Source organism: Enterobacter cloacae complex sp. XAL002 (assembly GCF_049236805.1).
In the GTDB taxonomy this organism is placed as follows: Bacteria; Pseudomonadota; Gammaproteobacteria; order Enterobacterales; family Enterobacteriaceae; genus Enterobacter; species Enterobacter intestinihominis.
This window is the reverse complement of sequence record NZ_JBMKJN010000018.1, coordinates 1-56,637: the sequence shown is the minus strand read 5'-3', so window position 1 is coordinate 56,637 and position 56,637 is coordinate 1. Positions and strand designations below refer to the sequence as shown.

Here is a 56,637-nt window from a genome sequence, read left to right as displayed (position 1 = left end):
TTCAAACAATTTTGTTTAACCCGCGGCATGACGCGCTACAATAGGCACTAACACCTTTTCATCAAGGGAAACGACAATGATTGACCCAAAGAAAATTGAGCAGATCGCGCGTCAGGTTCATGAGTCCATGCCGAAAGGTATTCGTGAGTTTGGTGATGACGTTGAGAAGAAAATTCGCCAGACGTTGCAGGCACAGTTGGTTCGCCTTGATTTAGTCAGCCGCGAAGAGTTTGACGTGCAGACGCAGGTGCTGCTGCGCACCCGCGAGAAGCTGGCGCTGCTGGAACAGCGTCTGAGCGAGCTGGAGAGCCGCAATGCGCCGGAAGAGGTGAAGCCAGCGCCAGCTATTCCACCGGTGGATGACCAGGCATAGTGCGGCCTGTTGTGCCCGGTGGCGGCTACGCCTTACCGGGCCTACATGAACGCGTAGGTCGGGTAAGGCGCAGCCGCCACCCGACATAAAAAAACGGGCCAACTGGCCCGTTTTTTACTGACTGTCTTTCTGGATCTTCTTAATGATGTTAGTGGTTGAACACCCGTCCTCAAAGTTGAGCACCATCACTTCACCGCCATTCGCCCAGACCTCTTCGCTACCTGCGATTTGCTCTGGCTTGTAATCACCGCCCTTCACCAGCAGGTCAGGCAGAATTCCGGCAATCAGGCGCTGCGGAGTGTCTTCTTCAAATGAGACCACCCAGTCCACCGCTTCCAGCGCGCCGAGCACTATCATGCGCTGCTCCAGCGGGTTCACCGGACGCGTTTCACCCTTCAGTCGTTTGGTTGAGGCATCGCTGTTGACCGCCACAATCAGGCGGTCGCCCAGCTTGCGCGCATTCGCCAGATACGAGACATGACCCGCATGCAGGATGTCGAACACGCCGTTCGTCATCACCACTTTTTCACCGCGTTTGCGCGCGGCGGCAACGGCCACTTTCAGCTCGTCTTCGGTCATGACGCCAAAGCCGGTATCCGCACGCCCACGCACCGCATTTTCCAGCTCGATTGGCGAAACGGTGGAGGTTCCGAGTTTACCGACGACCACGCCCGCCGCGGCGTTCGCGAAGTAGCACGCTTCTTCCAGGGAGTTCCCCGCCGCCAGCGTCGCTGCCAGCACGCCGATCACCGTATCACCGGCACCGGTCACGTCGTACACTTCCTGCGCCTGAGTTGGCATATGCAGCGGCGCCTTGCCCGGTTGCAGCAGCGTCATGCCCTGTTCGGAACGGGTCACCAGCAGCGCAGACAGCTCGAAATCAGCGATGATTTTCATGCCGCGCTCAACCAGCTCTTCTTCAGTTTTGCACTTGCCCGCCACCGCTTCAAACTCAGAGAGGTTGGGCGTCAGGAGGGTTGCGCCGCGATAGCGCTCAAAATCGGTGCCTTTCGGGTCGATCAGCACCGGAACGCTGGCTTTGCGCGCCAGCTGGATCATGGTCTGCACGCTCGCCAGCGCACCTTTGGCATAATCAGACAGCACCAGCGCGCCGATATTGCCCAGCGCCTGGCTAATGCGCTCATGCAGCGGCTCAGGATCAACGCCTTCGAACCCTTCTTCAAAGTCGAGGCGGATCAGCTGCTGGTTACGCGACAGCACGCGCAGCTTGGTGATGGTTGGGTGGGTCGGAACAGAAACGAAGTCGCACTTCACGTTCACGTCCGCCAGCGACTGGCTCAGCGCACGCGCCGCATCGTCAATGCCGGTCAGGCCCACCAGCCGCGAATGCGCGCCCAGCGAGGCTATGTTCATCGCCACGTTTGCCGCGCCGCCTGGACGTTCTTCAATGGTGTCGACCTTAACTACCGGCACCGGCGCTTCCGGAGAGATACGGCTGGTCGGCCCATACCAGTAGCGATCCAGCATCACATCCCCGACAACCATAACTCCAGCACGTTCAAACTCTGGCAGTGTTACTTTCATTCCTGACTCCAGAAAGATTCACAATTTGCGCGCGATAATATCACACTTGTTTTGTTACGCACGGTTCCACCAGCCACTTCTGCCAGCTTGCGGTCACCTGCGCGCGTTCATCGGTGAAACCGTCCAGCGCCACATGGCCCGGCTGTTCCTGTAAGGCCAGATGGTGCAGCTCGTCACGCAGCGTGGTGTAGGCGCGGGTTAATGCCTGCGCCTCCTGCTCATCCATAATGTCGTTCTGCGCCAGCAGTTCCAGTATGCGCACGTTATCCGACCAGCGGGTCAGCTTCGGCTTATCGTGCGCGTGCAACAGCACCAGATACTGAGTGATAAACTCAATATCGGTAATCCCGCCCTCATCAGCTTTGATATCAAAGCGATCGCGATGTTTGTTGCCAAGGTGCGCGCGCATTTTCTCACGCATTTCCCGCACTTCGGTTTGCAGCGTACAGCCTTCGCGCGGGGTCGTCATGACCGCCTTGCGGATCGCATCGAACTGCGTTTTGAGCTGCGGATCGCCGTACACCACGCGGGCGCGCACCAGCGCCTGATGCTCCCACGTCCAGGCTTCGTTCTTCTGATAGTCGGCGAAAGCCTCCGTGGAGGTAACCAGCATGCCTGCCGCGCCGGACGGGCGCAGACGCGCATCCACTTCATACAGAATGCCGGATGAGGTGCGAGTGCTGAACAGGTGCATGATGCGCTGGGCCAGGCGCAGGTAGAACTGCCGCCCGTCGATTTCACGCTCACCGTCGGTCATCACGTCAACCGGACAGTCGTGGAGGAAAATCAGATCCAGATCGGAGCTGTAGCCCAGCTCCCAGCCGCCCAGCTTGCCGTAACCCACCACCGCAAAACCGCGGCCTTCACGGTCAGCAAGGTGCTTCGGCTGCCCGTAGCGGGCCACCATCTGCACCCACGCCTGGTGGACCACCGCGTCGATGATCGCTTCCGCCAGCCAGGTTAAGTGATCGCTCACTTTCATTACCGGCAGGGTACCGGCGATATCTGCCGCCGCCACGCGCAACATCTGTGCCTGCTTAAACTGACGCAGCGCCTCAAGCTGTTGCTCTTCGTCCTCTTCCGGCACGCGCAGCAGATACTGACGCAGCTCGTCGCGGTAAGCATCCGTCGCCGTCGGCTGATAGAGCGTATTCGGGTCGAGCAGTTCGTCGAGCAGCAGCGGATAACGCGCCAGCTTGTTCGCCACCATCGGGGAGGCGGCGCAAAGGGAAATCAGATGCTTCAGCGCGCCGGGAAACTCACTTAACAGTTCAAGGTAGGTGGTACGCGTGACGATCCCGCTCAGGAGCGGCATCATGCGCGACAGCGGCACCGGCGCATCCTCGCGGGAGCAGACATCGCTCAGCAGATGCGGCATCAGATGATCCAGCACCTGACGACCGCGCGGGCCAATGGCGCGTTTGTTCAGTTCGAGACGGAAATCAGCAATCAACGCCACCACGCGATGGCGGGCATCGTCGCTTAAGTGCGCCAGCACCGGCGTGGTGTCATCTTCCTGAAGCGCGTCCTGCCACAGTTCGCGCCAGTGCTCGGAGAGCGCATCGTCCTGCGATTCACTTTCGTCGTCGCCGATCAGATCGTTAAAGATGCGGCGCACGCCCGCCATATGCGCTTCCAGCCGTTCCGTCAGCGCCGCCCAGTCATCCACCCGCATCCCCCAGGCCAGACGCGCCCGGTTCAGCTCATCGCCCGGTAACGTCTGGGTCTGTTCGTCGTTGATACTTTGCAGCAAATTTTCCAGACGACGCAGGAAGAGATAAGCGTCACGCAGCGTTTGCGCATCGCCTTCCGGCAGCAGATGCAGCTGATCGATAGCGCTTAGCGTTGGCAGCAGCGAGCGGGATTGCAGAGAAGGTTCGCGCCCGCCGCGTATCAGCTGGAAGACCTGGACGATAAATTCGATCTCACGAATGCCGCCCGCGCCGAGCTTGATGTTGTCCTTCAGGCCACGGCGACGCACCTCGCGGGCAATCATCCCTTTCATATTTCGCAGGGACTGGATCACGCTAAAGTCGATGTAGCGGCGGAACACGAACGGGCGCAGCATGGCGCGCAGCTCGTTGGCGTAGGCATCGTCGCTGTCGCCCATGATCCGCGCTTTGACCATCGCGTAACGCTCCCAGTCGCGCCCCTGCTCCTGGTAATAATCTTCCAGCGCGGCAAAGCTCAGCACCAGTGGCCCGCTATCGCCAAACGGACGCAGACGCATGTCCACGCGGTAGACAAAACCATCCTGGGTGGGCTGATCCAGCGCCTTAATCAGCCGCTGGCCGAGGCGGGTAAAGAACTGGGCGTTGTCCAGCTCGCGACGACCGCCGCGCGTGGTGCCGTTCTCCGGCCAGGCAAAAATCAGGTCGATGTCTGAGGAAAAATTGAGCTCGCAGCCGCCCAGCTTGCCCATCCCCAGTATCAACAGCGGTTGCGGAACCCCGTCTTCGCTGCACGGCGTGCCCCACTCTTTACAGCAGGCGGCGTAGAGCCAATCCCGCGCGGCGACGATCAGCGTCTGCGCCAGCTCGCTCAACTGCTGCAAGGTGCTCTCTTCACTCACCAGCTCCAGCGCCTGCGCCCAGGCAATGCGTACCATCACCCGGCGGCGGAACTGACGCAGAACGCGCATCAGCGTGGGTTCATCTGCCACCTCTGCCAGCGCGGTTTGCAGCCAGCCAGCATAATGCCGCCACTCGTCAGCCTGCGGCGGCGCGCTTTCCAGCGCTGCCAGCCAGTCCGGGTTAGCGCTGACGCTCTCCTGCACAAAATCACTGAACGTGAGCACGCTTTTCGCCTGCTCGCTTAACGATGACGCGGGTAACGACTCAGGCAGGCGTTCACAAACGGTCTGCCAGTGCTGCTGTAACTGCGAAGAAAGCGGCATATCAGGGGTTCCTTGCCAGAATTAACGTTTTCCGCTGTGCAGCCAGTACGGATCCTGCGAAATGGCCTCGTTGCGGAAATGCTCGATCTCAATCTGCTGACGGGTCTCGATGGCATGCTTAAGCCCCTGCCAGTTCTCCAGCCAGGCCTGCGCCTTCACGCCCTCATACGCACCTGACAGCAGCAACATGCTGTCGATGTTACGCGCCAGGCGGGGAAGCTGATCGCCATACTGGTCGCCCAGCGGATGCGCGAAGGTGGTTCGCAGCTCGGCCGCGTGACGGGAGAGGTGGATATCCGCAAAACGTTTGAAGTTTTCCGCGATTTTAGTCTGCCCTTTCGCATCGAGGAAAATGCGCCAGCCGCGCGTCACCAGAAATTCGGTCAACGCCAGTTTCGCGCTGGCGTTTTGCGAGCTGTAGATCGCCGTTTGTGCCGACACGTCAGAAAGCATCAGCGTTTCGGTTTGAGTGAGCAGATCACGTAAGTGAGCGCTGGCTTTACGCGGTACAATACCGCCGAACAGCGCCAGGGTGTGACGCACCAGCCCCATAGCAGCGAGCACCTGTTTTTTGGCATTTTTCACGTTACGCGCCCACAGCTCCTCGTGGTACTGCCACTGAGAGAGCGCCAGCTCCAGCGCCGCTTCCATGCCCTGCTCAACGGAGGCTTTCGGCACAACGCGCAGAATCGGGGTTTCTCGCAGCACGCGCGGCGCATTCCCGGCGGCCAGGTGATAGCCGCGCGCCGCTTTACTCAGGCTGCCCTGACGCAGGCCAGGCTGGTTTACCAGCTTGCGCGCCAGCTTCAGCACGTCGCTCGCATCGCCTTCCAGCAGTTCAAGCTCCAGCTCGCAGATCGGCTCCTGCTCTTCACCAGCCTTAATTTCACCCCGATCAAACGCGATCTCAATGCGGCTCTTGCCTTCCGTCACCAGCCATTTCTCGCGCCAGAAATCGGTGCTGAACAGCGGTTGCGCCTCTGCCGACAGCGTTGCGGGTAGCGTCCCTTCCGGCCACACTTCCGCCGGAAAACGATCCAGCTCAAGTTCTGGCTTACTGATGTCGATATTGTATTCCGGACGCTGGTGCAAACCGCCCACCACGCGACCGGCGATTTTCATCGTCATCTCGTAGCGCCCGTTCGCACCACGGATGCGCAGGCCCATATCGTGGCTGCGCAGCCAGTTGTCCGGCGTTTCGTAATAGATGTTGAGCAGCTGTACGGGTTCATGGTGCTCGCCGGACAGCGTGTTCAGATGCTGGCGGAGCGCGTCAGCGCTGTCTTTTTCGACGATAAACTTTAATTCGATCTCTTGTGCCATAGCCTTGTACTTTTGCGTGCGTCACAGACGCGTCGATGAAGGCGAACTTCCTCGCCATTTGTTTGTCAGTACATAGTATTTTGCGCCAAATTGCCACGCAATGAGCAATTTGACGGGCGTAAAAGTTTAAAGCGGTGGAAATCATGACACAGATGATTCCGATTGATGATGAATCCTTTGCGTAGCGACACTGATACCACTACTATCGTTCCACTTTTTATGAAAATAACGACTGATATGCTTAAATTACGCCTGATTGGACTTACTTTACTCGCTTTAAGCGCCGCAACCGCGGTCCACGCTGAAGAGAAACGTTACGTTTCTGATGAACTGAATACCTGGGTACGCAGCGGCCCTGGAGACAATTATCGCCTCGTGGGTACGGTAAATGCCGGCGAGGAAGTGACTCTGCTGCAAACTAACGCAGACACCAATTACGGTCAGGTTCGTGACAGCTCTGGCCGCACCTCATGGATCCCGCTGAAAGAGCTAAGCACAGTGCCAAGCCTGCGCACCCGCGTGCCGGATCTGGAAAATCAGGTGAAAACCCTGACCGATAAGCTGAACAACATTGACGGTACCTGGAACCAGCGCACCGCAGAGATGCAGCAGAAAGTGGCGCAAAGCGACAGCGTGATCGCCGGTCTGAAAGACGAAAATCAGAAGCTGAAAAACGAGCTGATCGTCGCACAGAAGAAAGTAAACGCCGCTAATCTACAGCTGGATGACAAACAACGCACCATCATCATGCAGTGGTTTATGTATGGCGGCGGCGTACTGGGCGTCGGTCTGGTGCTGGGTCTGGTGCTTCCTCACCTTATCCCAAGCCGTAAACGTAAAGACCGCTGGATGAACTAACTCGTCTTCTCTGCCACACTTACGTATCATCTTGCGAAAAGAGAAAACGGGAGTGTTGGCGTGAAGAGTTATCTGGTCGGTGGTGCGGTACGTGATGCGTTATTAGGTCTGCCGGTCAAAGATAAAGATTGGGTCGTGGTCGGTGCCACGCCCGAAGCGATGATTGACGCGGGCTACCAGCAGGTAGGCCGCGATTTTCCTGTGTTCCTCCATCCGAAAAGCCGCGAAGAGTACGCCCTGGCGCGTACCGAACGGAAATCGGGTTCCGGTTATACCGGCTTCACCTGCTATGCCGCGCCGGATGTCACGCTGGAGCAGGACTTACTGCGCCGCGATCTCACCATTAACGCCCTGGCGCAGGACGAAAACGGACATATCATCGACGCCTACGGCGGCCAGAACGATCTGCGCGATCGTCTTTTACGCCATATTTCCCCCGCCTTTTCTGAAGATCCGCTTCGCGTACTGCGCGTGGCGCGTTTTGCCGCCCGTTATGCCCATCTGAGCTTCCGTATCGCCGACGAGACGATGGCGCTGATGACGGCCATGACCGACGCGGGCGAGCTGGAACACCTGACGCCAGAACGCGCCTGGAAAGAGACCGAAAACGCCCTGACCACCCGCAACCCACAGGTCTTTTTCCAGGTTCTGCGCGACTGCGGGGCGCTGAAAGTGCTGTTCCCGGAAATAGACGCGCTGTTTGGCGTGCCCGCCCCGGCGAAATGGCACCCGGAAATTGATACCGGCATTCACACCCTGATGACGCTTAGCATGGCCGCTATGCTCAGCCCTGAAGTGGACGTGCGCTTTTCCACCCTCTGCCATGACCTCGGCAAAGGTTTAACGCCAAAGGAGTTGTGGCCACGCCACCACGGGCACGGTCCGGCTGGCGTAAAGCTGGTTGAAGGGCTTTGCCAGCGCCTGCGCGTGCCGAATGACATTCGCGATCTGGCAAAACTGGTCGCCGAGTTCCACGACCTGATCCACACCTTTCCGATCCTGAAACCCGCCACCATCGTCAGGCTGTTCGATAACATCGACGCCTGGCGCAAGCCGCAGCGCGTGGAGCAAATTGCGCTGACCAGCGAAGCGGACGTGCGCGGCCGTACCGGGTTTGAAGCGTCCGATTATCCGCAGGGTCGTTTGCTGCGCGAGGCGTGGGAAATCGCAAAAGCGGTGCCAACGAAAGAGGTGGTGGAGGCAGGGTTTAAAGGCCCGGAGATCCGCGAAGAGCTGACGAAACGGCGGATTGATGCGGTTGCGGCGTGGAAGGAAAAACGTTGCCCTCAGCCGAAAGACTGAGGGCGGTCGGTCATCAGAAGAAGACCACGTACACGGCAGCCGCGACGATAAAGCGGTAGATCGCGAACGGAATAAACGAGATACGCTTAATCAGTTGCAGGAAGGTTTTGATGGCAATCAGCGCCACGATAAAGGCGGTGATAAAGCCCACGGCGAACATCGGAATGTCGCCTACGGTCAGGAAGCCGATGCTTTTGTAGAGATCCAGTGCGGTGGCGCCCATCATCATCGGTACCGCCAGCAGGAACGAGAACTCAGACGCCGCGTAACGGCTCACGCCCATCAGCATCCCGCCGGAAATGGTTGCCCCTGAACGGGAGAAGCCCGGCCACAGCGCCAGACACTGGAAGCAGCCAATCATAAACGCCTGGCGATACGTCATATCGTCCAGACCTTCTGCACGCGGGGTTTTTGGCTTCAGTACTTCGGCGGCAATCAGCAGGAAGCCGCCGACAACCAGCGCGTACATCACGTTAATCGGGTTGAAAAGCGATTTTATGGTGTCGTGGAACACCAGCCCCAGCACCACCGCCGGGATCATCCCCAGCAGAATATGAATCAGCGTCAGGCGCCCCTTGCCCTCTCCTTCACGCTGCGGTAAACGCCCGAAGTGGATGCCGATCAGACCAAACAGACGACGCCAGAACATGACGACCACCGCCAGAATAGAGCCCAGTTGAATCACCACCTCAAACGTCTTTGCGGTATCGCCTTCAAAGCCCAGGAGATGGCCAACGATAATCATATGGCCCGTACTGGACACCGGCAAAAACTCCGTCAATCCTTCGACCACACCCAGAATTGCCGCCACCAGCAGCGAGTGCATATCGCTCATCTATAAACCCCTAAAAAGATATAAAAAAACGGTGTCCCACGCGGACAACCGTGAAAGATACAGCTTTAAGACCGATATAACCTAAAATGGTTTAGCAATTATGACGTTAAATCTTTCCTTTCAGATTTGTGCCACGCTCGATAATCACGCCCACATTGGCGGCGCGCGCCACCGCGCCCGGCTTGCTTAGTTTGATGCGCACCCACGGGGAGTTAAATTTGCTCAGTAGCAGGTCTGCTACCTCTTCCGCCACGCGTTCCACCAGCGCAAATCGTTGCCCTTCCACGTGGCCGATGACCGCTTCACTGATGTCGGCGTAGCTCAGACAGTCATTCACATCATCGCTTTTTGCTGACTTGCGGTTATCCCAGCCCATTTCGATATCGAACACCAGTTTCTGCTCGATGGTCTGTTCCCAGTCGTAAACACCAATTGTGGTGATTACCGAAAGTTGCTCTATAAATACAATATCCATCACGACCTGCCTGCTTTTTGGCTAAACCGGATACCACTTCCGGCGAATTATGCGTATTATCCACAGATGCTGAGAATACAGATACATTTTCAAAACGGAACAGCGTTATGAGTGCAATCGCGCCTGGAATGATTATCCTCGCCTACCTTTGCGGCTCAATCTCCAGCGCCATTCTGGTCTGCCGCATCGCCGGGTTGCCTGACCCGCGTGAAAGTGGTTCCGGGAATCCGGGGGCGACCAATGTACTACGAATTGGCGGCAAGGGAGCAGCCGTAGCGGTTTTGATTTTTGATGTTCTGAAAGGAATGCTCCCCGTCTGGGGTGCGTATGCGCTGGGCGTCACACCCTTCTGGCTGGGGCTGATTGCTATCGCCGCCTGCGTCGGCCATATCTGGCCCGTTTTCTTTGGTTTTAAAGGCGGTAAAGGCGTTGCAACCGCGTTTGGCGCGATTGCGCCGATCGGCTGGGATCTCACTGGCGTGATGGCGGGCACCTGGCTGCTGACCATCCTGCTGAGCGGCTATTCATCGCTGGGCGCCATCGTCAGCGCGCTGATCGCTCCGTTTTATGTCTGGTGGTTCAAACCGCAGTTTACCTTCCCGGTATCGATGCTCTCGTGCCTGATCCTGCTGCGTCATCATGACAACATTCAGCGCCTGTGGCGTCGCCAGGAAACCAAGATCTGGACGAAGCTCAAGCGTAAAAAGAAAGACGCTCAGTAAACCGTTCGTTATGCCTTATAACCAAATGTGATTTTTGTCCCCTTCTGCCTGTGGTAACTGTTAGGTACACAACACAACCACATAAAAGAAAATGGCAGAAATCACAGACACAACTCCCCTCCCAACGGCAGGAAACACCCCGGATGGCGACATCAAGTGGGTACGCAGCGCATCGGACGTTTCACGTCTCGTTAATGACGGCTCTCAGGGCCGGGCCAATGCCCGCATCGTGGTCGGTATCGCGCTCGGGGGAATTTTTCTCGATGCCTACGATCTCGGCGCGCTGGCATTCGGCATCAAAGACATCACCCGCGAATTTAACCTGACGCCCGCTGGTACCGGCATGGTGGCTTCAGCCATTACCTTTGGTGCCATTGTCGGGGCGCTGCTTGGCGGCTATCTTACGGATAAAATCGGGCGCTACCGCGTCTTTATGGCCGACATGGTGTTCTTTGTCGTCGCCGCTATCGCCTGTGCGCTGGCTCCGAACGAATATGTGCTGGCGGGCGCACGCTTTGTGATGGGTCTTGGCGTCGGGATCGACCTTCCCGTGGCGATGGCGTTTCTCAGCGAGTTCGCCAGGCTGAAAGGCCCGGGGAATAAAGCCTCCAGCGTGGCGATGTGGTGCCCCACCTGGTATGCGGCCATCAGCATCTCTTATCTTCTGGTGCTCTTCTTCTACGCCGTGCTGCCGGAAGGCCACAGCGACTGGCTCTGGCGTCTGATCCTTGGCTTCGGCGCGGTGCCCGCGCTGGTGATTATCGCCATCCGCAGCCGCTATATGAGCGAATCCCCGGTCTGGGCGGCGAATCAGGGCAATCTGAAGGAGGCGGCGACTATCCTGCGGCAGTCGTACAACATTAATGCCCACGTGCCGCAGGATGCGCTTGACCAGCCCGTGCCGGTGGTCAATAAGGCAAAATGGTCGAACTACCTGAATCTGTTCCGCGGTATCTATCTGCGGCGTACCACGCTCGCCACGCTGCTGTCGGTCGTCTCCTCGTTCGCCTATAACGCCGTAGCCTTTGGCCTGCCGGTGATCATCTCCAGCTTCTTTGTGCAGTCGATGCTGACCACCATTCTGATCTCGCTGGCGCTTAACCTGCTGTTTGCGTTTGTCGGCGGGCTGCTGGCAGTGCGCTATGTTCCGCGCTTCGGCGCGTGGCGAATGTCACTGGCGGGTTACGCCTGCCAGCTGGTGGCGCTGCTCGGTCTGGCGCTGATTGGCCGCCCTGACGGGGCCACGGAAGGCGTGGTCGCCGTCGCGATGCTGGCGCTGTTCCTGTTTGGCCAGGGTTTTGGTCCAGGTGCGCACACCATGACGTTTGCCTCCCTGAGCTACCCGACCTCGCTGCGCGGCGTGGGCGTGGGGCTTAACCAGACGCTGATGCGCAGCAGTTCAACGCTGTCACTGTTTCTGTTCCCGCTACTGGTCGCATCGCTGGATACCGCCGTGTTCTGGGTGATTGCGCTGGCGCCGTTTATCGGCCTGGTATCGCTGCTGGCGATCCGCTGGGAGCCGTCGGGGTATGATGTGGATGCAGAGGATTATCGCTAGCCTTTCTTGCCGGGTGTCGCTGCGCTTACCCGGCCTACACTACTGAAACCGGCTCACATGAGCCGGTTTTTTATCCATAAGCGACTCATATGACAGCCTTCATTTCCGCCAGGGCATACTGAAACGTATCTCGATAGTGCGGAAGTGGAAGCACCATGTTAGCAACTCAGGTCACTGATAATTCATACAAAGGCTGGCAGGCCACGCTTGCCCTCCAGTTTTGTTATACCCCTGAAAAAACCCTCCTCCATTCCGCGCGTCACACCGGGCCGCTCACCGTTCAGCGCCCGTTTTACCCTGAAGGCGAGACCTGCCATCTTTACCTGCTGCATCCACCAGGCGGGATTGTGGGCGGGGATACGCTGGATATTTCCGTGCGGCTCGACGCCAAAAGCCATGCCCTCATCACCATGCCCGGCGCCAGCAAGTTCTATCGCAGCAGCGGCCCGCAGGCCTGTCTGAATCAGCATTTTTACCTCGACGAAGAGGCCACGCTGGAGTGGCTGCCGCAGGACACCATAATTTTCCCCGGCGCTAACGCCGCGCTGCGTTCCGTCTTCCACCTTAAGGCCACCAGCACGCTGCTGGCGTGGGAGCTGTACTGTCTGGGCCGTCCGGTGATAAACGAATCCTTCAGCCACGGCACGCTGGAGAGCCGCCTTGAGGTGTGGGTGGATGGCGAGCCGCGTTTGATTGAGCGACTGCATCTTAGCGATGGCGATCTGTCGCCCGTCGCAGGCCATCCGTGGGTCGGCACGCTGCTGTTCTACCCGGCCCGGGAAGCACATCTTGATACAGTGCGCGAGCGGCTCGCCCCGCTGGAAAACTTTGGCGGGGCGACGCTCACCGACGACCTGCTGTCGGTGCGTTTTCTCTCCCACGACAACCTCATTTGCCAGCGGGTGATGCGCGATATCTGGCAGTCGCTTCGCCCGCTTTTAACCCCCAAAACCGCCTGTTCGCCGCGTATCTGGCAGACATAAGAGAAACGCTATGGAACTGACTCCCAGAGAAAAAGACAAGCTGTTGCTGTTCACCGCCGCGCTGGTTGCCGAACGCCGCCTCGCGCGCGGGGTAAAGCTCAACTACCCGGAATCGGTCGCGCTGATCAGCGCCTTTATTATGGAAGGCGCGCGCGATGGCGAAACCGTCGCCTCGCTGATGGAAGCCGGCCGCCACGTCCTGACGCGCGATCAGGTGATGGAGGGCGTGCCGGAGATGATCCCGGATATCCAGGTGGAAGCCACCTTCCCGGACGGATCCAAGCTCGTCACCGTCCACAATCCGATCGTGTAAGGAGCGCGTGATGATCCCAGGCGAAGACAGGATCCAGTCCGGCAACATTGCGCTCAACGTCGGGCGCGAAACCCGAAGTGTGATCGTGGAAAACCACGGCGACAGGCCGATCCAGGTCGGCTCGCATTACCACTTTTACGAGGTCAACCCGGCGTTGAAATTCGATCGCGAAGCCACCCGAGGTTACCGACTCAACATCCCGGCCGGTACTGCCGTGCGCTTCGAGCCCGGCCAGAAGCGGGAAGTGGCGCTGGTGCAGGTGACGGGCGCGCAGCGCATTTTCGGTTTTCGCGGCGAGGTCATGGGCGAGGTGAAACATGGCTGAGATTTCACGCCAGGCGTATGCCGATATGTTCGGCCCCACTACCGGGGATAAAGTGCGGCTGGCCGACAGCGAGCTGTGGATCGAAGTGGAGGACGATCTCACGATCTACGGCGAAGAGGTTAAATTCGGCGGCGGAAAAGTGATCCGCGACGGCATGGGACAGGGGCAGATGACCGCCGACGACTGCGTGGATCTGGTGCTCACCAACGCGCTGATTGTCGATCACTGGGGGATTGTGAAAGCGGATATCGGCATAAAAGATGGGCGGATCTTCGCCGTCGGCAAAGCCGGAAACCCGGACATTCAGCCCGGCGTGACGATCCCGATTGGCGCGGCAACGGAGGTGATCGCCGCCGAAGGGAAGATCGTCACCGCTGGCGGGATCGACACCCACATCCACTGGATCTGTCCGCAGCAGGCGGAAGAGGCGCTGGTCTCCGGCGTCACCACCATGATCGGCGGCGGCACCGGCCCTGCGGCAGGTACAAACGCCACCACCTGCACGCCGGGGCCGTGGTATATCGCCCGCATGTTGCAGGCCGCCGATACGCTGCCGGTGAATATTGGCCTGCTGGGCAAAGGGAACGGTTCAAACCCGGACGCGCTGCGCGAGCAGATCGCGGCTGGCGCCATCGGGCTTAAGATCCACGAAGACTGGGGCGCGACGCCTGCGGCAATCAACTGCTCGCTGGAGGTCGCTGAAGAGATGGATATTCAGGTGGCGCTGCACAGCGACACGCTGAACGAGTCCGGTTTTGTCGAAGACACGCTGGCCGCCATCGCCGGGCGCACCATCCACACCTTCCACACCGAAGGGGCGGGCGGCGGCCATGCGCCGGATATCATCACCGCCTGCGCGCACCCGAATATTTTGCCCTCCTCCACCAACCCGACGCTGCCCTACACGGTGAATACCATCGACGAGCACCTGGACATGCTGATGGTCTGTCACCATCTCGACCCGGATATCGCAGAGGACGTGGCGTTTGCGGAATCCCGTATTCGTCGGGAAACCATCGCCGCCGAAGACGTGCTGCACGATATCGGCGCGTTCTCGCTCACCTCGTCAGATTCACAGGCCATGGGCCGCGTGGGGGAAGTGATTATCCGCACCTGGCAGGTGGCGCACCGCATGAAGGTGCAGCGCGGCGCACTGCCGGAAGAGACAGGCGAGAACGACAACTTCCGCGTGAAGCGCTATGTCGCCAAATACACCATTAATCCGGCTCTTACCCACGGCATCGCCCATGAGGTCGGTTCTATTGAGGCGGGCAAGCTGGCGGACCTGGTGGTCTGGTCCCCGGCGTTCTTCGGCGTCAAGCCCGCCACCATCGTCAAAGGTGGGATGATCGCCTGCGCACCGATGGGCGATATCAACGCCTCGATCCCCACGCCGCAGCCGGTGCATTACCGCCCGATGTTTGGATCGCTGGGCGCCGCGCGCCACGCCACGCGGCTGACGTTTATCTCGCAGGCCGCTGATGCCAGCGGCATTCCGCAGCGGCTCGGATTGCAAAGCGCCACGGCGGTGGTGAAAGGCTGCCGGACGGTGAAAAAGGCGGACATGATCCACAACGCTCTGCAACCGAACATCACCGTCGACTCGCAAACCTACGAGGTGCGCGTCGACGGCGAACTGATTACCAGCGAACCGGCTGACGTTCTGCCGATGGCACAACGCTATTTCCTGTTTTGAGGAGTGATGATGATTTATCTGACCCAACGCCTGGACCACGCGCACCCGATTACCTCCAGCGTCACGCTGCCGATTGACGTGCGGGTGAAAAGCCGCGCCCGCGTGGCGCTGAACGACGGTCGCGAAGCCGGGCTAATGCTGCCGCGCGGCCTGTTGCTGCGCGGGGGCGACCTGCTGACTACCGACGATGGCAGCGAAGTGATCGAAGTGATCGCCGCCCCGGAGTCGGTTTCCGTGGTGCGCTGTGCCGACCCGTTCCTGCTCGCCCGCGCCTGTTATCACCTGGGCAACCGCCACGTACCGCTGCAAATCATGCCCGGCGAACTGCGCTACCACCACGATCACGTTCTCGACGACATGCTACGTCAGTTCGGGCTGGAGGTGGCCTTCGCCAGCCTGCCCTTTGAACCGGAAGCGGGCGCTTACACCAGCGATGCCCACAGCCATGGCCACTCCCACGCTCATTCACATTAAGGACTCATCATGCGTAAATATTTGCCGTTGTTTCTGCTGGCCTTTTCCGTTCCGGCGCTTGCCCATCCCGGGCACGGAACCGACAGCTTTCAGGCAGGTTTTCTCCATCCGCTGACCGGGCTGGATCACCTGCTGATGCTGACGGGGGCTGGCGTGCTGTCCGCCCTGAGCGGCCGCAAGCTGCTGCTGCCGTTAGCAACGCTCGGCATGATGCTGGCTGGCGCCGTTGCGGGCAGCCTGCTCGGCGGCTTTAGCGGCATGGAGATGCTGATTATCGCCTCGCTGGCGGTCTGCGGCGTGATAATGTTTAAGACTGAAAATCGCCTGCTGCTGGCAGTGCCAGCCCTGGCGATGTTCCATGGCTGGGCGCACGGCGTGGAGATGTCCGGCCACAGCTTCTGGCTCTTTACCAGCGGATTTATGTTAGCCAGTGCCACGGTGCTATGCGCCAGCTTCGCGGCAGGGCTGCAGCTGCGCCGTCACGACGGCCTGCGTAAGACCTTCGGCGGCGGGCTGATCGTCTCTGCCCTGCTGGCGCTGATGAGCTGATGGAGCACGCCCGCCAGCGGCTGCGCCTGATGCAGCTCTCCAGCAGTAGCCTGCCGGTCGGATCGTATACCTGGTCACAGGGGCTGGAGTGGGCTGTCGAGGCCGGGTGGATCACGGACGCTGAGGCCTTCAGGCGCTGGCAGATCCAGCAAATGGAGCAGAGCTTTTTCTGCGTCGACCTGCCGCTGTTTATCCGCCTGTATCATGCCTGCGAGAAGCAGGACGTCGCGGCAGCAAAACGCTGGACGGCATACCTGCTCGCCTGTCGGGAAACGCGCGAACTGCGCGAGGAAGAACGCAACCGCGGCGCGGCCTTTACGCGCCTGGTTAAAAGCTGGGAACCCGCCTGCCTGCCAGAATGGCTGCCGCTGTTGATGCAGAGCCAGCTCGGCGGTATGGCGTGGCTCGGCGTGCGCTGGGGCATTAGCGCGCGCGAGCTGGCGCTGAGCCTCGGCTACAGCTGGATTGAGAGCGCGGTGATGGCGGGCGTCAAGCTGGTGCCGTTTGGGCAGCAGGCCGCACAACAGCTGATTATCGACCTGAGCGACCATTTTGCCGCCGGGTTTGAACAGGCATTTTTACGTGGCGACGACGCGCTGGGGGCAGCTACACCGCTGTCCGCCATCGCCTCCGCACGCCACGAAACCCAATATTCACGACTATTCCGTTCCTGAGGAGTCAATATGGCTGATTACAAACATCCCCTGCGCGTTGGCGTGGGCGGCCCGGTAGGGTCGGGCAAAACCGCCCTGCTGGAAGCGCTCTGCAAGGCGATGCGCGACACCTATCATCTTGCGGTGGTGACTAACGATATCTACACCAAAGAGGATCAGCGCATCCTGACCGAGGCGGGTGCGCTTGAGCCAGAGCGCATCGTAGGGGTGGAAACGGGCGGCTGTCCGCACACCGCCATCCGCGAAGATGCCTCAATGAACCTGGCAGCGGTGGAAGCCTTGAGCGAGAAGTTCGGCAATCTGGATCTGATCTTCGTCGAAAGCGGCGGGGATAACCTGAGCGCGACCTTCAGCCCGGAGCTGGCGGACCTCACCATCTACGTGATCGACGTGGCCGAAGGGGAAAAAATCCCGCGCAAGGGCGGGCCGGGGATCACCAAATCCGATTTTCTGGTGATCAATAAAACCGACCTCGCGCCGTACGTGGGGGCGTCGCTGGAGGTAATGGAGCGCGACACTAATCGCATGCGCGGCGAGCGTCCGTGGACCTTTACCAACCTGAAGGCGGGTGACGGGCTGGCGACGATTATTGCGTTTCTGGAAGAGAAAGGGATGCTGCGGATGTAGTGCGGTTTATTGCCGGGTGGCGGCTTCGCCTGACCCGGCCTACGATTTTTGCAGACCCGGTAAGCGCAGCGCCACCGGGCAAAAGACTTACGCCTCAGGCAGCTCCGCCAGCGGCCAGCGCGGACGCACGGACACGCTCAGGTCAGCCGTGGCGCCAGCGTTCAGGCGCACCATCCCGGCGTAGGCGATCATCGCCCCGTTATCGGTACAAAATTCCGGACGCGCGTAGAACACTTCCCCACGACGCTTTTGCATCATTTCGGCAAGCTTCGCGCGCAGCGTACGGTTGGCGCTCACGCCACCGGCCATCACCAGGCGCTTAAAGCCCGTCTGATCCAGCGCACGCTTGCACTTGATCATCAGCGTATCCACCACCGCATCTTCGAACGCGCGGGCGATGTCGGCACGCGTCTGCTCGCTGTCGTCGTTATTGCGAATGGTGTTCGCCGCGAAGGTTTTCAGACCGGAGAAACTAAAATCCAGCCCCGGACGATCGGTCATCGGACGCGGGAAGACAAAGCGCCCTTCCGTTCCCTGCGCGGCCATTTTCGACAGCATCGGGCCGCCAGGATAATCCAGGCCCAGCAGCTTGGCGGTTTTGTCGAAGGCTTCACCGGCCGCGTCGTCGATCGATTCGCCCAGCAGCTCATACTTGCCAATGCCCGTTACGCTAATCAGCTGCGTATGACCGCCGGAGACCAGCAGCGCCACAAACGGGAACGCTGGCGGATTGGCTTCCAGCATCGGAGCCAGAAGATGTCCTTCCATATGGTGAACCGGAATGGCCGGAACGTCCCACGCGAAGGCCAGCGAACGCCCTACCGTTGCGCCGACCAGCAGCGCGCCAACCAGGCCCGGTCCTGCAGTATAGGCCACGGCATCAATATCTTTTGCACTTAACCCGGCCTCTTTCAGTGCCGCCTGAATCAGGGGAACCGTTTTACGCACGTGGTCACGAGAGGCCAGTTCAGGCACGACGCCGCCGTAGTCAGCGTGCAATTTCACCTGACTATACAGTTGGTTGGCCAGAAGCCCTTTTTCGTCGTCGTAAATCGCGATGCCGGTTTCATCGCAGGATGTTTCAATACCCAGTACACGCATGACTTGTTTTACCTCGTTTCAATACCGCGCAGTGTAGAGCCTGGGCGGGTTGATGTAAAACTTTGTTCGCCCCAGGAAGAAGCCTCGTGTATACTCTTCCCCCTTATAAAAGTCCCTTTCAAAATCGCATCGGTGCTTTACAAAGCAGCAGCATTTGCAGTAAAATTCCGCACCATTTTGAAATAAGCTGGCGTTGATGCCAGCGGCAAACCGAATTTATTAAAGGTGAGAGTTACATGCCGGTAATTAAAGTACGTGAAAACGAGCCGTTCGACGTAGCACTGCGTCGCTTCAAACGTTCATGCGAGAAAGCAGGTGTTCTGGCTGAAGTTCGTCGTCGTGAGTTTTATGAAAAACCAACGACCGAACGTAAGCGCGCTAAAGCTTCCGCTGTGAAACGTCACGCGAAGAAACTGGCTCGCGAAAACGCACGCCGTACTCGTCTGTACTAATCTGTTGAGGGCCACAGCCCTCAATTGACAGACAGAGTTGTAGTCGTAAGGCCGTGCTTCCGGAAGGAATGCGCGGCTTGTTTTCGTTTATAAGTCGCTTAAATTTTTGGGGCATATGGCCGGAAGAATCCCACGCGTTTTCATCAATGACCTGCTTGCCAGAACCGACATCGTCGATCTCATCGACGCGCGGGTGAAGCTAAAAAAGCAGGGCAAGAACTACCATGCGTGCTGTCCGTTCCATAACGAAAAAACCCCCTCTTTCACCGTAAACGGTGAAAAGCAGTTTTACCATTGCTTCGGCTGTGGCGCACACGGTAATGCCGTCGATTTTTTGATGAACTACGATAAGCTCGAGTTCGTTGAAACCGTCGAAGAGCTGGCGGCGATGCATAACCTTGAAGTGCCATATGAAGCAGGCAGTGGGCCAAGTCAGATCGAGCGCCATCAGCGGCAAACGCTATATCAGTTGATGGATGGCCTGAATTCGTTTTACCAACAGTCTCTTAAGCACTCTGCGGCTGAGCCTGCGCGTCAGTATCTGAACAAGCGCGGACTGAGCGACGATGTGATTGCGCGTTTCGCTATTGGTTACGCCCCGCCCGGCTGGGACAACGTGTTAAAGCGTTTTGGCGGCAATAGCGAAGATCGTAAATCCCTCATCGACGCAGGCATGCTGGTCACCAACGACCAGGGACGAAGCTACGACCGCTTCCGTGAACGGGTGATGTTCCCGATCCGCGACAAGCGTGGCCGGGTGATAGGTTTTGGTGGTCGCGTGCTGGGTGATGCCCTGCCGAAATACCTTAACTCCCCGGAAACCGATATTTTCCATAAGGGCCGCCAGCTTTACGGTCTTTATGAGGCACAGCAGGATAATGCGGAACCTCCGCGTCTTCTGGTCGTCGAAGGCTATATGGATGTTGTTGCGCTGGCGCAGTACGACATTAACTATGCCGTTGCGTCGCTGGGAACGTCCACCACGGCGGACCATATCCAGTTGCTGTTCCGCGTCACCAACAACGTGATTTGCTGTTACGACGGTGACCGCGCAGGACGCGACGCCGCCTGGCGAGCGCTGGAAACCGCGTTGCCGTATATGACCGACGGGCGTCAGCTACGCTTTATGTTCCTGCCCGACGGTGAAGACCCGGATACGCTGGTGCGTAAAGAGGGCAAAGCGGCATTTGAAGCGCGGATGGAGCAGGCTCAGCCGCTCTCCACGTTTCTGTTTAACAGCCTGATGCCGCAGGTGGATTTGAGTACCCCTGACGGGCGCGCGCAGCTCAGCACGCTGGCGTTGCCGTTAATCAGCCAGGTGCCCGGCGAAACGCTGCGCATCTATCTGCGTCAGGAGTTAGGCAACAAGCTCGGCATTCTGGATGACAGCCAGCTTGAACGTTTAATGCCTAAACAGGCTGAAAACGGCACGGTACGCCCCGCGCCTCAGCTAAAACGCACAACCATGCGTATACTGATAGGGTTGCTGGTGCAAAACCCCGAACTTGCTCCGCAAGTGCCGTCACTGGCGGGTTTGAACCACGAAAAATTGCCCGGACTTGGCTTATTTTCAGAATTGGTCAACACTTGTTTGTCGCAGCCAGGTCTGACCACCGGACAACTTTTAGAGCATTATCGCGGCACAAAAGAGGCCGCTACCCTTGAAAAACTGTCGATGTGGGACGATATAGCAGATAAGGATATCGCAGAAAAAACGTTCACCGACTCACTCAACCATATGTTTGATTCGATGCTTGAGTTGCGCCAGGAAGAGTTGATAGCTCGCGAGCGCACCCATGGCTTAAGCAGCGAAGAACGCCGGGAGCTCTGGATGATTAACCAGGAACTGGCGAAGAAATAAAAAATTTAACGGCTTAAGTGCCGAATATCGATCGGGAAGCCCCCGGCAGCCGCACTGAGAGGCAGCGGCAAAAATATAAGTACGCCCTCGCTTTAAAGGTTGGCAGCCCTATCGCCGACACCAATCAAACGAATTAAGTGTGGATACCGTCTTATGGAGCAAAACCCGCAGTCACAGCTGAAACTTCTTGTCCAACGCGGTAAGGAGCAAGGCTATCTGACCTATGCCGAGGTCAATGACCATCTGCCGGAAGATATCGTCGATTCAGATCAGATCGAAGATATCATCCAAATGATCAATGACATGGGCATTCAGGTGATGGAAGAAGCACCGGATGCCGATGATCTGTTGCTGGCTGAAACCTCCAACAACACTGACGAAGATGCGGAAGAAGCTGCTGCACAGGTACTGTCCAGCGTGGAATCTGAAATCGGGCGTACCACTGACCCGGTCCGCATGTACATGCGTGAAATGGGTACCGTTGAACTGTTGACCCGCGAAGGCGAAATTGACATCGCAAAACGCATCGAAGACGGGATCAACCAGGTTCAGTGCTCTGTTGCCGAATACCCGGAAGCGATTACCTATCTGCTGGAGCAGTACGATCGCGTTGAAGCGGAAGAAGCGCGTCTGTCCGATCTGATCACTGGCTTTGTCGACCCGAACGCTGAAGAAGATATGGCGCCAACCGCCACTCACGTCGGTTCTGAGCTGTCTCAGGAAGAGATGGATGACGACGAAGACGAAGATGAAGAAGAAGACGACGACAGCAGCGACGACGACAACAGCATCGACCCTGAACTGGCGCGCGAGAAGTTTGCCGAGCTGCGTACTCAGTACGAAGTGACGCGTGACACCATCAAAGCGAAAGGCCGCAGCCATGCTGCCGCTCAGGAAGAGATCCTTAAGCTGTCGGAAGTGTTCAAACAGTTCCGCCTGGTGCCAAAACAGTTCGACTACCTGGTGAACAGCATGCGCGTGATGATGGATCGCGTACGTACCCAGGAACGTATCATCATGAAGCTGTGTGTTGAACAGTGCAAAATGCCGAAGAAGAATTTCATCACCCTCTTCACCGGCAATGAAACCAGCGAAACCTGGTTCAACGCCGCTATCGCGATGAACAAGCCGTGGTCTGAAAAGCTGCACGACGTGAAAGAAGACGTACAGCGCGGCCTGCAAAAGCTGCATCAGATTGAAGAAGAGACCGGCCTGACCATCGAGCAGGTGAAAGACATCAACCGTCGTATGTCTATCGGTGAAGCGAAAGCCCGCCGTGCTAAGAAAGAGATGGTTGAAGCGAACTTACGTCTGGTTATCTCTATCGCCAAGAAATACACCAACCGTGGCCTGCAGTTCCTGGATCTGATTCAGGAAGGCAACATCGGTCTGATGAAAGCGGTAGATAAGTTTGAATACCGTCGTGGTTACAAGTTCTCCACCTATGCTACCTGGTGGATCCGTCAGGCGATCACCCGCTCTATCGCAGACCAGGCGCGCACCATCCGTATTCCGGTGCATATGATTGAGACCATCAACAAGCTCAACCGTATTTCTCGCCAGATGTTGCAGGAGATGGGTCGCGAGCCGACGCCGGAAGAGCTGGCTGAACGCATGCTGATGCCGGAAGACAAGATCCGTAAAGTGCTGAAAATCGCTAAAGAGCCAATCTCCATGGAAACGCCAATCGGTGATGATGAAGATTCGCATCTGGGTGATTTCATCGAGGATACTACCCTCGAGCTGCCGCTGGACTCTGCCACCACCGAGAGCCTGCGTGCCGCTACGCACGACGTGCTGGCTGGCCTGACCGCCCGTGAAGCGAAAGTGCTGCGTATGCGTTTCGGTATCGATATGAACACCGACCACACGCTGGAAGAAGTGGGTAAACAGTTTGACGTGACCCGCGAACGTATCCGTCAGATCGAAGCGAAGGCGCTGCGTAAGCTGCGCCATCCGAGCCGCTCTGAAGTGCTGCGTAGCTTCCTGGACGACTAACCCATGTAAACAGCAAAAAGCTCCCAATCGGGAGCTTTTTTTTTGTTCATTCCCTCTCCCTGTGGGAGAGGACCAGGGTGAGGGCATCAGGCCGCAGAGGAGCTAAAGCCCCCTCACCACCAGCGCCTCATCAAGTTCCCGATACGCCTCCACCAGCTTGTCCAGCGTCGCCCTGTTCAGCCCGCTCGGATTCGGCAACACCCACACCTGCGTTACGCCAATGGTAATGTTCTGCTTACCCCACTTCGCACCGCGCTGGCTGAACGCCTGCTCGTAGGCCTGCTTGCCGAGGATCGCCAGCGCCGCGGGCTGGTAGTCTTCAATCTTCTTCACCAGTTCCCGCCCGCCAGTACGCAGCTCATGCAGATTTACTTCGCTCGCCTGCACCGTTGGACGCTCGACCAGCATGGTGATGCCACAGCGCGTATCCAGCAGCTGCTGCTCTTCTTCCGGCTTAAGCTGTTTGTCGGTAAAACCGGCCTGGTGGATCACCTTCCAGAAGCGATTTCCCGGATGAGCAAAGTGAAAACCGGTGTGCGCCGAGGACTTGCCCGGGTTGATTCCGCAGAACACCACCCGCAGGCCAGGGGCCAGAATATCATTGATCATCTCTACTCCTGTCTATGCATCTTAAGATAAGTATAAAGGATTGATTATGCGTTGTTTATAAAAACAGCAGGCAGGTGTGAATGGCTGGATTGATGAGGGGAGTTACTTTATAATTCACCGCCACGGCCCCTTAGCTCAGTGGTTAGAGCAGGCGACTCATAATCGCTTGGTCGCTGGTTCAAGTCCAGCAGGGGCCACCAAATTTTAGCTTTAGAATCATCAAGTTAAGCCACTCTATTGAGTGGCTTTTTTGTTACTCAATACATGAGTGTCGCACGAAAGTAAGAGCGTCTCCCGCTCATCAAGGTTTTGATAAAGCCCTGTCCCGGGCAAAGAGGGGTTTACTCATTACTCCGGAGGTTCGTTCCGCTTGATAAGAAGGAGCTAATGGTGGAGTATCGGAAAGCAGCCCACCAGCGTGGGGCAATTACCATCATTACGAATAATGGTGCGCCCAGCTTATACGAGCTCTACCGCGATAATGGCTTTACGGTGCATGAGTTCGATAACCAGCAAAAAATATCATGTAAGGATGATAATCGAAATCGCGTCAACAATATTATTGCTGTGCTTTAGCGCTCAAAAAGTAATAAAAAAGATCATTGAAAGTTATAAACCCAGAGAGTTATATTCACCAAGCCAATTAATCACCAAGAATTGATCTGTTTTTGTGATAATTGAGTCATTTTTAAGACCCCCATCACATTCTAAGACATTTCTAACGAGCATATTAATATCCGTAGGCAGGGGCTTAAAAAAATAGAAGCTATAAGTAGATCTATTTAATCTTATGCCCTCACTCGTCCCACCTGATATAAGGATATATGTATGAACATCGTAGAAGAAGCGGTTAAAAGCATCAATACAATGTACGAAGGCGGCTCAGCACCTCTCTCTGAATATAAATTCCAGTCTCATGAACTTGCCCAAAAACAAGCGCAAATGTTATTCACCAATGATCGGGGTGATATCGAAAAAGACGCTCAATTCAGAATGAATCAGACGGGTAACATTTTCTATGTTTCAACTTCACCAGAACTAACCGAAAAAACAAAAAAACTATTCGATAGTGTAACGGTTTTATTCGCGGCAATGACGGCAGGGTTAAACGCATGTGAAAAATCACTGTTTGACTATGACACCTGGCGCTCGGTCATTGGCAAATCAGGCTTCTTTGTTGAAGTACAGAAAACCAGAAATATGATGACGATTAAAAATAGCGGCGTTACTGTAAATACCCAGATTGTTCAGCAGTTGCTGCCAGGGCTGACTTCTGGCAGCGCAATGGAAATTGCCAAAGGCGTTCTGAGTGCAGTTAATGGTGAGTTTCAGGCGTCTGAACGTGCGGAAGAAGCTAAGATCGGACATCTCCTTTTCATCTGTGAAGAGCTTTTTGGTGCCCCAAGCGTCACAGTGCGCTTGTTCTTTGCGTCTAAAAAATCGCATAGCACCTTTACGAACTCTCCATGCCACAAGTCAGTTTCGACTACTTTTGAACAACTGCAAGAAGCGAATACATACCTGTTCGTATCTCCTGAAAGTATCGCTGAATATGCGAAGCGATTCACTGAGCAACCGGAAGAGTATTTAAATCTCATTGAGCGTTTCAAAGAAATGATCAACCCGCGTAAATAATTTTGGTTACAAAGTATAGGCTGCACATTGCAGCCTATATAACTAACTCTTAGTGATTTCAGCTTCCACTATTACCCATACAACTTACTGGAGGTGATTTCGTATGGTTAATCCATTCAAAATCATATTAGTTTCTCTGGCAATCGTAATTATTTTTGCGAATCAGTCCATTGCAAACATATATGTGTGTGACCAAGATCCGTGCACTACCTGGAAACCAATAACAGATGCACAACGGGCAATGGAGTCTTTCGATGAGTTAAAAACAAGGGTTGATGTGGCTTTAATAAATTCATCAAATGATCGTATTAAAAAAGGTGTCTCCGATGCGAATTTGAATCTTTATCTAAAGTCGAATTTGTGGCATAAGGGTGGTAGTGCGCCTAAATCATACGAGCATCTGACAGCTTATGTCTATGAAGATAATGTACATGTAGAGACCTGCCATATCCATTCCTACAAGACGAAACTATTCGGACCTTACGTCACCACTTGTTAAAAATAACAGGATCAAAGGAGACAGGGCCGCAAGCGGCCCTGTCGGTATTTTTACTGCTTGGTGTGCGGCATCACGCCTTGCAGGTTAAACTCAACACCTTGAGCCTCGAAGGTTTTGAACTTAAGACTATCAGCCTTAAATTGAACTCCCCCGAACACCAGCGCAACAATGATGACAACAGACAGAAGTAGATCACGAAGATTTACGTTCATTATGCCTCCTTGCGGAGCCGCACCCTTTTTCCCTTAGTTAATCCGGGCGTTCACAATGGGTGCAATCAAAATTTGTGAACTTGGATTGCTAGGGTCGGCGTGGTTGTAAGGCTTTCATACCCGGCGGGGGCTAACCCGCTGAAAGGCCTAAGGCAAGAGCTATCTCGCCAATTTAGTGGCTCTCTTTCGAAAGCATCTAAGGGGCGAGAATGCCCATTGCCAACACTACACATCCAGCACTCGGTTCACGGGTGACATTGTGCCAAAAAATGCCACTATATCAACTGCTTTTTTGAAGCATGTACTATTATCATGGAGGACTTAAAGTTTACAAAAAGTGAATAAAATACTTGATAGGAAGTGACAAAAAGGTAGACTGTCCTTGTGAACTTGGATTGCTAGGGATAACGCAAAGTGAAACGCTAGCTACGTTTTACTTCGAAGGGCCGCTAACCCTTCCAGCGTATCGAATTACCTGTATATGCAGGCGTTGAAAGCCACCTATTGGTGGCTTTTTTCGTTTCTGGCACCCAGCTCTTTGACCAGTGGAGTCTTGTTAGCCTCTTTTCTGACTCAACCACCAAATCTCATCACTATGTCCATCATCATAATTCAAGGCGCGATCTGTTCAGGCCATGAAGGCTTCCCGCCCCCCCCTGCCGTCGCAGGGGAGACGTTCTTTACAGTTAACGGTATACCTGCGCAGGTGAATGGCATGCCATTTGACAAGCACAGCGACAAAAACAGCTCCCCTGATGGCGTCGCTATATCTACTCACCCCTGGTACACCTCAACCTCATGGGAGTTGTGTGCATGGGCGATCCGGTCTCCTGCGGTTCTGTGGTTGCATCCGGCGATCCGCTTATCTTCATTCTCAGAGGCCTTCATGCTTGAACAACAGTACCAGATCGACGCTTTCAATGCGCAATGCGTACGCAAAGCTGGTGGGCTTACCCCGCCCGATTCTGCTACGCTGTACCGCTCAGCAGTAAAGCGTATAAATCAGCTCGTTTCTGAACTCAGCGCACTTTTACCCGAAACGATCACTTACCCGCCCAGCCTCGCTGGGGTCATTTCGACGCTCGACGGTATTACTGAAGACCTCACTGATGCCGCAACCCTTTTTGAGGCAGTGATTGAGCTTATCGAAAGCAATGCAGATGTCGCCACGCCGCAAGCTGTACTCTCCCTCGTTAATAGCGTGTCAACTTCGGATCCGAAATTCGCATTCACCATTCTGAACCACATTTTGATAGCCGTGGGCACGGCGCACCCAGCAGATCCTGGGGCACCGGTCGTTATCCCAGAGGATTTACTGGATGACGTTTCAGATGCCGTTGAAGCCTTTGCGGAAGATACCGGGCCATACAGCAAGCACATACGGAGCCCACCACACGTAGCCCGGCCTGTCGCTTCCCCTCACAAACCCTAAAAACTAAAGAAATCCCCCATCGCGCCGATCATCATCCGTGTGTATTATTTCCTGTAGCTTTTACAACAACTAACCTTAACTCAAATACTTAAGCGCCAGAGCGAAAGGCATCATGAGCACACCGATCAAACGGCTAGAAATCATTAAAAATGCCATTGAGCTGGAAGATGACGACATCATCCGGAGCCAGTTGAAACGTCTCAAAGAGGAAGCCTTTGACGATAATCTCCTGTCCATCGTCGCGGCGCTTGAGCAGAAAAATTACACCGCAGCCCTTCGCGCTATCACCGCCTGGCTGCAAAGCCAGCGCGCCGTTACCCCGTGGCGTGACCCGCAACTGGCGGCCAGCAAGCTGGAGCTGAAGGCTCTGGAAGAGCGCTTGCGCGATCTGATTGATCGCCGTAACGCCCGGGTACAGCAGCTTGATGAGTTCAACGATCTCTATTTCTCCCGCCTCGGGCCGTTGATGCAGCAGATCCTCGCCCTGCGTAAAACGCTGGCGGAGCTTAACCTGCGTCGTCAGCAGGCGGAGACGCGTCGTCGGGAAGAGGATTACCGCCGCTGCCAGGGCTATATGGCGCAGGCCGTAGAGGTTCTGACAACGCTCACCCGGCGCTGGCGAGATCTGCCTGCGGATTCCGTTCAGGCGGCAGAGGCGCGCAAGCATCTTCAGCAGCAAAGTAATCTGATTGCCAACCTACTGGCCGAAGCGATGGAGCTGGAGACCGGTTTAACGCGTGAAGAAGAGCCAGCACGTCAGGCGCGCGATGAGGCCAACGAAGAGTACAAAAAGTATCGCGAACAGCATCATGATGCCGAAGTGCGCCTGGGTAAAGGCAAGGCTCTCTCTGAAGAGGATCGGAACGAGCTGAAGCGGCTCTGGCGTCAGGCGAGCAAGCTATGCCACCCGGATCTGGTTGCCGATGATTTAAAAGAGGAAGCCAACAGGATGATGGTGCAACTCAACCAGGCCAAACAGCGCGGCGACGTGAAGGCCATTCGCTCGCTGGTCGCCCGTCTGCAACAAGGGTTTGAACCGATGATGGCGAGCGACAGGCTGAACGACCTGGAACGTATTCGCAAAAAAATGGCGCAGGTGCGTGAGCAAATCGACACCCTGGTGAACGAGCTGGCAGAGCTGGAGAAGGAAGAGTCCTGGCTGCTCGTCTCGTCGCTCAGCAATATGGAAGCCTACTTTGCCCAGCAGGAGAAAGCGCTGAGAGAGGTATGCGCCTCGCTCGAACATCAGGTGAACGAAGCGCAGCTGGATCCCGCAGCCTGATTATTTGGCGTGCCAGTACGCACTGGCACGTACCAGCTGTGGGTCAATTGCGTCGGTTTCAAACTGACGGCTCAGGCGTTTCACCACCTTCCCCTCTCCGGTCAGCCAGATAAAGTAATCCTCTTCCGGCACGGCCAGCGCTGCAAGATGGTCGGCTACCGCCTGCTCGTTGTGGCCGATAACCCAGGTGATGTTGAACCCGCTCAGGTGCGCCAGATAGTCCTGGTACGCCGCATCGCCCACGGTGACGATGGCGTGGATCGCCGGGGGAACAGGCAGTTTTGCGATGCTTTCTAAACGGCGGCGCAGCGCGGGCATACCCGACTCGTCGCACACGTACAACTGCCAGGCGTAATCTTCCGGCACCACCAGCGAACCACGCGGACCGCCGATGGTCAGCTTGTCGCCCACCTTCGCCTCTACCGCCCAGTTGCTGGCAATGCCGCCATCATGCACGAAAAAATCGAGCGCCAGCTCGTGTTTTTCGTCATCGTACAGCGGGGTGTAGTCACGCGCCTGCGGACGCACCCCATCGCCCCAGTCGATGCCTTCATCGGTCACCACAGGCGGCACGAAAGGGGTGCCCGGTGCCGGGAAAAAGACTTTGGTATGGTCGTCAAAGCCGCGAGAGCTAAAGCCCTCCAGCGCCTCGCCGCCTAGTACAATGCGCTGAAATCCTGCGCTGACTCGCTCAGTGCGCATCACGTTCAGCTCACGAAAACGCAGGTCATTGCGGACACGTTGAGGGTAACGGGTAGATGCCATGTTGATGCCCTTCTCAGGTGAATACGATATATCGGAATGAATTTTTAATGATAATGATTGCTATTAACTCAGAAATCAAGATCTTTTAGATTGCATCTGAATATATCTTAGATATAGTTTAGATATATCAAATTGAGGAAGAAACATGCGACACGAACACGACGGCGGCGGACGCCGGCCACGATTTTTTGGCCATGGTGATTTGCGGCTGGTGATCCTGGATATCCTGACCCGCAACGCGAGCCATGGTTATGAGCTGATCAAAGAGATCGAGAACCTGACGCAGGGACATTACACGCCAAGCCCTGGCGTGATCTACCCGACGCTGGATTACTTGCAGGATCAGGCGCTGATCACCATTACCGAAGAAGAGAACGGCCGTAAGCGGATTGCGATTAACGCCGCCGGGCAGCAATGGCTGAATGACAATCGGGAACAGCTGGAGCAGATCCAGACGCGTATCAAGGCGCGCTCCGTCGGGTTCCAGCTGCGCAAAAACCCACAGATGAAGCGGGCGCTGGATAACTTCAAAGCGGTTCTGGATCTGAAAGTTAATCAGGGAGAACTCAGCGACGCGCAGTTAAAACAGATTATCGGCGTGATTGACCGCGCGGCACTGGAGATCTCCCAGCTGGATTAAGCCAGCACGCCGTCGCTCACGCGGAACACGCGGACCAGCTCTTTCAGGTGCATCGCCTGTTCGTTAAGGGATGCCGCCGCCGCAACGGACTCCTCCACCAGCGCGGAGTTCTGCTGGGTGGTGGCGTCTATCAGGCCAATCGCGCTGTTGATCTGCGAGATACCTTCCGTCTGTTCATGGCTGGCCTGGCGAATTTCACGCAGGATGACGTCCATCTCTTCCACGTTGCCGACCATGCCGTTGATAAGCCCGCTGGCTTTCTCCACAAGGTTCATGCCGTCCTGCGTCTGGCTTGTGGAGCTTTCAATCAGCTGGCGGATCTCACTCGCAGATGTTGCACTTTTCTGCGCGAGCTGGCGTACCTCGCCCGCCACCACCGCAAAGCCGCGACCATGCTCACCTGCGCGCGCCGCTTCGACCGCCGCGTTCAGCGCCAGAATGTTGGTCTGGAAGGCAATGGCGTCGATCAGGTCGATGATGTCGGACATCCTGTTCGATGTTTCGTTAATCAGGCGCATCTTGCTGGTGACCTGCTTCATCATCTCGCCGTTGTTTTTGACCACGGCAGCCGCATCGGCAGACAGGTTCGTCGCTTCTCCGGTGTGGGAGGCGGTGTTCTTCACCGTGGCGGTAATCTGCTCCATCGACGCGGCCGTCTGTTCAACGGAACTGGCCTGCTCCTCCGTGCGGGCAGCCAGATCCTGGTTGCCCGCGACAATCTGTGCGGCGGCGCTGGAGATGTTTTCCGATCCGGTTTGCACCTGCTGCACAATCTCCAGCAGGCGCGTTTTCATCTCCATCAGTGCGGTGAGGAGCAGTCCGGTTTCATCTTTACCGTGCGAGGTAATGCTGCCGGTGAGATCGCCATCGGCGATGGCCTCCGCAAAATTCACCGCGTCGTTCAGCGGGCGGGTAATGGATCGCACAATGAACCAGCCAGTCAGGCTGGCTGCCGCGACGCTGAAAAGCGTAATCAGGATCAGCAGCAGACGATTAGTGCGGAAATCGCCTTCCACCTGCTCGCCCGCACTCTGCATTTCATGATCCTGGATCGCAATCAGCGCCTGCACTTTCGCTTTATAAGACTGTTGCAGGTCCAGGGTGTTGGTCATCATCTCGTTTATCGCGCCCGCACGGTCGTTATTCTGCACGGCCTGCAAAATGCGGTAGCGCGAGTCAAGATATTGCTGGCGTACGCCGTGGATGTCCGCCAGCACCTGTTGGGATTTTTTATCCTTGAGAGCGTTGTCCAGCTCGCTCAGGATTGCGGTGATGCGCTCGCTTATCGCCTTCAGACGCTGTTCTGATTGCGTCGTGTACGTTCCCTGTTCGTCCAGCAGCATGAGCTGCTGCGTGCTGATAAATTCCTGGAAGTTGTCGATTAACTGGTTCGCTTTTACCGTAGTTGGATAGTCGCTGGTAAGAATGGTTTGCATTCCATTGTTTGCCCGATTCAGGCTCATCAGAGACAAGCTTGCGCTGACGACCATCAGGACAATAAATAATCCAAACGCCAGAAATAATTTCGTGCCGATCTTTACGTCATGTATGAACATATTTACCCCATCGATGTGATTATTTCTCAGACGATCGCTGTTATCGGTAGGAAACTCGCTAACTTTATGACTTTGATCGTTTTTTTATTTCTCACTTTCAATAAATCCGGGGCGTAGCAATTAAAAATCGGGTGCTTTTTTTAGTTACTTAATATTTCATTAACAACATAACTTATTCTGAAAAACAAAAAAGCCGTTTACCCCAGAGGAATAAACGGCTTTATCGAAGCATGCATTTCTTAATGCAGCACGGTAACCGCATCTTCAAGACGTCCGGCCCGGTGCTTAACCATCGCGGAAATCTGCGCGCTCTCTTCGACCAGGTCAGCATTTTTCTGCGTAATGCTGTCCAGTTCTGCCACGGCACGGGTCAGCTCTGTCAGGCCTGTCGCCTGCTCGGAGGTGGAGTGGCTGATCTGCGCGATAAGCTGCGTGACGTTTTTCACCTGCTCGACAATATCATCCATGGTACGTCCCGCGGCGTGGACCTGATCGGCGCCCGACTGCACTTTGCTGGCGCTGGCGTCGATCAGCTTGCGAATATCGTTAGCCGCGTTCGCGCTGCGGCTGGCAAGATGACGCACTTCGCCCGCCACCACCGCAAAGCCTTTCCCCTGTTCGCCCGCGCGTGCCGCCTCAACCGCGGCGTTCAGCGCCAGAATATTGGTCTGGAAGGCGATGTCATTGATAAGCGAGGTAATAGAGCCAATGCGCTGGGTACTGTCGGCAATGTCATCCATGGTTTTCACCACGGTCTGCATCACGGTGCCGCCCTGCGTGGCCGCGCTGCTGGCAGCCATCGACAGCTTGTCGACTTCGGCTGCGGTCTCAGAGTTACTCTGCACCGACGCCGCCATCTGGTTCATTGTTGCCACGGTCTGCTGCACGTTAGCCACGGTCTGGCGCGTGCGGTCGTTGAGATCTTCATTACCCTGCGCCAGCCTGTCGCTGCCGTCGCGCACGCTCACCACCTGGCTGGAGACGTCGTTGATAAGCCAGCGGCACATCAGCCCCAGTTGTCCGACGGCCCGCAGCATCAGCCCCAGTTCATCGCTGCGGTTAAGATGCTGCACGCTGTTACGCTCGCCGGTAGCGACCCTGAGCGCCTGCCTTGCGACGTTTTCCACCGGGCGGACAATCTGTTGCTCAAACACCAGGGTGCCAAGCAGCATCACCACGGCTGCCGCCACCAGCGAAGCCCAGCCTGCGGCACTGGCAACCAGCGTTGCGGCCATCACCGCAAAAAGTACCGCCATTACGCTACGCACGCGCCAGCGCAGCGGCATCGCCGGTAATTTGCCGAGCCAGCCTTTGCGCACCACCAGCCCTTTATGAATGCGTTTTTTGCTACGTCCTTCATTGAGCGCCTTATAAAGCGGCTCCACCGCGGCGATCTCGTCCTCGGTGGCGCGGGTACGAATGGACATATAGCCCGTCATCTGGCCGTTACGCACCATTGGTACCGCATTGGCGCGTACCCAATAGTGATCGCCATTTTTACGTCGGTTTTTGACAATCCCGCTCCAGGGCTCGCCCTTTTTCAGCGTGTACCACATGTCGGCAAAAGCCGCTTTCGGCATATCGGGGTGGCGCACAATGTTGTGCGGCTGCCCGAGCAACTCCTGAAGCGTAAAGCCACTCACTTGCACAAAGGTGTCGTTAGTGTGGGTCATGTAGCTGTGGAGGTCGGTGGTCGACATAAGCGTGGTGTCATCGTCCAGCGGATATTCATTCTGGGTGACATAGTCAGGAGAGGACATAGTGAGCATCCCTTGCAGGTTATTTGAATGTTAATTTTGTGGCTTATGTTTTTTCGGCGATAAAAAATTTATCTTTAGTTGTTAAATATGATTGAGATCGCAAATCTCGGTTAAACCGCACTTTTCGTACGCTTTTCTAATTAATTGATTTAAAATACTTTCGACACGAAACTACCTACAAAGCATGATCCCCCGGCGCACACTTAAGGCGCATTTCCTGCCCTGGAGCAGTGCAATTGACGAAACCCCATCCCCGGCTCGTTATCCCTTATCCCGTGCGGCGCGCGATGGCATGATTAAATATTGTGCAACTTTGATTTCACCTGGCGTTTATCCCGATTTTTGTTAAGGCATCTGAGGTGGCGTAATCCCTGCAATACTTAACTCAGTATCATGTGATACGCGATCCCCGGGAGCATATTTTGAACAGGTTACCTTCCAGCGCCTCGGCTCTTGCCTGTACCGCGCACGCACTGAATCTCATTGAAAAGCGAACGCTTGATCATGAGGAGATGAAACAACTTAACCGTGAGGTCATTGATTACTTTAAAGAGCATGTGAATCCTGGTTTTCTGGAGTATCGCAAATCTGTTACCGCCGGCGGGGATTACGGAGCCGTAGAGTGGCAAGCGGGGAGTCTGAATACGCTTGTCGACACCCAGGGACAGGAGTTTATCGATTGCCTGGGTGGTTTTGGTATTTTCAACGTGGGGCACCGTAATCCAGTTGTGGTTTCCGCCGTACAGAATCAACTTGCGAAACAACCTCTCCATAGCCAGGAACTGCTCGATCCGCTTCGCGCCATGCTCGCGAAAACGCTGGCAGCCTTAACGCCCGGTAAGCTGAAATACAGCTTCTTCAGCAACAGCGGCACCGAATCGGTCGAAGCGGCGATTAAACTCGCCAAAGCGTACCAGTCGCCGCGCGGGAAATTCACCTTTATCGCCACCAGCGGCGCGTTCCACGGGAAATCTCTGGGCGCACTGTCGGCGACCGCCAAATCCACCTTCCGCAAACCGTTTATGCCGCTGCTGCCGGGCTTCCGCCACGTACCGTTCGGCGACATCAACGCCATGCGCACCATGCTGAGTGAATGCCGTAAAACCGGCGACGACGTGGCGGCGGTGATCCTGGAGCCGATTCAGGGCGAAGGCGGGGTGATCCTCCCGCCGCAGGGCTATCTGCCCGCCGTGCGTCAGCTGTGCGATGAGTTTGGCGCGCTGCTGATCTTCGACGAAGTGCAGACCGGGATGGGGCGTACCGGCAGGATGTTCGCCTGCGAGCATGAGAACGTTCAGCCAGACATTTTATGCCTGGCGAAAGCGCTCGGCGGCGGCGTGATGCCGATTGGCGCAACGGTCGCCACTGAGGAGGTCTTCTCGGTGCTATTCGACAACCCGTTCTTACATACCACCACCTTTGGCGGTAACCCGCTGGCCTGTGCGGCAGCGCTGGCCACCATCAACGTGCTGCTGGAGCAAAACCTGCCTGCGCAGGCGGAGCAGAAAGGCGACATGCTGCTGGACGGCTTCCGTCAACTGGGCCGGGAATACCCGGATTTGGTACAGGATGCGCGCGGGAAAGGGATGCTGATGGCGATTGAGTTCGTTGATAACGAAACCGGTTATAGCTTCGCAAGCGAGATGTTCCGCCAGCGGGTACTGGTGGCGGGAACGCTCAACAACTCGAAAACCATCCGCATTGAGCCACCGTTGACGCTCACCATTGAGCAGTGTGAGCAGGTGCTGAAAGCGGCGCGTAAGGCGCTGGCGGCGCTGCGGGTGAGCGTGGAAGAGGCGTAAAAAACGCCGGGTGGCGCTACGCTTACCCGGCCTACAACATACTGCAGATGTCGGCCCGGTAAGCGTTAGCGCCACCGGGCAAACACCGCACCATCCTCCCGTAGGCCCGGTAAGCGTAGCGCCACCGGGCAAACACCGCCCCCTCTCGCCCCCGTAGGCCCGGTAAGCGCAGCGCCACCGGGCAAAACGCTACTCCGGCAACAACCCCACAAAGCAGCGTTTTTTGCGCGGCTCTGACATCAACTCTTCAAGCTTGTCCACGCACGCCAGATAGTGTGGCGTTTGCTTATGCGCCAACACCGCCTCTTCGTCTTTATAGGCCTCATAGATAAAGAACCGGGTTTTCACCCTCGGGTCCTGCAAGACGTCAAAGCGCAGGTTGCCCGGCTCCTGGATCGCTCCCTCGTGGTTGGCGCGAAATACCTCCAGAAACTCATCCACCCGCTCGGGTTTGATGTTGATTTCCACCAGCGTCACGTTCATTTTGCTTCTCCCTGTTTCTCTTCCTGCCAGAACTGGAACGCCTCCCGGGCACTCATGTTCTCGTGAACCACTTTCTTCACCGCCTTCAGCATGGCGAGCGGCGCGCTGGACTGGAAGATGTTGCGCCCCATATCCACGCCGGACGCGCCCTGGTCAATCGCCCGCCAGCACATCTCAAGCGCCTCATGCTCCGGCAGCTTTTTGCCGCCCGCGATAACAATCGGCACCGGGCAGCTGGCGGTCACTTTTTCAAAGCCCTCGTCCACGTAGTAGGTTTTGACGAACTGGGCCCCCATTTCGGCAACGATGCGGCTGGCGAGCGAGAAATAGCGCGCGTCGCGCGCCATCTCTTTACCCACGCCCGTCACCGCCAGCGTCGGCATGCCGTAACGTGCCCCCGCATCCACCAGCTTGATGATGTTGTTGATTGACTGATGTTCAAACGGGCTTCCGATATAGACCTGCGCCGCCACCGCGCAGACGTTCAGGCGCAGCGCGTCTTCCATCGCAACCGCCACGCACTCGTTAGACAGCTCGCCCAGAATCGAGTTACCGCCGGAGGCGCGCAGCACCACCGGTTTGTTCGTCGCGGCAGGTACCTGGCTCCTGAGGATGCCGCGGGTACACATCAGCACGTCGGTTTCGCCAAACAGCGGCGCGATGGAGAGATCGATACGCTCAAGGCCGGTGGTCGGTCCCTGAAAGTAACCGTGGTCAAAGGCCAGCATCACCGTGCGGTTGCTCTGCGGATTGAAGATGCGCGAAAGCCGGGACTGCATGCCCCAGTCGAGCGAACCGCAGCCCTTCAGGGTGTACGGCACATTCTGCTGCGGCGTACCGATGCCAAAATCCTTGCCGTCTTTGATGTCGTCTAAATCAGCCATTTGCTCCCCCGTCAGAAATCGTATTTGCTGATGTTCTCTTTGGTGAACACCACCCGCTCCGGCAGCAGCACGATGCCGTTGCCCTTCGCCTCATACTGGTAGCCCTGCACGCTGTTCGGCTCGACCTTCAGCGTCCCGATATCTTTAACCTCCACGCTGTCGCCAGGGTTAAGATCGCCCTTTTTCAGCAAACGATCGGCGACATTGACCGCAATTTTGCCCTGCTGCACCACGTCCCACAGGCCGAAGGCTTTCACTGTGCCGCGCTCAACGTACGGACGCATCACGTTTGGCGTGCTGAAGCCGACAATCGCCACCCCTTCCCGCTTCAGGTTTTCCGCCGCCTGTGCCGCCGCCGGCAGGGCGTTGGCGTCCGGGGCGATGATCGCATCCAGATCCGGATAGGCTTTTAAGATCCCCTCGGCGGTTTGCAGGGATTTAGTGGCGTCGTTATAGCCAAACTGCGTGGTGACGACCTGCCACTGGGGATGGTCTTTCTCGATTTTGGCCTTCGCCTCTTTCACCCACTGGTTCTGGTCGGTGACGGTGGGGCTGGAGTAGAAGAACGCCACTTTCGCGTTCGGTTTGGTGACCTGCTTGCCTGCCATCTCCACCAGCAGGCCGCCCAGCTGTTCCGGCGTGCCCTGGTTGATGTAAATGCTGCGGCACTCCGGTTTGGTGTCGGAATCCCAGGTCAGGACCTTCACGCCGCGCTGCATCGCGCGCTTCAGCGCCGGGCAGAGACCGTCCGGCGACACGGCAGAGACGATGATGGCGTTATAGCCCTGGTTGACGAAGTTATTGATCAACTGCACCTGGCCGGAGACGCTCGGCTCGGTCGGGCCGTCGTAAGTCACGTCCACGCCAAGATCTTTCCCCGCCTCTTTCGCGCCGTTGCCGCCGCTGGTGAAGAATCCCACACCCACCAGTTTTGGGATAAAGGCAATGCGGTCCGCCGCCTGCGCCGAAGCGAAGCTGAGGGCCATTGCCAGGACGAGCAGTTTTGTTTTCATCTTACGCTCCGGATAGTTTTCTGAAGAGAGAACGCACCCATTCACGGTGCAGACTCAGCGAACGCCCCATCACCACCACAACCAGCAGCGCCCCTGACAGCGCGCTCGACACCTGGTTGGGGATACCAACCATCTGTAAACCCTGTTGCAGGTACCCCACCAGCAGCGCCGCCAGCGCCGTACCGACAACCGAACCTGAGCCGCCGTAGATATTCGCTCCGCCGAGCACGGCGGCGGTGAGCGCAGGCATCAGTAAATCGCGCCCCAGATCCGAACGCGCGGAGCCGAAATAGGAGACCATCACCAGCGCGGCAATCGCCGAGGCCACGCCCACCAGGCCGTACAGCGCATACGGCATACCGTTCACCGACAGCGCCGCATAGCGCGCCGCGCGCGGATTCTGGCCAATTAAAAACAGATGCCGACCAAAGCGCCCGCGATGGGTAATCAGCCAGAAGAAAGCGGTAATCACCGCGAACAGCACCAGCGGGATCGGCAGGCCCAACACCGTGAGGTTAGCGAACGCCGTGAAGCTGTCCGGAAAGCCGCCGATCCCCTCGTAGCCCGTCGCACCCGCTATGCCGGAGAGCAGCAGCGCCCCGCCGCCGTAGAGGTAGAGCGTGCCGAGGGTGATCACTAAAGGGCTGATGCCGGTGTAGTGAATCAGCGCCGCATTCACCAGTCCGCACAGCAGGCCGAGCAGCAGCGTCAGCGGGATGGCGACCGCCATCGGCCACCCTGCCTGCATCATCACCCCCAGCGCGATAGCGCACAGGCCGATGGTTGAGCCGAGGGAGATGTCGATCCCGCCGCTGATAATCACCAGCGTGAGCGGTAGCGCCACGATACCAATGCAGATAAAGTCGCTGGTGCTGAACAGCAGCATATTGATGTCGAGCATGCGCGGGTTGATGGCGCCGAAGAGCAGGATCTCCAGCACCAGTAAAATCAGCAGCGCGCTTTCCCAGTTAAGCCTCATTTACGCCACCTCTTTGTTGCGTTTGGGAAACGGGGTGACGTGCTTTCCCCCTCTGTTACCCGGCTGGAAACGGCTGTATTTCAGCGCCCGCTGATGCCGTGAGAGCGCCTGACGCAGCCGCCCGTCGAGCACCAGCACGCCCAGCAGCACCAGCCCGGCGATAAAGTCATTCCACCAGGCCGGCAGCCTGAACAGCACCAGCACGGTGTCGATTTGGGTGAGGAAGAACGCGCCGAGGAAGGCGCCGATCAGCGTGCCGGTGCCGCCCAGCAGCGAGATGCCGCCGAGCACGCAGGCGGCAATGGCCTTCATCTCCAGCCCGCTGCCGGTCTGGTTGGGCACAAAGCCAATCTGCGCGGCAAAGACGATCCCGGCGCAGGCCGCGAGCATGCCGTTGAGGGTAAAGGCGATCATGCGGGTGCGGTTCACCGCCAAGCCCAGCTGACGCGCGGCGGCGAGGTTATCCCCCACGGCGTAGAAATCACGGCCAAAGGCGGTGCGCGACAGTGTCCACGCGCCTGTGACCACGATTATCAACACCACAATGCCGAGCGGCGAAATGCCGACGGCGGCAGGCTCAGAGAGTGATTTTAGCCCCGGCGGCAGCCCTTCTATCCACTTCCCGCCGGTCCACAGGAGCATCGCCCCACGATACAGCCCCAGCGTGCCGAGGGTGGCGACAATCGCTGGAATGCGCAGCCCCACCACCAGAAAACCGTTGAACGCCCCCGCCAGCGCGCCAATCGACAGCGCGAAGAGAATGGAAACGGGCAGACTGTAGCCGCTGTTGAGCGCCACGCCGACGGCAATGGCGGACAGCCCGACGGTGGAGCCGACGGAGACGTCGATATTACGGGTCAGCATCACCAGCGCCGCGCCGATGGCCAGCAGGATCAGGATCTGCGAGCTGGCGAAGATCATCCCCAGCGTCTGTAAGCTCAGGTAGGACGGGTTCAGCGCCACCAGCACGGCGAACAGGGCCAGAATGGCGAGAAACGCGCTCAGCTCGCGGTTTTTCAGTAAGATCTTCATGATTGCCCTCCAAACGCCAGCGCCATCATCCGATCGAGGCTGACGGCCTGGCGCGGCAGTTCGCCGCTGAGCACGCCCTGATGCATTACCAGCACCCGATCCGCGAGGCCGGGAAATTCATCGAGATCGCTTGAGATCATCAGCACTGCCACGTTCTGCGCCGCCACGCTTTTCAGCAGCTGGTAGATATCGGCGCGCGCCGATACGTCCACGCCGCGCGTCGGTTCATCGACGATCAGCAGCAGCGGGTTGGCCTCAAGACAGCGCGCCAGCAGCACCTTCTGCTGATTACCACCGGAGAGCGTGCGCACGGTTTGATCCGCATGGTTGAACTTGATCCCCAGCGCCCGGTGGTAACGCTCCACCACCGCAGACTCCCGCTTTCGCTGCTGCCAGAGCGACGGCTCGTTCAGCGTCACGGTGTTCCAGCGGACAGGCGCGTCGAGAAACAGGCCGGACACCTGCCTGTCTTCCGGCAGATAAACCAGCCCTTTTTCCAGACGGGAACTGACCGGAACGGCGGTGATCTCCTGGTTCTCCAGCCACACCCGCCCGCCGCGTACCGGACGCAGGCCGTAAAGCGTTTCGGCAAACTCGGTACGCCCGGACCCCACCAGCCCGGCCAGACCGACAATCTCCCCGGCATAAATCTCAAGGCTGAGATCGATAAACCCTTCCCCGGTGAGATCCTCCACCCGCAGCACCGGGAAATCCTGCGCCTGGGTTCGGCGGTTGCCCGGCAGCGCCAGCCACAGCTTTTGCGTATCGCTTAGCGACTTTTCCCGGCTGACCGGCGTCATCGCGGCGATCAGGGCGTTATCGTCAAACTGCGCGGTTTCGCCGCTCAGCACCACCGCGCCGTCGCGCATCACCGAGACGTGGCTCGAAATCATGCGAATTTCCGGCAGCTTGTGCGAGATAAAAACAATGCCAACGCCGAGATCCTGCAGCGCGCGGATCTGGCGAAACAGGCGTTCGGTCTCGCCCGGCGTGAGCGATGCCGTGGGTTCGTCGAGGATCAGAATTCTGGCGTTGCGCATCAGCCCGCGCAGGATCTCCACCATCTGCTGATCCGCGACTTCCAGAGTGCTGGCAGCGGCATCAAGATTAAGCTGACATTGCAGCTGCTGGAGTTTCTCCGCCAGCCGCTTTTCCCGATCTCGTTCGCGCGGCAGACGAAACAGGATGTTTTCCCGCACCGTCAGGTTGGGGAAAAGCAGCGGCTCCTGTGGCACCAGATAAATGCCTAACCGGTGCGCCTGCGACGGGGTAAGCCGTGCAAAAGACTCGCCCGCAACCGAAAGCTCACCGCGATCCGGCGTTTCAACCCCGGCGATGATTTTCATCAACGTCGATTTTCCCGCGCCGTTACCGCCCATCAGCGCATGCACCTGCCCAGCAAGCAGCGTGAAATCAATGCCTTTTAACACAGGCACGCCAGAGAACTGTTTGCAGATGTCACGTGCCTCGAGAAGTGGTGTCATCATCGCTCCGCTATTGAACAAATGATTTTTAGATTTAATAATGTTCAAAAGCGTAGACGGTGAACTATATTTACAACCGTGCAGGGATCACAGTTTTATCGATTGAGATTCAGATAAACCGGAAAGGATCGAAAAGATCCGTTTTGTCGCGTGGCTCACATTTTCACGCCGCACCATCACGAACATATGATCTAAATTTTTATAAGAGTTCAACTATGAGCGATAAACGCACTGCGGAAGAAGGACGGTTTGCCGGGCTTGCGCTGGCGGAAGAGGAGCTGGTGGCGCGCGTGGCCTGGTGCTACTACCACGACGGGCTGACCCAGAACGACATCGGCGAGCGGCTCGGGCTGCCGCGCCTGAAGATCTCCCGCCTGCTGGAGAAAGGCCGTCAGTCCGGGGTGATCCGCGTGCAGATAAACTCCCGCTACGAGGGCTGCCTGGCGCTGGAAACCGAGTTGCAACAACGATTTGGCCTGAAGCTGGTGCGCGTGATGCCCGCCCTGAATACGCCGCCGATGAACGTGCGGTTAGGCATTGGCGCGGCCCAGTCGCTGATGGGCGTGCTGGAGCCCGGCCAGCTGTTAGCGGTGGGCTTCGGTGAAACCACCATGAGCAGCCTGCAACACCTGAGCGGCTTTATTAGCTCACAGCAGATCCGCCTGGTGACGCTCTCCGGCGGCGTGGGGCCGTATATGACCGGTATCGGCCAGCTGGATGCGGCCTGTAGCGTCAGCATGATCCCTGCCCCGCTTCGCGTGTCATCCGCTGAAGTCGCCGGGATCTTAAAGCGCGAAACCAGCGTGCGGGACGTGATCCTCGCCGCCACCGCGGCTGACGTGGCGGTGGTCGGGATTGGCTCGGTAAACCAGCGCCGTGACGCGACGATACTGCGCTCCGGCTATATCAGCGAAGGTGAACAGCTAATGTACGCCCGTAAAGGCGCGGTGGGCGATATCCTTGGCTATTTCCTCAATGCCGAAGGGGAATGCGTCGAGGAGCTGGAGATCCACAAAGAACTACTGGGCGTCACGCTCGATGAACTGGCACAGCTGCCCACCATCGTAGGCGTGGCCGGGGGGGAAGAGAAAGCCGATGCGATTTATGCCGCACTGAAGGGCCGCCGTATTAATGGCCTGGTGACGGAAGAGACGACAGCCCGCGCGGTGCTGGCTCTGGCCATTTAAGAGCCCTCCCTGCGCTAACAATGAGGCATGCTCATGAGTTACCTTTTAGCGTTAGATGCAGGGACAGGCAGCGTTCGCGCCGTTGTTTTCGATTTGCAGGGCAACCAGATTGCCGTTGGCCAGGCCGAGTGGAAACACCTGAGCGTCGAGAACGTGCCGGGCTCGATGGAGTTCGACCTCGACACCAACTGGCAACTGGCCTGCCGGTGTATTCATCAGGCGCTGGAGCGCGCGCGCCTGAGCGCGGCGGATATTCAGTCCGTCGCCTGCTGTTCGATGCGCGAAGGGATTGTGCTGTACGACCGCAACGGCGAGGCTATCTGGGCCTGCGCCAACGTCGACGCCCGCGCCAGCCGCGAGGTAGCTGAACTCAAAGAGATCCACGACTACCGGTTTGAATCCGAAGTGTATGACGTTTCCGGCCAGACGCTTGCCCTCAGCGCCATGCCGCGCCTGCTGTGGCTGGCGCACCATCGTCCGGATATTTATCGTAAAGCCGCCACCATCACCATGATCAGCGACTGGCTGGCGGCGAAGCTCTCCGGCGAGCTGGCGGTGGACCCGTCCAATGCGGGCACGACGGGCATGCTGGATCTCTTCTCCCGCGACTGGCGTCCCGCGCTGCTCGACATGGCCGGGCTGCGCGCCGATATCCTCTCCCCGGTAAAAGAGACCGGCACCGTGCTGGGGGCCATCACCAAAGCAGCCGCACAACAGAGCGGCCTGCGCGAGGGCACCCCGGTGGTGATGGGCGGCGGCGACGTGCAGCTGGGCTGTCTGGGGCTGGGCGTGGTGCGCGCCGGACAAACGGCGGTGCTGGGCGGCACCTTCTGGCAACAGGTGGTGAACCTGCCGCAGGTGCGCACCGACCCTGAGATGAACATCCGCGTAAACCCGCACGTTATCCCCGGCATGGCGCAGGCAGAGTCGATCAGCTTCTTTACCGGGCTGACCATGCGCTGGTTCCGCGACGCCTTCTGCGCCGAAGAGAAGCTGATTGCCGAACGCATGGGAATGGACCCCTACTCCCTGCTCGAAGAGATGGCGAGCCGCGTCCCGCCGGGCTCCCACGGGGTGATGCCGATCTTCTCCGACGCGATGCATTTCAAACAGTGGTACCACGCCGCGCCGTCGTTTATTAACCTCTCCATTGACCCGGAAAAGTGCAACAAAGCGACGCTGTTCCGCGCGCTGGAAGAGAACGCGGCGATCGTCTCGGCCTGCAACCTGGCGCAGATTTCGCGCTTCTCCGGCGTGACGTTTGAGAGCCTGGTGTTTGCGGGCGGCGGCGCAAAGGGCGCCCTGTGGAGCCAGATTTTAAGCGACGTCACCGGCCTGCCGGTGCGCGTGCCAGAAGTCAAAGAGGCAACGGCGCTCGGCTGCGCCATTGCCGCAGGAGCTGGCGCGGGGCTGTTCGCGGATATGGCCTCGACGGGCGAGCGGCTGGTGAAATGGAGCCGCGAGTTCACGCCAAACCCGGCGCACCGCGAGCTGTACGACGGCATGATGCAGAAATGGCAGGCGGTGTACGCCGACCAGCTCGGGCTGGTGGACAGCGGGCTGACAACCTCGATGTGGCAGGCGCCGGGCCTGATGCGCGACACACGCCCCTCACACTAACCCTCTCCCCAGAGGGGAGAGGGGACTGCTCCGTGCGGCCTTTCACCCTCTCCCCTCTGGGGAGAGGGCCGGGGTGAGGGGTGAAGTTCTTTGAGATCTATCACAATCATTCGATCCCGCTTTTACCTTTCTGCCGCCGCTGGCTAAATTAGTAACTCATCCGACCACATAACAATAATTTTACACTGGAAGAGACTATGAGCCGCTACCCGTCGTTATTCGCCCCTCTCGATCTGGGGTTCACTACCCTCAAAAACCGCGTGTTAATGGGCTCAATGCACACCGGGCTGGAGGAGCGTCCGGACGGGGCTGAACGTCTGGCAGCCTTCTATGCCGAGCGCGCGCGCCACGGGGTGGCGCTGATTGTCACTGGCGGCGTAGCCCCTGCCCCTTCCGGGGTGACGATGGAGGGCGGCGCGGTGTTGAACGATGCGACACAGCTGCCGCACCACCGCATGGTGACCGACGCGGTTCACAACGAGGGCGGCAAAATCGCCCTGCAAATTCTGCATACCGGGCGCTACAGCTATCAGCCGAACCTGGTTGCCCCCTCTGCTATTCAGGCACCGATTAACCGCTTTACTCCCCATGCCCTCAGCCATGACGAGATCCTGGCGCTGATAGATGACTTTGCTCGCTGCGCCGCGCTGGCGCGGGAAGCGGGCTATGACGGCGTGGAGGTGATGGGCTCCGAGGGCTATCTGATCAACGAATTCCTCGCCGCACGCACCAACCAGCGCGACGACGAATGGGGTGGTGACTATGCCCGCCGCATGCGTTTTGCCGTGGAGGTGGTGCGCGCGGTGCGTGAACGTGCCGGTGCGGATTTTATTATCATCTTCCGCCTGTCGATGCTCGACCTGGTGGAAGGCGGCGGCACCTTCGACGAAACCGTACAGCTGGCGCAGGCGATTGAAGCCGCCGGTGCCACCATTATCAACACCGGGATTGGCTGGCACGAAGCGCGCATCCCCACCATCGCCACGCCGGTGCCGCGTGCGGCGTTCAGCTGGGTAACGCGCAAGCTGAAAGGCAAAGTCTCCGTTCCGCTGGTGACCACTAACCGCATTAACGATCCGCAGGTGGCGGACGATGTGATCTCCCGCGGCGACGCCGATATGGTGTCGATGGCGCGTCCGTTCCTCGCGGATGCCGAACTGCTCTCCAAAGCGCAAAGCGGCCGTGCGGATGAGATCAACACCTGTATCGGCTGTAACCAGGCGTGTCTGGATCAGATCTTCGTCGGCAAGGTCACCTCCTGCCTGGTGAATCCCCGCGCCTGCCATGAAACCAAAATGCCGATCGTTCCTGCGACCAACAAGAAGCGTCTGGCCGTGGTGGGCGCAGGACCCGCTGGCCTGGCGTTTGCGGTCAATGCCGCCTCGCGTGGGCACAGCGTGACGCTGTTTGATGCGCTGGCGGAAATCGGCGGGCAGTTTACTATCGCCAGACAGATCCCCGGCAAAGAGGAGTTCTATGAAACGCTGCGCTATTACCGCCGGATGATCGAGGTGACGGGCGTCGATCTGCGGCTCAATCAGGTTGTCAGCGCGGCGGATCTGATCGGTTTCGACGAGGTGATCCTCGCGAGTGGGATCGCCCCGCGCACCCCTGCGATCGAAGGCATCGATCATCCGAAGGTATTGAGCTATCTGGACGTGCTGCGCGACAAAGCGCCGGTTGGCGAGAAGGTGGCGATCATCGGCTGCGGCGGGATCGGTTTTGATACCGCGATGTATTTAAGCCAGCCGGGCGAAGCCACCAGCCAGAACATCGCTGAGTTCTGCGTAGAATGGGGCATTGATACCAGTCTCAGTCAGTCCGGCGGTTTACGCCCGGAAGGTCCGCAGCTGCCGAAAAGCCCGCGTCAGATCGTGATGCTCCAGCGTAAAGCCAGCAAGCCGGGTGAAGGGCTGGGGAAAACCACAGGCTGGATCCACCGCGCCACCCTGCTCTCGCGCGGGGTGAAGATGATCCCGGGGGCGAGCTACCAGAAGATCGACGACGACGGGCTACACGTTCTGATCGGCGGTGAGCCGCAGCTGCTGGACGTGGATCATGTGATTTTGTGCGCCGGGCAGGAGCCGAAGCGCGATCTGGCCGATCCGCTGCGTGAGGCAGGGAAAACGGTACATTTGATTGGCGGGTGCGACGTGGCGATGGAACTGGATGCGCGGCGGGCGATTGCGCAGGGGACAAAACTGGCGCTGAGTATTTAACGGCATCGCCCGGTGGCGCTTCGCTTACCGGGCCTACGGGTCCGAGGCCATTGTAGGCCCGGTAAGCGAAGCGCCACCGGGCATTTGAAACCGTAGGCCTGTACAAGCGAAGCGCCGCCAGGCAAAGCGATCTTATCGACGACGCCCCAGCTTCACCGACTTCAGCACCACAAACTTGTTGTTTGTCGCAATGGTGACGCAGTTACCGAAAATCTTCTTCAGCTTGTGGAAGTAGTCCAGATGGCGGTTCGCCACGATGTACAGCTCGCCGTTGATTTTCAGGCAGCGGCGCGCGTGGTGGAACATCTCCCACGCGACGTTATCCGTCAGGGCGTGCTTCTGGTGGAACGGAGGATTGCAAAACACCGCGTTGAAGCGGAAAGGCTCTACGCCGGACAGTGCGTTATTGATCATAAACTCGCAGCGATCCAGCGCCTCCGGCAGATTGGTTTGCACGTTCAGACGGCTTGAAGCCACCGCCATTGGCGATTCGTCGCTGAACACCACGCTGGCCTCCGGGTTCTTCGCCAGCAGCGTCAGGCCAATCACGCCGTTACCGCAGCCGAGATCGACAATCTCCCCTTCCAGGTTTTCCGGCAGATGTTCCATAAAGAAGCGTGCGCCGATATCCAGACCGGTACGGGAGAAGACGTTCGCGTGGTTGTGGATGGTCCAGTCGGTGCCTTCCAGCTTCCAGCTCAGCGTCTCCGGCGCGTCGGCCAGCGCCGGTGCGCTGAAGGTACAGTTGATCAGGCGCGCTTTTTTCCAGGCAAGCGTCGTAGTGGTCGGGCCGAGCACTTTCTCGAACAGTTCCAGCGTCGAAGTGTGAATATCACGCGCCTTGGCGCCCGCGATGATGCGCGTTTCTGGCGTCACGACTTTACGCAGCGCGCGCAGTTGCTGCTCCAGCAGCGCCATGGTTTTGGGCACTTTAATCAGCACCACCCCTGGCGCCTGCGGGTAGCCCGCGGTGCTGTCGAGGAACTTCACGCTGGATTCGTCGATATCGTTGTGGCGCAGGTTTTCACGCGTCGCCAGCTCGCTTAAGTAAGAATCGCCGATACTGTAAGGCGCATGTTCCGCCAGCGCACAGCCCAGCGCGCCAAACGCGTCATTCAGGATCAGAACCGGGCCGCGGATTTCAGTCTCATCCAACTGCTGCAGCAGATATTCATCCGCCGCTTCCCACGCCTGAAGCGGGTTCACGTCGTCCGTTTCCGGGAAACGTTTAAGGTTGAGTGAACGGAAACCGTTGTCTAAGTGGCTCATCGGCCCTCCTGAATGGTAAAATTTGGCGTATCCCTGAAAAGGGTGCGTGAGTATACCCGTTTTCACACTATTTTGGGGTTTTGATGAACCAGCTGACTTATCTCCAGGGCTATCCGGAGCATTTACTAACCCAGGTTCGCGACCTGATCGCCGGGGGAAAGCTCGGCGCGGTGCTGGAAAAACGCTACCCGGGCACGCATGATTTCGCGACTGACAAAGCCCTCTGGCAGTATACGCAGGATCTGAAAAGCCAGTATCTGAAGAGCGCCCCGCCGATCAACAAGGTGATGTACGACAACAAGATCCACGTGCTGAAAAACGCGCTCGGCCTGCATACCGCCATCTCCCGCGTGCAGGGCGGCAAGCTGAAGGCTAAGGCGGAGATCCGCGTCGCGACCGTCTTTCGCAATGCGCCGGAAGCCTTTCTGCGGATGATCGTGGTGCACGAGCTGGCGCACCTGAAAGAGAAAGATCACGACAAAGCGTTCTATTCCCTGTGCTGCCATATGGAGCCGCAGTACCACCAGCTGGAGTTTGATACCCGTTTGTGGCTGACGCATTTATCGTTAAAGAGTAATGCGCAGTAGCGCACGCGAAATGTCATGAGGACGTGCTACAGTGGCTTTAGGTTCCCTGCTACGGAGTACGTAAACGTTTATGATACGTTTCGCAGTCATCGGTACGAACTGGATCACGCGCCAGTTCGTCGACGCCGCCCACGAAACCGGCAAATATAAGCTCACCGCAGTCTATTCCCGCAGCCTTGAGCAGGCGCAAAGTTTTGCGAATGACTACCTGGTTGAACATCTGTTCACCTCGCTCGATGAGATGGCGCAAAGCGACGCCATTGATGCGGTCTATATCGCCAGCCCGAATGCTCTGCACTTCCCGCAAACGAAGCTGTTCCTCAGCCATAAAAAGCATGTGATCTGCGAGAAGCCGCTGGCGTCGAATATCCACGAAGTGGAAGCCGCCATTGCGCTTGCCCGCGAAAACCAGGTGGTGCTGTTTGAAGCGTTCAAAACCGCCAGCCTGCCCAACTTCCTGCTGTTGCAGCAGTCCCTGCCGAAAATTGGCAAAGTGCGTAAAGCCTTTATCAACTACTGCCAGTATTCCTCGCGCTACCAGCGCTATCTGGACGGCGAAAACCCGAACACCTTTAACCCGGCCTTCTCGAATGGCTCGATTATGGATATCGGTTTTTACTGCCTGGCCTCTGCGGTTGCGCTGTGGGGGGAACCACACGGAGTGACGGCCACCGCCAGCCTGCTGGAGAGCGGCGTGGATGCACACGGCGTTGTGGTGCTGGACTACGGCGATTTCAGCGTGACGTTGCAGCACTCGAAGGTCAGCGACTCCGTGCTGCCAAGCGAAATTCAGGGCGAAGACGGCTCGCTGGTGATCGAAAAAATCTCCGAATGCCAGAAGCTCAGCATCGTTCCGCGCGGCGGAAAAGCGCAGGAGCTGACGCAGCCTCAGCATATTAACACTATGCTTTATGAGGCAGAGGTCTTCGCCCGTCTGGTAGAAGACAACGAAGTGAACCACCCGGGACTGGCGATCAGCCGCACCACGGCGAAGCTGCAAACGGAGATCCGCCGACAGACCGGTGTAATCTTCCCCGCAGACGGCGTGAATGTGGAAGCCGTCGCGTAAAGCTGTGTAATGAAATCGCGCAGACCATTGACGAAATCGATGGTCTGACATAATTTGTTACCTGCAAAGGGGAGTAACTTCTTCGCCGGTGGATCGTCATTACGATGCGTGCAAAACCGCATCCGGTCGCCGGGCAACCTTCGTGGTTGTAAGTGAGACCTTGCCGGAAGGCGAGGTCTATGCATAAAAAGCTAACGGCTATCGTCTTCTGACCATAGCCGTTTTTGTTTTTTTATGTGTAAGGAAAATAGTATGCATTCTGTCGGCACTCCAATGCTGTGGGGCGGATTCGCGGTTGTCGTGCTCATCATGCTGGCGATCGACCTCTTTTTGCAGGGTCGTCGCGGCGAACACGGCATGAGCGTTAAGCAAGCCGCCGTCTGGTCGCTGGTATGGGTTACCCTCTCACTTCTTTTCTGCGCCGCCTTCTGGTGGTATCTGGCCTCAACCGAAGGTCGCGCGGTGGCCGATCCTCAGGCACTCGCCTTCCTCACCGGCTATCTGATTGAAAAAGCGCTGGCGGTTGATAACGTCTTCGTCTGGCTGATGCTGTTCAGTTACTTCGCCGTGCCTGCGGCCCTGCAACGCCGCGTGCTGGTATACGGCGTGCTGGGCGCCATCATTTTGCGTACCATCATGATCTTCGCCGGTAGCTGGCTGATTACCCAGTTCGAATGGCTGCTGTACGTGTTTGGTGCGTTCCTGCTGTTCACCGGGGTCAAAATGGCGCTGGCGAAAGAAGACGATACCGGTATCGGTGATAAGCCGCTGGTGAAGTGGATCCGGGGTCATCTGCGCATGACGGACAAGATCGAGAGCGAGCATTTCTTCGTGCGTAAGAACGGCCTGCTGTTCGCCACCCCGCTGCTGCTGGTGCTGATTCTGGTCGAGCTGAGCGACGTGATTTTCGCCGTGGACAGTATCCCGGCTATCTTCGCGGTCACTACCGACCCGTTCATCGTCCTGACCTCGAACCTGTTCGCCATCCTCGGCCTGCGTGCGATGTACTTCCTGCTGGCGGGCGCGGCAGAGCGCTTCTCAATGCTGAAGTACGGTCTGTCGGTGATTCTGGTCTTTATCGGTATCAAGATGCTGATTGTTGATTTCTACCATATCCCGATCGCCATTTCGCTCGGCGTGGTGTTTGGCATTCTGCTGGTGACGCTGATTATCAATACCTGGGTTAACCGCCAGCACGATAAGAAGCAGCAGGCTTAGTGCAACGTTCGGTGCGGGCTGATGCCCTCACCCCAACCCTCTCCCACAGGGAGAGGGGGAAATGCAATGCAGGCCGGGTAAGCGCAGCGCCCCCCGGCACTTTCGTTAACCAATAGTTAAAAAACATGACGCAACACGTAAAATCCAGCATTTTACGCTTCCGCCTTTCGCTGCTTTCCCTGATACTCAACCAGGCAAACAAATACTTACATCCGGATACAAATGTGACTTAGAGCACATCCAGGATGGAACGCAATTTCACTCAGGAATAACGTATGAGCACACAATCTAAGGGCCTGCTTGCGCGCCTGGCGCAGGGCAGTCTTGTAAAACAAATTCTGGTCGGGTTGGTACTGGGTATTCTGCTGGCGATGGTGTCAAAACCTGCGGCGGAAGCGACGGGACTGCTCGGCACCCTTTTCGTTGGCGCACTGAAGGCCGTCGCCCCGGTACTGGTGCTGATGCTGGTGATGGCGTCGATTGCCAACCACCAGCACGGACAAAAAACCAACATTCGCCCTATTCTGTTCCTGTATCTGCTGGGAACCTTCTCTGCTGCCTTAACGGCCGTTGTGTTTAGCTTCCTGTTCCCATCCACGCTGCACCTGACCAGCGCGGCCGGTGATATCACCCCGCCGTCCGGGATTGTGGAAGTCCTTCGCGGCCTGCTGATGAGCATGGTCTCTAACCCCATCACCGCACTGATGAACGGAAACTACATTGGCATCCTGGTCTGGGCGATTGGTCTGGGCTTCGCGCTGCGTCATGGCAACGAGACCACGAAAAACCTGGTTAACGATTTGTCCAATGCAGTGACCTTCATGGTGAAGCTGGTGATTCGCTTTGCACCGGTCGGTATCTTTGGTCTGGTTTCTTCGACGCTGGCCACCACCGGTTTCGACGCACTGTGGGGCTACGCGCAGCTGCTGGTCGTCCTGGTCGGCTGTATGCTGCTGGTGGCGCTGGTGATCAACCCGCTGCTGGTGTTCTGGCAGATCCGCCGCAACCCGTATCCGCTGGTGCTGACCTGCCTGCGCGAGAGCGGCGTGTATGCCTTCTTCACCCGCAGCTCAGCGGCGAACATACCGGTGAACATGGCGCTGGCGGAGAAGCTGAACCTGGACCGCGATACCTATTCGGTGTCGATTCCCCTGGGTGCAACCGTGAACATGGCCGGTGCGGCGATTACCATCACCGTGCTGACGCTGGCGGCGGTGCATACGCTGGGTATTCCGGTAGATCTGCCAACCGCGCTGCTGCTGAGCGTCGTTGCATCACTGTGTGCCTGTGGCGCATCCGGCGTGGCGGGCGGCTCTCTGCTGCTGATCCCGCTGGCCTGTAACATGTTCGGTATTCCGAACGAGATTGCCATGCAGGTTGTCGCGGTCGGTTTCATTATCGGCGTATTGCAGGATTCCTGCGAAACCGCGCTGAACTCCTCTACCGACGTGCTGTTTACCGCCGCAGCCTGTCAGGCGGAAGATGCGCGTTTAGCGAAGAACGCCCTGCGCAGTTAAAAAGAAAAGCCCGGTGGCGGCTACGCCTTACCGGGCCTACAAGGTAAATGCAAAACGGCAACATGTGTTGCCGTTTTTAGTGTTTGCACCCTCTCCCTGTGGGAGAGGGCCGGGGTGAGGGCACCAGCCCGCACCCGACTTATAGCGTCACACCACTCTTAAAGATCGCCAGCTCGCGGAAGTCGTTCTTCTCGTTGCAGGTCTGCCTGCCGCTGGCAAATTCCACAATCGTGTCCACGAATTCGCTCAGCAGCTGCGGCATCGCTTTGCCGTGGATCAGCTGGCCCGCGTCAAAGTCGATCCAGTGCTTTTTCTTCGCCGCCAGTTCGCTGTTAGTGGCGATTTTCACCGTCGGCACAAACCCGCCGTACGGCGTACCGCGACCGGTACTGAACAGCACCATATGACAGCCCGCTCCCGCCAGCGCGCTGGTGGCGACCGCATCGTTGCCCGGTGCGCTGAGCAGGTTCAGGCCGTGCGTTTTCAGACGCTCACCATAGCGCAGCACGTCCACCACCTGGCTGGCGCCCGCTTTTTGGGTGCAGCCCAGGGATTTCTCTTCAAGCGTGGTGATCCCGCCCGCCTTGTTCCCCGGCGACGGGTTCTCGTATATCGGCTGGTTATGGGCGATGAAGTACTGTTTGAAGTCGTTGACCATGGTGACGGTCTTCTCAAAGGTCTCTTCGTCGCGGCAGTGGCTCATCAGAATGCGCTCTGCGCCGAACATCTCCGGCACTTCGGTCAGCACCGTAGTGCCGCCGTTGGCAATCACGTAATCCGAGAAGCGACCCAGCATTGGGTTAGCGGTAATGCCGGAAAGGCCATCAGATCCGCCGCACTCCAGGCCAAACTTCAGTTCGCTCAGCGTGCCCGGCTCGCGCTTGTCGTGACGCATCACCTCGTACAGCTGATGCAGCTGTTCAACGCCCGCTTCCACTTCGTCGTCCTGGTGCTGACACACCATAAAGTGCACGCGCTCAGGGTCAAATTCGCCCAGCGTGTCGCGGAAGGCGTCGACCTGATTGTTCTCGCAGCCGAGGCCGATCACCAGCACCGCGCCCGCGTTCGGGTGGCGCACCATGTTTTGCAGCATGGTACGGGTATTGATGTGGTCGTCACCCAGCTGGGAGCATCCATAGGTGTGACTGAACAGATGCACACCGTCGGTGCCTTCAGCATCATTAGTCTCTTTCAGGAAACGCGTCTGAATTTGACGCGCGATCCCGTTCACGCAGCCGACAGTCGGGAGGATCCACAGCTCATTGCGGATCCCCACCTCGCCGCTGGCGCGGCGGTAGATCTGTACCTCACGATCGGCCGCCTGTCCTTCTTCTGGCTGGAAGTCAGGTTGATAGCTGTACTCGTCCAGATCGCTGAGATTGGTGCGGGTATTGTGGGAATGAATGTATTCACCCGGCGCAATATCCGCCAGCGCATGACCGATGGGCAAACCGTACTTCACCACGTTCTCCCCTTTCGCAATGGGGATCAGGGCAAACTTATGTCCACGTCCAATGGCCTGGCGTAACGTCACCGACTGGTTGTCGAAGGTCACTTCCGTCCCTTCGGCTAAACCGGCCAGCGCGACGGCAACGTTATCCAGCGAATGGATTTTGATGTATTGCATATCAACCTCAAACGGCCTTAGTTCAGTTCAATGGCGAAGTAGTCACGCGCATTGTTAAAGCAGATGTTTCTCACCATTTCGCCCAGCAGCTGGATATCCGCTGGCGCTTCACCCGCGTGCACCCAGCGGCCAATCATCTGGCACAGAATGCGGCGGAAATATTCATGGCGGGTATAGGAGAGGAAACTGCGGCTGTCGGTCAGCATGCCAACGAAGCGGCTCAACAGGCCGAGCTGCGCCAGCTGCGTCATCTGACGCTCCATGCCGTCTTTTTGATCGTTAAACCACCAGCCGGAACCGAACTGCATCTTGCCCGGCATCCCTTCGCCCTGGAAGTTGCCGATCATGGTGCCCAGTACTTCGTTATCGCGTGGGTTCAGGCAGTAAAGGATGGTTTTTGGCAGCAGGTTTTGCTCGTTCTGTTTGCTCAGCAGTTTTGACAGCTCTTCCGCCAGAGGGCGGTCGTTGATGGAGTCGAAGCCCACGTCCGCGCCCAGCAGTTTAAACTGACGCTGGTTGTTATTACGCAGCGCGCCGATATGGTACTGCTGAACCCAGCCGCGACGGGCATATTCCGCACCGAGGAACACCAGCACCGCGGTTTTAAACTGGGCGACTTCACGCTCGCTCAGGGCTTCGCCGGAGAGACGACGCGCCAGGATGCTGTCCAGCTCGGCTTCGCTGGAATCCGCGAACAGCACCACGTCCAGCGCGTGGTCAGACACTTTACAGCCGTGTGCGGCAAAGTGATCCAGACGTTTGGTCAGCGCGGATTGCAGATCGGCGAAACGACGGATATCGGTATCCGATACTTCAGCCAGCTTCGTCATGTAGTCATTAAAGGTCGGCAGCTCAATGTTGAAGGCTTTATCCGGACGCCAGCTTGGCAGCACTTTGATGTCAAAGGTGCTGTCCTTCGCGACAACCGCGTGGTGCTCCAGGGAGTCGATCGGATCGTCGGTTGTGCCCACCATCTTCACGTTCATCTGCTGCATGATGCCGCGCGCCGAGAAGCTATCCTGCGCCAGCAGTTCGTTGCACTGATCCCAGATCTCATCCGCCGTGGCGGGAGAGAGCAGCTTGCCGGTGATACCAAAAGGACGACGCAGTTCGAGGTGCGTCCAGTGGTATAACGGGTTACCGATGGTGTGGGGAACGGTAGCGGCCCAGGCGTCAAACTTCTCGCGATCGGTCGCGTCGCCGGTACACAGGCGCTCGGCCACGCCGTTGGTGCGCATCGCGCGCCATTTATAATGGTCACCCTTCAGCCAGATATCATACAGGTTTTTGAAACGGTAATTTTCGGCAACCTGTTGCGGCGGTAAATGGCAGTGGTAGTCGAAAATCGGCTGATCTTTTGCGTAGTCGTGGTACAGGCGGCGAGCAAATTCGGTATCTAACAGGAAATCTTCGGTCATAAACGGTGTCATTATCGTCTTCCTCATTACGGGAGCGTCAGAAAGCTTATGTTCAGATGCCGCAAAGTTATCACACCAATTTCCAGAGTCCGACGTTTTTTTCGTGAGTTAGATCAATAAACGTCGACAAATAAATTACCCTCAAAGGGGTAAACCTTCTTGCAGGCCGCGCCAGATCTGGCTTTGCGCACGCCTCATAATATCCCTACAAAGATTCACTCTTTTGTGATGTCACTCACCTTTTAAAGTTGTATGACAAGTTATCTTTTCGCCGTCGCAAACTATAAGCCGACGGAATGCATTACCGGTGTTTGTTACATCGGATTTAACGGTACGGAAGCCGACTTAGCACGATGACTTATGGCAAGGTTCGGGCCGTTCCGGGACAGGTTCCCGGTTACGCCCCTCCCGTTACAGAACAGCTCCCGGCAACGGTTGAGTTGTTGCCGTGTCCCGACACGGAAATAACATAACGATGAGGTTTTACATGCGTAAAATTAAAGGGTTACGTTGGTACATGATCGCACTGGTGACGCTCGGCACCGTGCTGGGCTACCTGACACGTAACACCGTGGCAGCAGCGGCGCCAACGTTGATGGAAGAGTTACATATCTCCACACAACAATACTCTTACATCATTGCGGCGTATTCTGCCGCTTACACCGTAATGCAGCCTGTTGCAGGTTATGTTCTTGATATTCTGGGTACAAAAATTGGTTATGCCTTCTTCGCTGTAGCATGGGCCGTCTTCTGCGGGGCGACGGCGCTGGCTGGCAGCTGGGGCGGGCTGGCGCTGGCACGTGGTGCGGTAGGTGCTGCCGAAGCGGCGATGATCCCTGCGGGTCTGAAAGCCAGCTCTGAATGGTTCCCGGCAAAAGAACGTTCAATCGCTGTCGGTTACTTCAACGTGGGTTCCTCCATCGGGGCGATGATCGCTCCGCCACTGGTGGTGTGGGCGATTGTGATGCACAGCTGGCAAATGGCGTTCATCATCTCCGGTGTGCTGAGTTTTGCCTGGGCCATGGCGTGGCTGATCTTCTATAAACACCCGCGCGATCAGAAAAAGCTGTCTACCGAAGAACGTGACTACATTATCAATGGTCAGGAATCTCATCATCAGACCGACAACGGCAAGAAAATGTCCGTCTGGCAGATCCTGGGTACCCGTCAGTTCTGGGGTATCGCCCTGCCACGCTTCCTGGCGGAACCGGCCTGGGGTACGTTCAACGCCTGGATCCCGCTGTTCATGTTCAAAGTCTACGGCTTTAACCTGAAAGAGATCGCGATGTTCGCCTGGATGCCAATGCTGTTTGCAGACCTGGGCTGTATCGTCGGCGGCTACCTGCCACCGCTGTTCCAGCGCTGGTTTGGCGTGAACCTGATTGTGTCCCGTAAGATGGTGGTCACCATGGGCGCCCTGCTGATGATTGGCCCTGGCATGATTGGCCTGTTCACCAGTCCTTACGTGGCTATCGCCCTGCTGTGTATCGGGGGCTTTGCTCACCAGTCTCTGTCTGGCGCGCTGATTACGCTCTCGTCCGACGTGTTTGGTCGTAACGAAGTTGCCACCGCCAACGGTCTGACCGGGATGGCCGCCTGGACCGCAAGTACCCTGTTCGCCCTCGTGGTCGGCGCGCTGGCAGACACCATCGGCTTCAGCCCGCTGTTCGCGGTACTGGCCATCTTCGACCTGCTGGGCGCGGTGGTTATCTGGACGGTGCTGAAGAGTAAATCCGCCGAGGAACTGGCGAAAGAGTCCCTTGGGGGACCGGCGACGCAGAGTTAGCTTGTTGTGCCGGGTGGCGGCTCCGCCTTACCCGGCCTACAACACCCGATAAAACCGTAGGCCGGGTAAGCGTAGTGTATGACCGGATACATAGGTAACAGATCAGACCGGGA

General features: G+C 57.5%; 50 protein-coding genes and 1 tRNA gene. 31 read left to right on the top strand and 20 right to left on the bottom strand.

Going from position 1 to position 56,637, the window contains the following annotated elements; genetic code table 11:
• The first annotated feature begins 76 nt into the window (after positions 1-76).
• Entirely contained in the window at positions 77-373 is a 297-nt protein-coding gene (gene ubiK / locus ACOT0L_RS17095) for a ubiquinone biosynthesis accessory factor UbiK (protein WP_000566823.1), read from the top strand.
• A 114-nt stretch (positions 374-487) separates the two neighbouring features.
• On the opposite strand, the gene hldE is transcribed toward ubiK, so the two are convergent.
• The 3 genes from hldE to ACOT0L_RS17080 are packed head-to-tail and all read right to left on the bottom strand — an operon-like array spanning position 488 to position 6,137.
• Entirely contained in the window at positions 488-1,918 is a 1,431-nt protein-coding gene (hldE, locus tag ACOT0L_RS17090; protein ID WP_015571898.1) for a bifunctional D-glycero-beta-D-manno-heptose-7-phosphate kinase/D-glycero-beta-D-manno-heptose 1-phosphate adenylyltransferase HldE, read from the bottom strand.
• A 40-nt stretch (positions 1,919-1,958) separates the two neighbouring features.
• The gene (gene glnE / locus ACOT0L_RS17085; RefSeq protein ID WP_022649435.1) at positions 1,959-4,814 is read right to left on the bottom strand and encodes a bifunctional [glutamate--ammonia ligase]-adenylyl-L-tyrosine phosphorylase/[glutamate--ammonia-ligase] adenylyltransferase; all 2,856 of its coding nucleotides are present in this window, start codon (positions 4,812-4,814) and stop codon (positions 1,959-1,961) included.
• 21 nt (positions 4,815-4,835) lie between these two features.
• Positions 4,836-6,137 (bottom strand): inorganic triphosphatase, encoded by a 1,302-nt coding sequence (locus ACOT0L_RS17080; RefSeq protein WP_126503814.1) that lies wholly within the window; start codon positions 6,135-6,137, stop codon positions 4,836-4,838.
• 237 nt (positions 6,138-6,374) lie between these two features.
• Here ACOT0L_RS17080 and ACOT0L_RS17075 point away from each other — a divergent pair, with 237 nt between their 5' ends.
• The gene (locus ACOT0L_RS17075) at positions 6,375-6,995 is read left to right on the top strand and encodes a TIGR04211 family SH3 domain-containing protein (RefSeq protein ID WP_126503816.1); all 621 of its coding nucleotides are present in this window, start codon (positions 6,375-6,377) and stop codon (positions 6,993-6,995) included.
• 60 nt (positions 6,996-7,055) lie between these two features.
• Complete coding sequence (locus ACOT0L_RS17070; protein ID WP_126503818.1) at positions 7,056-8,297, top strand: multifunctional CCA addition/repair protein; 1,242 nt, start codon at positions 7,056-7,058, stop codon at positions 8,295-8,297.
• A 13-nt stretch (positions 8,298-8,310) separates the two neighbouring features.
• On the opposite strand, the gene bacA is transcribed toward ACOT0L_RS17070, so the two are convergent.
• Together bacA and folB are read right to left on the bottom strand one after the other, a co-directional pair.
• A complete protein-coding gene (gene bacA / locus ACOT0L_RS17065) occupies positions 8,311-9,132 on the bottom strand; it encodes an undecaprenyl-diphosphate phosphatase (protein WP_003862545.1) in 822 nt (273 codons plus the stop codon).
• Between the two features lie 106 nt (positions 9,133-9,238).
• Positions 9,239-9,607, bottom strand: a complete 369-nt coding sequence (gene folB / locus ACOT0L_RS17060; protein WP_063149085.1) for a bifunctional dihydroneopterin aldolase/7,8-dihydroneopterin epimerase — start codon at positions 9,605-9,607, stop codon at positions 9,239-9,241.
• 107 nt (positions 9,608-9,714) lie between these two features.
• Between folB and plsY the strand changes: the two genes are divergently transcribed.
• The 10 genes from plsY (at position 9,715) to ureG (ending at position 17,528) form a co-directional block, all read left to right on the top strand.
• Positions 9,715-10,329, top strand: coding sequence for a glycerol-3-phosphate 1-O-acyltransferase PlsY (gene plsY, locus ACOT0L_RS17055; protein ID WP_022649440.1), 615 nt, complete (start codon positions 9,715-9,717; stop codon positions 10,327-10,329).
• Positions 10,330-10,420: 91 nt separating this feature from the next.
• Positions 10,421-11,887, top strand: a complete 1,467-nt coding sequence (locus ACOT0L_RS17050) for an MFS transporter (RefSeq protein ID WP_126503820.1) — start codon at positions 10,421-10,423, stop codon at positions 11,885-11,887.
• A gap of 155 nt (positions 11,888-12,042) precedes the next feature.
• Positions 12,043-12,870, top strand: a complete 828-nt coding sequence (locus ACOT0L_RS17045) for an urease accessory protein UreD (protein ID WP_046620802.1) — start codon at positions 12,043-12,045, stop codon at positions 12,868-12,870.
• A 10-nt stretch (positions 12,871-12,880) separates the two neighbouring features.
• Positions 12,881-13,183: an urease subunit gamma gene (locus ACOT0L_RS17040; RefSeq protein ID WP_003862556.1), complete on the top strand. Its 303-nt coding sequence runs from the start codon at positions 12,881-12,883 to the stop codon at positions 13,181-13,183.
• Positions 13,184-13,193: 10 nt separating this feature from the next.
• Positions 13,194-13,508 (top strand): urease subunit beta, encoded by a 315-nt coding sequence (locus ACOT0L_RS17035; RefSeq protein WP_421637268.1) that lies wholly within the window; start codon positions 13,194-13,196, stop codon positions 13,506-13,508.
• On the top strand, positions 13,501-15,204 hold the full coding sequence (ureC, locus tag ACOT0L_RS17030; protein WP_126503822.1) for an urease subunit alpha: 1,704 nt from the start codon (positions 13,501-13,503) through the stop codon (positions 15,202-15,204). Before ACOT0L_RS17035 ends, ureC begins: the two co-directional genes overlap by 8 nt.
• Before the next feature lie 9 nt (positions 15,205-15,213).
• Positions 15,214-15,678 (top strand): urease accessory protein UreE, encoded by a 465-nt coding sequence (ureE, locus tag ACOT0L_RS17025; protein WP_126503842.1) that lies wholly within the window; start codon positions 15,214-15,216, stop codon positions 15,676-15,678.
• Between the two features lie 9 nt (positions 15,679-15,687).
• Positions 15,688-16,227, top strand: a complete 540-nt coding sequence (locus ACOT0L_RS17020) for a HupE/UreJ family protein (protein WP_126503824.1) — start codon at positions 15,688-15,690, stop codon at positions 16,225-16,227.
• Positions 16,227-16,901, top strand: a complete 675-nt coding sequence (locus ACOT0L_RS17015) for an urease accessory protein UreF (RefSeq protein ID WP_126503826.1) — start codon at positions 16,227-16,229, stop codon at positions 16,899-16,901. Before ACOT0L_RS17020 ends, ACOT0L_RS17015 begins: the two co-directional genes overlap by 1 nt.
• Positions 16,902-16,910: 9 nt before the next feature.
• On the top strand, positions 16,911-17,528 hold the full coding sequence (ureG, locus tag ACOT0L_RS17010; RefSeq protein WP_023298635.1) for an urease accessory protein UreG: 618 nt from the start codon (positions 16,911-16,913) through the stop codon (positions 17,526-17,528).
• An 87-nt stretch (positions 17,529-17,615) separates the two neighbouring features.
• On the opposite strand, the gene tsaD is transcribed toward ureG, so the two are convergent.
• Positions 17,616-18,629: a tRNA (adenosine(37)-N6)-threonylcarbamoyltransferase complex transferase subunit TsaD gene (tsaD, locus tag ACOT0L_RS17005; protein ID WP_022649449.1), complete on the bottom strand. Its 1,014-nt coding sequence runs from the start codon at positions 18,627-18,629 to the stop codon at positions 17,616-17,618.
• A gap of 236 nt (positions 18,630-18,865) precedes the next feature.
• Between tsaD and rpsU the strand changes: the two genes are divergently transcribed.
• The 3 genes from rpsU to rpoD all read left to right on the top strand — a co-directional run bounded on the left by rpsU (position 18,866) and on the right by rpoD (position 22,940).
• Positions 18,866-19,081 (top strand): 30S ribosomal protein S21, encoded by a 216-nt coding sequence (rpsU, locus tag ACOT0L_RS17000; protein WP_001144069.1) that lies wholly within the window; start codon positions 18,866-18,868, stop codon positions 19,079-19,081.
• Between the two features lie 115 nt (positions 19,082-19,196).
• Positions 19,197-20,942, top strand: a complete 1,746-nt coding sequence (gene dnaG, locus ACOT0L_RS16995) for a DNA primase (RefSeq protein WP_003862574.1) — start codon at positions 19,197-19,199, stop codon at positions 20,940-20,942.
• Between the two features lie 153 nt (positions 20,943-21,095).
• The gene (gene rpoD, locus ACOT0L_RS16990) at positions 21,096-22,940 is read left to right on the top strand and encodes an RNA polymerase sigma factor RpoD (RefSeq protein ID WP_006812010.1); all 1,845 of its coding nucleotides are present in this window, start codon (positions 21,096-21,098) and stop codon (positions 22,938-22,940) included.
• 102 nt (positions 22,941-23,042) lie between these two features.
• Here the strand turns inward: rpoD and mug are convergent, their stop codons facing one another.
• Positions 23,043-23,549, bottom strand: coding sequence for a G/U mismatch-specific DNA glycosylase (gene mug, locus ACOT0L_RS16985; protein WP_023298636.1), 507 nt, complete (start codon positions 23,547-23,549; stop codon positions 23,043-23,045).
• 124 nt (positions 23,550-23,673) lie between these two features.
• On the opposite strand from mug, the gene ACOT0L_RS16980 reads away from it, so the two are divergent.
• The 3 genes from ACOT0L_RS16980 (at position 23,674) to ACOT0L_RS16970 (ending at position 25,683) form a co-directional block, all read left to right on the top strand.
• Positions 23,674-23,749, top strand: a tRNA-Ile gene (locus ACOT0L_RS16980).
• A 628-nt stretch (positions 23,750-24,377) separates the two neighbouring features.
• Positions 24,378-25,184: a hypothetical protein gene (locus ACOT0L_RS16975; protein ID WP_045622953.1), complete on the top strand. Its 807-nt coding sequence runs from the start codon at positions 24,378-24,380 to the stop codon at positions 25,182-25,184.
• A gap of 103 nt (positions 25,185-25,287) precedes the next feature.
• Positions 25,288-25,683: a hypothetical protein gene (locus ACOT0L_RS16970; RefSeq protein WP_023298673.1), complete on the top strand. Its 396-nt coding sequence runs from the start codon at positions 25,288-25,290 to the stop codon at positions 25,681-25,683.
• A gap of 50 nt (positions 25,684-25,733) precedes the next feature.
• Here ACOT0L_RS16970 and ACOT0L_RS16965 read toward each other — a convergent pair whose 3' ends face one another.
• On the bottom strand, positions 25,734-25,895 hold the full coding sequence (locus tag ACOT0L_RS16965; protein WP_023298674.1) for a hypothetical protein: 162 nt from the start codon (positions 25,893-25,895) through the stop codon (positions 25,734-25,736).
• 481 nt (positions 25,896-26,376) lie between these two features.
• On the opposite strand from ACOT0L_RS16965, the gene ACOT0L_RS16960 reads away from it, so the two are divergent.
• The gene (locus tag ACOT0L_RS16960; protein ID WP_185817717.1) at positions 26,377-27,327 is read left to right on the top strand and encodes a hypothetical protein; all 951 of its coding nucleotides are present in this window, start codon (positions 26,377-26,379) and stop codon (positions 27,325-27,327) included.
• Positions 27,328-27,439: 112 nt separating this feature from the next.
• Complete coding sequence (locus ACOT0L_RS16955; RefSeq protein WP_126503828.1) at positions 27,440-28,609, top strand: DNA repair protein; 1,170 nt, start codon at positions 27,440-27,442, stop codon at positions 28,607-28,609.
• On the opposite strand, the gene ACOT0L_RS16950 is transcribed toward ACOT0L_RS16955, so the two are convergent.
• Positions 28,610-29,374: a siderophore-interacting protein gene (locus ACOT0L_RS16950; protein ID WP_032626343.1), complete on the bottom strand. Its 765-nt coding sequence runs from the start codon at positions 29,372-29,374 to the stop codon at positions 28,610-28,612.
• A gap of 145 nt (positions 29,375-29,519) precedes the next feature.
• Between ACOT0L_RS16950 and ACOT0L_RS16945 the strand changes: the two genes are divergently transcribed.
• Complete coding sequence (locus ACOT0L_RS16945; RefSeq protein ID WP_063849804.1) at positions 29,520-30,014, top strand: PadR family transcriptional regulator; 495 nt, start codon at positions 29,520-29,522, stop codon at positions 30,012-30,014.
• Here the strand turns inward: ACOT0L_RS16945 and ACOT0L_RS16940 are convergent.
• The gene (locus ACOT0L_RS16940) at positions 30,011-31,570 is read right to left on the bottom strand and encodes a methyl-accepting chemotaxis protein (protein WP_032626345.1); all 1,560 of its coding nucleotides are present in this window, start codon (positions 31,568-31,570) and stop codon (positions 30,011-30,013) included. The two genes, ACOT0L_RS16945 and ACOT0L_RS16940, sit on opposite strands and share 4 nt — an antisense overlap.
• 239 nt (positions 31,571-31,809) lie before the next feature.
• A complete protein-coding gene (locus ACOT0L_RS16935) occupies positions 31,810-33,330 on the bottom strand; it encodes a methyl-accepting chemotaxis protein (RefSeq protein ID WP_063152828.1) in 1,521 nt (506 codons plus the stop codon).
• A gap of 422 nt (positions 33,331-33,752) precedes the next feature.
• Between ACOT0L_RS16935 and ygjG the strand changes: the two genes are divergently transcribed.
• On the top strand, positions 33,753-35,132 hold the full coding sequence (ygjG, locus tag ACOT0L_RS16930) for a putrescine aminotransferase (RefSeq protein ID WP_022649457.1): 1,380 nt from the start codon (positions 33,753-33,755) through the stop codon (positions 35,130-35,132).
• A gap of 189 nt (positions 35,133-35,321) precedes the next feature.
• On the opposite strand, the gene lsrG is transcribed toward ygjG, so the two are convergent.
• From lsrG to lsrA, 6 genes are read right to left on the bottom strand one after another with little or no spacing between them, the layout of a single operon-like run.
• Positions 35,322-35,615 (bottom strand): (4S)-4-hydroxy-5-phosphonooxypentane-2,3-dione isomerase, encoded by a 294-nt coding sequence (gene lsrG, locus ACOT0L_RS16925; protein WP_022649458.1) that lies wholly within the window; start codon positions 35,613-35,615, stop codon positions 35,322-35,324.
• Positions 35,612-36,499: a 3-hydroxy-5-phosphonooxypentane-2,4-dione thiolase gene (gene lsrF / locus ACOT0L_RS16920; RefSeq protein ID WP_126503830.1), complete on the bottom strand. Its 888-nt coding sequence runs from the start codon at positions 36,497-36,499 to the stop codon at positions 35,612-35,614. Before lsrF ends, lsrG begins: the two co-directional genes overlap by 4 nt.
• Positions 36,500-36,510: 11 nt before the next feature.
• Positions 36,511-37,512, bottom strand: coding sequence for an autoinducer 2 ABC transporter substrate-binding protein LsrB (lsrB, locus tag ACOT0L_RS16915; protein ID WP_063146539.1), 1,002 nt, complete (start codon positions 37,510-37,512; stop codon positions 36,511-36,513).
• A gap of 1 nt (position 37,513) precedes the next feature.
• On the bottom strand, positions 37,514-38,491 hold the full coding sequence (gene lsrD / locus ACOT0L_RS16910) for an autoinducer 2 ABC transporter permease LsrD (RefSeq protein ID WP_032626350.1): 978 nt from the start codon (positions 38,489-38,491) through the stop codon (positions 37,514-37,516).
• Positions 38,492-39,523, bottom strand: coding sequence for an autoinducer 2 ABC transporter permease LsrC (gene lsrC / locus ACOT0L_RS16905; RefSeq protein ID WP_126503832.1), 1,032 nt, complete (start codon positions 39,521-39,523; stop codon positions 38,492-38,494).
• Positions 39,520-41,007, bottom strand: coding sequence for an autoinducer 2 ABC transporter ATP-binding protein LsrA (gene lsrA, locus ACOT0L_RS16900; RefSeq protein WP_126503834.1), 1,488 nt, complete (start codon positions 41,005-41,007; stop codon positions 39,520-39,522). The genes lsrC and lsrA overlap by 4 nt, the downstream gene beginning before the upstream one ends.
• A gap of 215 nt (positions 41,008-41,222) precedes the next feature.
• On the opposite strand from lsrA, the gene lsrR reads away from it, so the two are divergent.
• From lsrR to ACOT0L_RS16885, 3 genes are all read left to right on the top strand, one after another.
• Positions 41,223-42,194, top strand: a complete 972-nt coding sequence (gene lsrR / locus ACOT0L_RS16895) for a transcriptional regulator LsrR (RefSeq protein WP_022649464.1) — start codon at positions 41,223-41,225, stop codon at positions 42,192-42,194.
• Positions 42,195-42,227: 33 nt separating this feature from the next.
• Positions 42,228-43,814 carry an autoinducer-2 kinase gene (gene lsrK, locus ACOT0L_RS16890; protein WP_126503836.1) on the top strand — a complete coding sequence of 529 codons (1,587 nt, stop codon included), beginning with the start codon at positions 42,228-42,230 and terminating at the stop codon, positions 43,812-43,814.
• A 197-nt stretch (positions 43,815-44,011) separates the two neighbouring features.
• Positions 44,012-46,033 carry an NADPH-dependent 2,4-dienoyl-CoA reductase gene (locus ACOT0L_RS16885; protein ID WP_045308017.1) on the top strand — a complete coding sequence of 674 codons (2,022 nt, stop codon included), beginning with the start codon at positions 44,012-44,014 and terminating at the stop codon, positions 46,031-46,033.
• A 132-nt stretch (positions 46,034-46,165) separates the two neighbouring features.
• Here the strand turns inward: ACOT0L_RS16885 and rlmG are convergent, their stop codons facing one another.
• Complete coding sequence (rlmG, locus tag ACOT0L_RS16880) at positions 46,166-47,302, bottom strand: 23S rRNA (guanine(1835)-N(2))-methyltransferase RlmG (RefSeq protein WP_038416767.1); 1,137 nt, start codon at positions 47,300-47,302, stop codon at positions 46,166-46,168.
• Between the two features lie 83 nt (positions 47,303-47,385).
• On the opposite strand from rlmG, the gene ACOT0L_RS16875 reads away from it, so the two are divergent.
• The 4 genes from ACOT0L_RS16875 (at position 47,386) to sstT (ending at position 51,693) form a co-directional block, all read left to right on the top strand.
• Positions 47,386-47,889 carry a M48 family metallopeptidase gene (locus ACOT0L_RS16875; protein WP_045308019.1) on the top strand — a complete coding sequence of 168 codons (504 nt, stop codon included), beginning with the start codon at positions 47,386-47,388 and terminating at the stop codon, positions 47,887-47,889.
• A gap of 70 nt (positions 47,890-47,959) precedes the next feature.
• On the top strand, positions 47,960-48,958 hold the full coding sequence (locus tag ACOT0L_RS16870) for a Gfo/Idh/MocA family protein (protein WP_022649469.1): 999 nt from the start codon (positions 47,960-47,962) through the stop codon (positions 48,956-48,958).
• A gap of 252 nt (positions 48,959-49,210) precedes the next feature.
• Positions 49,211-50,176, top strand: a complete 966-nt coding sequence (locus ACOT0L_RS16865) for a TerC family protein (RefSeq protein WP_022649470.1) — start codon at positions 49,211-49,213, stop codon at positions 50,174-50,176.
• A gap of 275 nt (positions 50,177-50,451) precedes the next feature.
• Entirely contained in the window at positions 50,452-51,693 is a 1,242-nt protein-coding gene (sstT, locus tag ACOT0L_RS16860) for a serine/threonine transporter SstT (RefSeq protein ID WP_023298692.1), read from the top strand.
• 139 nt (positions 51,694-51,832) lie between these two features.
• Here sstT and ACOT0L_RS16855 read toward each other — a convergent pair whose 3' ends face one another.
• Together ACOT0L_RS16855 and uxaC are read right to left on the bottom strand one after the other, a co-directional pair.
• Positions 51,833-53,320 carry a UxaA family hydrolase gene (locus ACOT0L_RS16855; RefSeq protein ID WP_126503840.1) on the bottom strand — a complete coding sequence of 496 codons (1,488 nt, stop codon included), beginning with the start codon at positions 53,318-53,320 and terminating at the stop codon, positions 51,833-51,835.
• A 17-nt stretch (positions 53,321-53,337) separates the two neighbouring features.
• Positions 53,338-54,750 (bottom strand): glucuronate isomerase, encoded by a 1,413-nt coding sequence (gene uxaC, locus ACOT0L_RS16850; RefSeq protein WP_126291444.1) that lies wholly within the window; start codon positions 54,748-54,750, stop codon positions 53,338-53,340.
• Positions 54,751-55,225: 475 nt separating this feature from the next.
• Between uxaC and ACOT0L_RS16845 the strand changes: the two genes are divergently transcribed.
• Complete coding sequence (locus ACOT0L_RS16845; protein ID WP_022649474.1) at positions 55,226-56,524, top strand: MFS transporter; 1,299 nt, start codon at positions 55,226-55,228, stop codon at positions 56,522-56,524.
• The last annotated feature ends 113 nt before the right edge of the window (positions 56,525-56,637 follow it).

Bases quoted from the DNA above. Each gene is read 5' to 3' on its own strand.
- ACOT0L_RS16955 (WP_126503828.1), top strand. From the start codon at position 27,440: ATGAGCACACCGATCAAACGGCTAGAAATCATTAAAAATGCCATTGAG.
- lsrG (WP_022649458.1), bottom strand. From the start codon at position 35,615: ATGAACGTGACGCTGGTGGAAATCAACATCAAACCCGAGCGGGTGGAT.
- ACOT0L_RS17015 (WP_126503826.1), top strand. From the start codon at position 16,227: ATGGAGCACGCCCGCCAGCGGCTGCGCCTGATGCAGCTCTCCAGCAGT.
- rpsU (WP_001144069.1), top strand. From the start codon at position 18,866: ATGCCGGTAATTAAAGTACGTGAAAACGAGCCGTTCGACGTAGCACTG.
- ACOT0L_RS16845 (WP_022649474.1), top strand. From the start codon at position 55,226: ATGCGTAAAATTAAAGGGTTACGTTGGTACATGATCGCACTGGTGACG.
- ACOT0L_RS16885 (WP_045308017.1), top strand. From the start codon at position 44,012: ATGAGCCGCTACCCGTCGTTATTCGCCCCTCTCGATCTGGGGTTCACT.
- tsaD (WP_022649449.1), bottom strand. From the start codon at position 18,629: ATGCGTGTACTGGGTATTGAAACATCCTGCGATGAAACCGGCATCGCG.
- bacA (WP_003862545.1), bottom strand. From the start codon at position 9,132: ATGAGCGATATGCACTCGCTGCTGGTGGCGGCAATTCTGGGTGTGGTC.
- hldE (WP_015571898.1), bottom strand. From the start codon at position 1,918: ATGAAAGTAACACTGCCAGAGTTTGAACGTGCTGGAGTTATGGTTGTC.
- mug (WP_023298636.1), bottom strand. From the start codon at position 23,549: ATGATCAATGATATTCTGGCCCCTGGCCTGCGGGTGGTGTTCTGCGGA.
- lsrB (WP_063146539.1), bottom strand. From the start codon at position 37,512: ATGAAAACAAAACTGCTCGTCCTGGCAATGGCCCTCAGCTTCGCTTCG.
- ACOT0L_RS16975 (WP_045622953.1), top strand. From the start codon at position 24,378: ATGAACATCGTAGAAGAAGCGGTTAAAAGCATCAATACAATGTACGAA.
- glnE (WP_022649435.1), bottom strand. From the start codon at position 4,814: ATGCCGCTTTCTTCGCAGTTACAGCAGCACTGGCAGACCGTTTGTGAA.
- ureE (WP_126503842.1), top strand. From the start codon at position 15,214: ATGATTTATCTGACCCAACGCCTGGACCACGCGCACCCGATTACCTCC.
- lsrC (WP_126503832.1), bottom strand. From the start codon at position 39,523: ATGAAGATCTTACTGAAAAACCGCGAGCTGAGCGCGTTTCTCGCCATT.
- ureG (WP_023298635.1), top strand. From the start codon at position 16,911: ATGGCTGATTACAAACATCCCCTGCGCGTTGGCGTGGGCGGCCCGGTA.
- lsrF (WP_126503830.1), bottom strand. From the start codon at position 36,499: ATGGCTGATTTAGACGACATCAAAGACGGCAAGGATTTTGGCATCGGT.
- ACOT0L_RS16950 (WP_032626343.1), bottom strand. From the start codon at position 29,374: ATGGCATCTACCCGTTACCCTCAACGTGTCCGCAATGACCTGCGTTTT.
- ureC (WP_126503822.1), top strand. From the start codon at position 13,501: ATGGCTGAGATTTCACGCCAGGCGTATGCCGATATGTTCGGCCCCACT.
- dnaG (WP_003862574.1), top strand. From the start codon at position 19,197: ATGGCCGGAAGAATCCCACGCGTTTTCATCAATGACCTGCTTGCCAGA.
- ACOT0L_RS16935 (WP_063152828.1), bottom strand. From the start codon at position 33,330: ATGTCCTCTCCTGACTATGTCACCCAGAATGAATATCCGCTGGACGAT.
- ACOT0L_RS16865 (WP_022649470.1), top strand. From the start codon at position 49,211: ATGCATTCTGTCGGCACTCCAATGCTGTGGGGCGGATTCGCGGTTGTC.
- lsrD (WP_032626350.1), bottom strand. From the start codon at position 38,491: ATGAGGCTTAACTGGGAAAGCGCGCTGCTGATTTTACTGGTGCTGGAG.
- ACOT0L_RS17075 (WP_126503816.1), top strand. From the start codon at position 6,375: ATGCTTAAATTACGCCTGATTGGACTTACTTTACTCGCTTTAAGCGCC.
- ACOT0L_RS16960 (WP_185817717.1), top strand. From the start codon at position 26,377: ATGCAGGCGTTGAAAGCCACCTATTGGTGGCTTTTTTCGTTTCTGGCA.
- folB (WP_063149085.1), bottom strand. From the start codon at position 9,607: ATGGATATTGTATTTATAGAGCAACTTTCGGTAATCACCACAATTGGT.
- ACOT0L_RS17080 (WP_126503814.1), bottom strand. From the start codon at position 6,137: ATGGCACAAGAGATCGAATTAAAGTTTATCGTCGAAAAAGACAGCGCT.
- lsrK (WP_126503836.1), top strand. From the start codon at position 42,228: ATGAGTTACCTTTTAGCGTTAGATGCAGGGACAGGCAGCGTTCGCGCC.
- rlmG (WP_038416767.1), bottom strand. From the start codon at position 47,302: ATGAGCCACTTAGACAACGGTTTCCGTTCACTCAACCTTAAACGTTTC.
- ACOT0L_RS16940 (WP_032626345.1), bottom strand. From the start codon at position 31,570: ATGTTCATACATGACGTAAAGATCGGCACGAAATTATTTCTGGCGTTT.
- ACOT0L_RS17035 (WP_421637268.1), top strand. From the start codon at position 13,194: ATGATCCCAGGCGAAGACAGGATCCAGTCCGGCAACATTGCGCTCAAC.
- lsrA (WP_126503834.1), bottom strand. From the start codon at position 41,007: ATGACACCACTTCTCGAGGCACGTGACATCTGCAAACAGTTCTCTGGC.
- plsY (WP_022649440.1), top strand. From the start codon at position 9,715: ATGAGTGCAATCGCGCCTGGAATGATTATCCTCGCCTACCTTTGCGGC.
- lsrR (WP_022649464.1), top strand. From the start codon at position 41,223: ATGAGCGATAAACGCACTGCGGAAGAAGGACGGTTTGCCGGGCTTGCG.
- ubiK (WP_000566823.1), top strand. From the start codon at position 77: ATGATTGACCCAAAGAAAATTGAGCAGATCGCGCGTCAGGTTCATGAG.
- ACOT0L_RS16945 (WP_063849804.1), top strand. From the start codon at position 29,520: ATGCGACACGAACACGACGGCGGCGGACGCCGGCCACGATTTTTTGGC.
- ACOT0L_RS16855 (WP_126503840.1), bottom strand. From the start codon at position 53,320: ATGCAATACATCAAAATCCATTCGCTGGATAACGTTGCCGTCGCGCTG.
- ACOT0L_RS17045 (WP_046620802.1), top strand. From the start codon at position 12,043: ATGTTAGCAACTCAGGTCACTGATAATTCATACAAAGGCTGGCAGGCC.
- ACOT0L_RS17050 (WP_126503820.1), top strand. From the start codon at position 10,421: ATGGCAGAAATCACAGACACAACTCCCCTCCCAACGGCAGGAAACACC.
- ACOT0L_RS16970 (WP_023298673.1), top strand. From the start codon at position 25,288: ATGGTTAATCCATTCAAAATCATATTAGTTTCTCTGGCAATCGTAATT.
- ACOT0L_RS17020 (WP_126503824.1), top strand. From the start codon at position 15,688: ATGCGTAAATATTTGCCGTTGTTTCTGCTGGCCTTTTCCGTTCCGGCG.
- uxaC (WP_126291444.1), bottom strand. From the start codon at position 54,750: ATGACACCGTTTATGACCGAAGATTTCCTGTTAGATACCGAATTTGCT.
- sstT (WP_023298692.1), top strand. From the start codon at position 50,452: ATGAGCACACAATCTAAGGGCCTGCTTGCGCGCCTGGCGCAGGGCAGT.
- ACOT0L_RS16875 (WP_045308019.1), top strand. From the start codon at position 47,386: ATGAACCAGCTGACTTATCTCCAGGGCTATCCGGAGCATTTACTAACC.
- ACOT0L_RS16965 (WP_023298674.1), bottom strand. From the start codon at position 25,895: ATGAACGTAAATCTTCGTGATCTACTTCTGTCTGTTGTCATCATTGTT.
- ACOT0L_RS16870 (WP_022649469.1), top strand. From the start codon at position 47,960: ATGATACGTTTCGCAGTCATCGGTACGAACTGGATCACGCGCCAGTTC.
- ACOT0L_RS17040 (WP_003862556.1), top strand. From the start codon at position 12,881: ATGGAACTGACTCCCAGAGAAAAAGACAAGCTGTTGCTGTTCACCGCC.
- rpoD (WP_006812010.1), top strand. From the start codon at position 21,096: ATGGAGCAAAACCCGCAGTCACAGCTGAAACTTCTTGTCCAACGCGGT.